This is a genomic window from Pseudoxanthomonas sp. 134C1, from assembly GCF_057773065.1.
Genome location: NZ_JBYMTH010000001.1, coordinates 580,710 through 637,274 on the forward strand (window position 1 = coordinate 580,710; position 56,565 = coordinate 637,274).

General features: G+C 66.0%; 47 protein-coding genes and 3 pseudogenes (2 of these 50 running past the window's edge). 28 read left to right on the plus strand and 22 right to left on the minus strand.

Going from position 1 to position 56,565, the window contains the following annotated elements; all coding sequences use genetic code 11:
* Together AC3DEZ_RS02540 and putA are read right to left on the minus strand one after the other, a co-directional pair.
* Positions 1-399 carry the 5' portion of a GGDEF domain-containing protein gene (locus AC3DEZ_RS02540; protein WP_488386802.1) on the minus strand. It extends 735 nt beyond the left edge of the window, so the window shows 399 of its 1,134 coding nt (coding positions 1-399); it begins with the start codon at positions 397-399; its stop codon lies beyond the left edge, outside the window.
* A 132-nt stretch (positions 400-531) separates the two neighbouring features.
* The gene (gene putA / locus AC3DEZ_RS02545; RefSeq protein WP_488386803.1) at positions 532-3,780 is read right to left on the minus strand and encodes a bifunctional proline dehydrogenase/L-glutamate gamma-semialdehyde dehydrogenase PutA; all 3,249 of its coding nucleotides are present in this window, start codon (positions 3,778-3,780) and stop codon (positions 532-534) included.
* 251 nt (positions 3,781-4,031) lie between these two features.
* Here putA and AC3DEZ_RS02550 point away from each other — a divergent pair, with 251 nt between their 5' ends.
* Genes AC3DEZ_RS02550 through AC3DEZ_RS02575 form a run of 6 tightly spaced genes read left to right on the plus strand, consistent with a single transcriptional unit; the run spans position 4,032 to position 8,760 of the window.
* A complete protein-coding gene (locus AC3DEZ_RS02550) occupies positions 4,032-4,511 on the plus strand; it encodes a DUF2244 domain-containing protein (RefSeq protein ID WP_488386804.1) in 480 nt (159 codons plus the stop codon).
* A gap of 19 nt (positions 4,512-4,530) precedes the next feature.
* Complete coding sequence (coxB, locus tag AC3DEZ_RS02555; RefSeq protein ID WP_488386805.1) at positions 4,531-5,478, plus strand: cytochrome c oxidase subunit II; 948 nt, start codon at positions 4,531-4,533, stop codon at positions 5,476-5,478.
* A 31-nt stretch (positions 5,479-5,509) separates the two neighbouring features.
* Positions 5,510-7,123: a cytochrome c oxidase subunit I gene (gene ctaD / locus AC3DEZ_RS02560; RefSeq protein ID WP_447104248.1), complete on the plus strand. Its 1,614-nt coding sequence runs from the start codon at positions 5,510-5,512 to the stop codon at positions 7,121-7,123.
* A 23-nt stretch (positions 7,124-7,146) separates the two neighbouring features.
* Positions 7,147-7,281 carry a hypothetical protein gene (locus AC3DEZ_RS02565; protein WP_488386806.1) on the plus strand — a complete coding sequence of 45 codons (135 nt, stop codon included), beginning with the start codon at positions 7,147-7,149 and terminating at the stop codon, positions 7,279-7,281.
* The gene (locus AC3DEZ_RS02570) at positions 7,278-7,853 is read left to right on the plus strand and encodes a cytochrome c oxidase assembly protein (RefSeq protein ID WP_488386807.1); all 576 of its coding nucleotides are present in this window, start codon (positions 7,278-7,280) and stop codon (positions 7,851-7,853) included. Before AC3DEZ_RS02565 ends, AC3DEZ_RS02570 begins: the two co-directional genes overlap by 4 nt.
* Before the next feature lie 28 nt (positions 7,854-7,881).
* Entirely contained in the window at positions 7,882-8,760 is an 879-nt protein-coding gene (locus tag AC3DEZ_RS02575) for a cytochrome c oxidase subunit 3 (RefSeq protein WP_488386808.1), read from the plus strand.
* A 160-nt stretch (positions 8,761-8,920) separates the two neighbouring features.
* Here the strand turns inward: AC3DEZ_RS02575 and AC3DEZ_RS02580 are convergent, their stop codons facing one another.
* Entirely contained in the window at positions 8,921-9,139 is a 219-nt protein-coding gene (locus AC3DEZ_RS02580) for a twin transmembrane helix small protein (protein ID WP_488386809.1), read from the minus strand.
* Between the two features lie 77 nt (positions 9,140-9,216).
* On the opposite strand from AC3DEZ_RS02580, the gene AC3DEZ_RS02585 reads away from it, so the two are divergent.
* Genes AC3DEZ_RS02585 through cyoE form a run of 4 tightly spaced genes read left to right on the plus strand, consistent with a single transcriptional unit; the run spans position 9,217 to position 12,566 of the window.
* Complete coding sequence (locus AC3DEZ_RS02585; RefSeq protein ID WP_488387041.1) at positions 9,217-9,933, plus strand: SURF1 family protein; 717 nt, start codon at positions 9,217-9,219, stop codon at positions 9,931-9,933.
* Positions 9,934-9,959: 26 nt separating this feature from the next.
* Positions 9,960-10,529: a hypothetical protein gene (locus AC3DEZ_RS02590; RefSeq protein WP_488386810.1), complete on the plus strand. Its 570-nt coding sequence runs from the start codon at positions 9,960-9,962 to the stop codon at positions 10,527-10,529.
* A gap of 13 nt (positions 10,530-10,542) precedes the next feature.
* Positions 10,543-11,688, plus strand: a complete 1,146-nt coding sequence (locus tag AC3DEZ_RS02595; RefSeq protein WP_488386811.1) for a COX15/CtaA family protein — start codon at positions 10,543-10,545, stop codon at positions 11,686-11,688.
* Entirely contained in the window at positions 11,685-12,566 is an 882-nt protein-coding gene (cyoE, locus tag AC3DEZ_RS02600; RefSeq protein ID WP_447104254.1) for a heme o synthase, read from the plus strand. The genes AC3DEZ_RS02595 and cyoE overlap by 4 nt, the downstream gene beginning before the upstream one ends.
* Before the next feature lie 76 nt (positions 12,567-12,642).
* Here cyoE and AC3DEZ_RS02605 read toward each other — a convergent pair whose 3' ends face one another.
* The 7 genes and pseudogenes from AC3DEZ_RS02605 to rpsU form a co-directional block, all read right to left on the minus strand.
* Complete coding sequence (locus AC3DEZ_RS02605; protein WP_488386812.1) at positions 12,643-14,634, minus strand: S9 family peptidase; 1,992 nt, start codon at positions 14,632-14,634, stop codon at positions 12,643-12,645.
* 122 nt (positions 14,635-14,756) lie between these two features.
* Positions 14,757-15,263, minus strand: a complete 507-nt coding sequence (locus AC3DEZ_RS02610; protein WP_488386813.1) for a fused DSP-PTPase phosphatase/NAD kinase-like protein — start codon at positions 15,261-15,263, stop codon at positions 14,757-14,759.
* Between the two features lie 14 nt (positions 15,264-15,277).
* Positions 15,278-17,008, minus strand: a complete 1,731-nt coding sequence (gene dnaG / locus AC3DEZ_RS02615; RefSeq protein WP_488386814.1) for a DNA primase — start codon at positions 17,006-17,008, stop codon at positions 15,278-15,280.
* A 34-nt stretch (positions 17,009-17,042) separates the two neighbouring features.
* Positions 17,043-17,908, minus strand: a pseudogene (locus AC3DEZ_RS02620) (YihY/virulence factor BrkB family protein).
* Between the two features lie 79 nt (positions 17,909-17,987).
* Positions 17,988-18,482, minus strand: coding sequence for a GNAT family N-acetyltransferase (locus AC3DEZ_RS02625; RefSeq protein WP_488386815.1), 495 nt, complete (start codon positions 18,480-18,482; stop codon positions 17,988-17,990).
* A gap of 99 nt (positions 18,483-18,581) precedes the next feature.
* Positions 18,582-19,028 (minus strand): GatB/YqeY domain-containing protein, encoded by a 447-nt coding sequence (locus AC3DEZ_RS02630; RefSeq protein WP_488386816.1) that lies wholly within the window; start codon positions 19,026-19,028, stop codon positions 18,582-18,584.
* Between the two features lie 115 nt (positions 19,029-19,143).
* Complete coding sequence (gene rpsU / locus AC3DEZ_RS02635; protein WP_002808376.1) at positions 19,144-19,359, minus strand: 30S ribosomal protein S21; 216 nt, start codon at positions 19,357-19,359, stop codon at positions 19,144-19,146.
* Positions 19,360-19,448: 89 nt separating this feature from the next.
* Between rpsU and tsaD the strand changes: the two genes are divergently transcribed.
* The 5 genes from tsaD to AC3DEZ_RS02660 all read left to right on the plus strand — a co-directional run bounded on the left by tsaD (position 19,449) and on the right by AC3DEZ_RS02660 (position 22,974).
* A complete protein-coding gene (gene tsaD / locus AC3DEZ_RS02640; RefSeq protein WP_488386817.1) occupies positions 19,449-20,483 on the plus strand; it encodes a tRNA (adenosine(37)-N6)-threonylcarbamoyltransferase complex transferase subunit TsaD in 1,035 nt (344 codons plus the stop codon).
* A gap of 5 nt (positions 20,484-20,488) precedes the next feature.
* Entirely contained in the window at positions 20,489-20,860 is a 372-nt protein-coding gene (locus AC3DEZ_RS02645; protein ID WP_488386818.1) for a hypothetical protein, read from the plus strand.
* Between the two features lie 91 nt (positions 20,861-20,951).
* Positions 20,952-21,314, plus strand: coding sequence for a dihydroneopterin aldolase (gene folB / locus AC3DEZ_RS02650; protein ID WP_488386819.1), 363 nt, complete (start codon positions 20,952-20,954; stop codon positions 21,312-21,314).
* Positions 21,311-22,588 carry a mechanosensitive ion channel family protein gene (locus tag AC3DEZ_RS02655; protein WP_488386820.1) on the plus strand — a complete coding sequence of 426 codons (1,278 nt, stop codon included), beginning with the start codon at positions 21,311-21,313 and terminating at the stop codon, positions 22,586-22,588. The genes folB and AC3DEZ_RS02655 overlap by 4 nt, the downstream gene beginning before the upstream one ends.
* Entirely contained in the window at positions 22,585-22,974 is a 390-nt protein-coding gene (locus tag AC3DEZ_RS02660; protein WP_488386821.1) for a 2-amino-4-hydroxy-6-hydroxymethyldihydropteridine diphosphokinase, read from the plus strand. The genes AC3DEZ_RS02655 and AC3DEZ_RS02660 overlap by 4 nt, the downstream gene beginning before the upstream one ends.
* On the opposite strand, the gene AC3DEZ_RS02665 is transcribed toward AC3DEZ_RS02660, so the two are convergent.
* Positions 22,967-23,707 carry a pteridine reductase gene (locus AC3DEZ_RS02665; RefSeq protein ID WP_488386822.1) on the minus strand — a complete coding sequence of 247 codons (741 nt, stop codon included), beginning with the start codon at positions 23,705-23,707 and terminating at the stop codon, positions 22,967-22,969. The genes AC3DEZ_RS02660 and AC3DEZ_RS02665 overlap by 8 nt on opposite strands.
* A gap of 65 nt (positions 23,708-23,772) precedes the next feature.
* On the opposite strand from AC3DEZ_RS02665, the gene AC3DEZ_RS02670 reads away from it, so the two are divergent.
* Together AC3DEZ_RS02670 and AC3DEZ_RS02675 are read left to right on the plus strand one after the other, a co-directional pair.
* Positions 23,773-24,987, plus strand: a complete 1,215-nt coding sequence (locus AC3DEZ_RS02670) for a class I SAM-dependent methyltransferase (protein ID WP_488386823.1) — start codon at positions 23,773-23,775, stop codon at positions 24,985-24,987.
* A 1-nt stretch (position 24,988) separates the two neighbouring features.
* The gene (locus AC3DEZ_RS02675; RefSeq protein ID WP_488386824.1) at positions 24,989-25,411 is read left to right on the plus strand and encodes a VanZ family protein; all 423 of its coding nucleotides are present in this window, start codon (positions 24,989-24,991) and stop codon (positions 25,409-25,411) included.
* An 85-nt stretch (positions 25,412-25,496) separates the two neighbouring features.
* On the opposite strand, the gene AC3DEZ_RS02680 is transcribed toward AC3DEZ_RS02675, so the two are convergent.
* The 5 genes from AC3DEZ_RS02680 to AC3DEZ_RS02700 all read right to left on the minus strand — a co-directional run bounded on the left by AC3DEZ_RS02680 (position 25,497) and on the right by AC3DEZ_RS02700 (position 36,739).
* Positions 25,497-27,812: a family 20 glycosylhydrolase gene (locus tag AC3DEZ_RS02680; RefSeq protein WP_488386825.1), complete on the minus strand. Its 2,316-nt coding sequence runs from the start codon at positions 27,810-27,812 to the stop codon at positions 25,497-25,499.
* Between the two features lie 91 nt (positions 27,813-27,903).
* Positions 27,904-30,594: a TonB-dependent receptor gene (locus AC3DEZ_RS02685; RefSeq protein WP_488386826.1), complete on the minus strand. Its 2,691-nt coding sequence runs from the start codon at positions 30,592-30,594 to the stop codon at positions 27,904-27,906.
* Positions 30,595-30,694: 100 nt separating this feature from the next.
* A complete protein-coding gene (locus AC3DEZ_RS02690) occupies positions 30,695-31,705 on the minus strand; it encodes a glucokinase family protein (RefSeq protein WP_488387042.1) in 1,011 nt (336 codons plus the stop codon).
* A 1,157-nt stretch (positions 31,706-32,862) separates the two neighbouring features.
* Entirely contained in the window at positions 32,863-35,595 is a 2,733-nt protein-coding gene (locus AC3DEZ_RS02695; RefSeq protein ID WP_488386827.1) for a TonB-dependent receptor, read from the minus strand.
* Between the two features lie 145 nt (positions 35,596-35,740).
* Complete coding sequence (locus AC3DEZ_RS02700; protein ID WP_488386828.1) at positions 35,741-36,739, minus strand: glucokinase family protein; 999 nt, start codon at positions 36,737-36,739, stop codon at positions 35,741-35,743.
* Between the two features lie 447 nt (positions 36,740-37,186).
* On the opposite strand from AC3DEZ_RS02700, the gene AC3DEZ_RS02705 reads away from it, so the two are divergent.
* The 6 genes from AC3DEZ_RS02705 to AC3DEZ_RS02730 all read left to right on the plus strand — a co-directional run bounded on the left by AC3DEZ_RS02705 (position 37,187) and on the right by AC3DEZ_RS02730 (position 44,253).
* Positions 37,187-38,458, plus strand: coding sequence for a sugar MFS transporter (locus tag AC3DEZ_RS02705; RefSeq protein WP_488386829.1), 1,272 nt, complete (start codon positions 37,187-37,189; stop codon positions 38,456-38,458).
* 44 nt (positions 38,459-38,502) lie between these two features.
* Positions 38,503-39,567 carry a LacI family DNA-binding transcriptional regulator gene (locus AC3DEZ_RS02710; protein WP_488386830.1) on the plus strand — a complete coding sequence of 355 codons (1,065 nt, stop codon included), beginning with the start codon at positions 38,503-38,505 and terminating at the stop codon, positions 39,565-39,567.
* A complete protein-coding gene (locus tag AC3DEZ_RS02715; RefSeq protein WP_488386831.1) occupies positions 39,564-40,628 on the plus strand; it encodes an SIS domain-containing protein in 1,065 nt (354 codons plus the stop codon). The genes AC3DEZ_RS02710 and AC3DEZ_RS02715 overlap by 4 nt, the downstream gene beginning before the upstream one ends.
* Complete coding sequence (nagA, locus tag AC3DEZ_RS02720; protein ID WP_488386832.1) at positions 40,625-41,773, plus strand: N-acetylglucosamine-6-phosphate deacetylase; 1,149 nt, start codon at positions 40,625-40,627, stop codon at positions 41,771-41,773. Before AC3DEZ_RS02715 ends, nagA begins: the two co-directional genes overlap by 4 nt.
* Before the next feature lie 30 nt (positions 41,774-41,803).
* Positions 41,804-42,880, plus strand: a complete 1,077-nt coding sequence (locus AC3DEZ_RS02725) for an acyltransferase family protein (protein ID WP_488386833.1) — start codon at positions 41,804-41,806, stop codon at positions 42,878-42,880.
* Between the two features lie 251 nt (positions 42,881-43,131).
* Positions 43,132-44,253 (plus strand): PQQ-dependent sugar dehydrogenase, encoded by a 1,122-nt coding sequence (locus AC3DEZ_RS02730; protein WP_488387043.1) that lies wholly within the window; start codon positions 43,132-43,134, stop codon positions 44,251-44,253.
* Between the two features lie 41 nt (positions 44,254-44,294).
* Here the strand turns inward: AC3DEZ_RS02730 and AC3DEZ_RS02735 are convergent, their stop codons facing one another.
* From AC3DEZ_RS02735 to AC3DEZ_RS02745, 3 genes are all read right to left on the minus strand, one after another.
* Positions 44,295-44,723: an organic hydroperoxide resistance protein gene (locus AC3DEZ_RS02735; protein ID WP_440472465.1), complete on the minus strand. Its 429-nt coding sequence runs from the start codon at positions 44,721-44,723 to the stop codon at positions 44,295-44,297.
* A 108-nt stretch (positions 44,724-44,831) separates the two neighbouring features.
* Positions 44,832-45,299 carry a MarR family winged helix-turn-helix transcriptional regulator gene (locus AC3DEZ_RS02740; RefSeq protein WP_488386834.1) on the minus strand — a complete coding sequence of 156 codons (468 nt, stop codon included), beginning with the start codon at positions 45,297-45,299 and terminating at the stop codon, positions 44,832-44,834.
* A 74-nt stretch (positions 45,300-45,373) separates the two neighbouring features.
* The gene (locus tag AC3DEZ_RS02745; RefSeq protein WP_488386835.1) at positions 45,374-45,886 is read right to left on the minus strand and encodes a DUF3224 domain-containing protein; all 513 of its coding nucleotides are present in this window, start codon (positions 45,884-45,886) and stop codon (positions 45,374-45,376) included.
* 86 nt (positions 45,887-45,972) lie between these two features.
* On the opposite strand from AC3DEZ_RS02745, the gene AC3DEZ_RS02750 reads away from it, so the two are divergent.
* Entirely contained in the window at positions 45,973-46,803 is an 831-nt protein-coding gene (locus tag AC3DEZ_RS02750) for a DUF6597 domain-containing transcriptional factor (RefSeq protein WP_488386836.1), read from the plus strand.
* On the opposite strand, the gene AC3DEZ_RS02755 is transcribed toward AC3DEZ_RS02750, so the two are convergent.
* Positions 46,800-48,038 (minus strand): multifunctional CCA addition/repair protein, encoded by a 1,239-nt coding sequence (locus AC3DEZ_RS02755; RefSeq protein WP_488386837.1) that lies wholly within the window; start codon positions 48,036-48,038, stop codon positions 46,800-46,802. The genes AC3DEZ_RS02750 and AC3DEZ_RS02755 overlap by 4 nt on opposite strands.
* A 1,319-nt stretch (positions 48,039-49,357) precedes the next feature.
* Here AC3DEZ_RS02755 and AC3DEZ_RS02760 point away from each other — a divergent pair.
* Positions 49,358-49,600, plus strand: a pseudogene (locus AC3DEZ_RS02760) (DUF6531 domain-containing protein); the annotation flags it as partial.
* Here AC3DEZ_RS02760 and AC3DEZ_RS02765 read toward each other — a convergent pair.
* Positions 49,493-49,861 (minus strand): hypothetical protein, encoded by a 369-nt coding sequence (locus AC3DEZ_RS02765; protein ID WP_488387049.1) that lies wholly within the window; start codon positions 49,859-49,861, stop codon positions 49,493-49,495. The pseudogene AC3DEZ_RS02760 and the gene AC3DEZ_RS02765 sit on opposite strands and share 108 nt — an antisense overlap.
* Before the next feature lie 810 nt (positions 49,862-50,671).
* Between AC3DEZ_RS02765 and AC3DEZ_RS02770 the strand changes: the two are divergent.
* Together AC3DEZ_RS02770 and AC3DEZ_RS02775 are read left to right on the plus strand one after the other, a co-directional pair.
* Positions 50,672-53,438 (plus strand): annotated as a pseudogene (locus AC3DEZ_RS02770) (RHS repeat-associated core domain-containing protein).
* Positions 53,439-53,441: 3 nt separating this feature from the next.
* A complete protein-coding gene (locus tag AC3DEZ_RS02775; RefSeq protein ID WP_488386838.1) occupies positions 53,442-53,978 on the plus strand; it encodes an Imm57 family immunity protein in 537 nt (178 codons plus the stop codon).
* A gap of 86 nt (positions 53,979-54,064) precedes the next feature.
* Here AC3DEZ_RS02775 and AC3DEZ_RS02780 read toward each other — a convergent pair whose 3' ends face one another.
* Positions 54,065-56,026 carry a transglycosylase SLT domain-containing protein gene (locus AC3DEZ_RS02780; protein WP_488386839.1) on the minus strand — a complete coding sequence of 654 codons (1,962 nt, stop codon included), beginning with the start codon at positions 56,024-56,026 and terminating at the stop codon, positions 54,065-54,067.
* 62 nt (positions 56,027-56,088) lie between these two features.
* Between AC3DEZ_RS02780 and AC3DEZ_RS02785 the strand changes: the two genes are divergently transcribed.
* A protein-coding gene (locus AC3DEZ_RS02785; RefSeq protein WP_488386840.1) for a sulfite exporter TauE/SafE family protein crosses the window boundary here: on the plus strand, positions 56,089-56,565 show its 5' portion. The gene runs 327 nt beyond the window's last position; only the first 477 of its 804 coding nucleotides appear in the window; its start codon is at positions 56,089-56,091; its stop codon lies beyond the right edge, outside the window.

Below are 56,565 nucleotides of genomic sequence, written 5' to 3' on the forward strand. Positions count from 1 at the left end.
CAGCAGCTCCACACAGTTCAGCGCGACGCTCTGTGCCTCCCAGGCACCCCCCAGACCCCAGACCAGCAGCGGTACCGCGACGGCCATCGGAACCACCGCGAATTCGGCCGGGTGCAACGCGCGCCGCCGGGTGAACCGCGCGATGGCCCAGCCCAGTCCCGCCATGCCGCCGCAGAGGACCGCCGAACCCAGATGAGTGGACAGCAGGGCGGCAGTCGCCAGGCCCGCTTCGGAGAACGTGGCGGTGCCGGCATCGAACAGGGTCGCCCCGATCGTGTAGATCAGGTGCGCCGCGCCCCAGGTCAGCACGCCCTGGACGTTGCGCGACACCCGGGCCACGTACCAGAACAGGACGAACAGCACGATCGCCAGCAGGCAATCGCTCAGCAGCGTCAGCAATACCGCCCAACTCATCCGACCCCGGCCCCCCCGGTTCCCCTGAGGCATGTTATCGGCAGTACGTCACAAAACAACAGGGCCGCGCGAGGCGGCCCTGTGGGGAAACGGCGGCCTGGCGGCCTCAGCCGGAACTCAGTCGCCCAAGGTCAGCAGCGAGGCATTGCCGCCGGCGGCCGTGGTGTTCACCGTCACCGTCTTCTCGGTGGCGAAACGCGGCAGGTAGTGCGGGCCACCGGCCTTCGGACCGGTGCCCGACAGGCCCTGGCCGCCGAACGGCTGCACGCCCACCACCGCGCCGATCTGGTTGCGGTTGACGTAGACGTTGCCGACCTTGACCCGCGCGGCGATGCGATCGACCGTCTCGTCGATGCGTGAATGCACGCCCAGGGTCAGGCCGTAGCCGGTGGCGTTGATGGCGTCGATCACCTGATCCAGCTGATCGGCCTTCCAGCGCACCACGTGCAGGGCGGGGCCGAAGATCTCGCGGTGCAGCTGGTCCAGCGACTTCAGCTCCCAGGCGCGCGGCGCGAAGAAGGTGCCGTGGGCCGCGTCCTCGCCGAGGTTGGCCTGCTTGATCAGGCGGGCCTCGGTAGCCATGCGGGCGGCGTGATCCTCCAGGATCTTCAGCGCGTCGGCGTCGATCACCGGGCCGACATCGGTGGACAGCAGGCCGGGATCGCCGACCTTCAGTTCGTCCATCGCGCCGGCCAGCATGGTCATCACCTTGTCGGCGATGTCGTCCTGCACGAACAGCACGCGTGCGGCCGAGCAGCGCTGGCCGGCGGAGGTGAAGGCCGAACCGATGGCGTCCTTGACCAGTTGTTCCGGCAGCGCCGAGGAATCGGCGATGAAGGCGTTCTGGCCACCGGTCTCGGCGATCAGCACGCCGATGGCGGCGTCGCGCGCGGCCAACGCGCGGTTGATCGCGCGGGCGGTCTCGGTGGAGCCGGTGAAGGCGACGCCGGCCACGCGCGGATCCTTCGTGAGCGCGGCGCCGACGGTGGCGCCGTCGCCGGGCAGGAACTGCAGCACGCCTTCCGGGATGCCGGCTTCGTGCAGCAGCTTCACCGCGGCGTGGCCGACCAGGTTGGTCTGCTCGGCCGGCTTGGCGATGACGCTGTTGCCGGCGGCCAGCGCGGCGCTGATCTGGCCGAGGAAGATCGCCAGCGGGAAGTTCCACGGGCTGATGCAGACGAACACGCCGCGGCCGTGCAACTGCAGCTCGTTGGATTCGCCGGTCGGGCCCGGCAGGCGTTCGGCGGCGCCGAACTGCGCGCGTGCCTGGGCGCCGTAGTAACGCAGGAAGTCGACCGCCTCGCGCACTTCGGCGACGCTGTCGGGCAGGGTCTTGCCGGCTTCCTTCACGCACAGCGCGATGTACTCGGGCATGCGCTGTTCCAGCAGGTCGGCGGCGTGTTCCAGGATCGCGGCGCGGCTGGCGGCCGGGGTGCGATCCCAGGCCAGCTGCGCGGCCACCGCGTTCTGCAGCGCCTTTTCCACCGCCGCGCTGTCGGCCGGCTGCCATTCGCCAACGGTCTGGCGGCGATCGGCCGGATTGGTCACCGGCAGCGCCGCGCTCGCGATCAGCGCACCCGGCACCAGCGGCGCGGCCCGCCACGGCTTGACGGCGGCGTTGACGCGCTCGGCCAGCGCACGCAGGTCGTTGTCGTTGGCGAGGTTGGCGCCCATGGAATTGTTCCTGTCAGAAGTCGGGATGGGGGCTGCCTGGTTGCGGAAGAGATCGCGCGGCAGCGGGATGCGGGGATGCGGGATCGAGTCGAACGCGGACACGGTTTCGACCGGGTCGCGAATCAGGTCCTCGATGGCCACCTCCTCGTCGGTGATGCGGTTGACGAAGCTGGAATTGGCGCCGTTCTCCAGCAGGCGGCGGACCAGGTACGGCAGCAGATCCTCGTGCGAACCGACCGGCGCGTAGACACGGCAGGGCACGTCCAGGCGATCCTTCGGAATCACTTCCGCGTACAGATCGTCGCCCATGCCGTGCAGCTTCTGGTGTTCGTACGGACGGCCCTGCGCGATCGAGCGGATCGCCGCGATGGTCTGCGCGTTGTGGGTGGCGAACATCGGATACAGCGCGTCGCCGTGATCGAACATGCGACGCGCGTTGGCCAGGTAGGACACGTCGGTGTTCGGCTTGCGGGTGAACACCGGATAGCCCGGATGGCCGTCGATCTGCGCGCGCTTGACCTCCGCATCCCAGTACGCGCCCTTGACCAGACGCACCGGCATGCGCCGGCCGACCCGGCGGGCCAGATCGGCGAGGAAGTCGATCACGTAGGGCGTGCGCTTCTGGTAGGCCTGCACCGCCAGGCCGTAGCCTTCCCAGCCGTCCAGCGACTTGTCGGAGAAGGTCGCTTCGATCAGGTCCAGCGACATTTCCAGCCGATCGGCTTCCTCGGCGTCGATGGTGAAGCCGATGCCGTAGGACTTCGCGAGTTGCGCCAGTTCCAGGATGCCCGGCGCCAGTTCCTTCATCACCCGCGCGCGCTTGGCGTGCTCGTAGCGCGGATGCAGCGCCGAGAGCTTGATCGAGATGCTGGGGGCGGCGAAGACGTCGGGGGCTGGTCCCCCCGCATCGCCTTGGCGTTGTGGATTGGTATGCCTGCCGATCGCATGGATCGCCTTGCGATAGGCCTCCAGGTAACGCGCGGCGTCCTTCGAGGTCAGCGCGCCTTCGCCCAGCATGTCGAACGAATAGCGGTAACTGGCGTTGTCACCCTTGCGCGAGCGGCCCAGCGCTTCCTCGATGGTCCGGCCCATCACGAACTGGTGGCCCATGATGCGCATGGCCTGGCGCACCGCCAGGCGGATGACCGGCTCGCCAACCCGGCCGACCAGGCGCTTGAAGGCGCCGGGCACGTCGTGGCGGGTCAAATCGTTGAGGTTGACCAGCCGGCCGGTCAGCATCAGGCCCCAGGTGGAGGCGTTGACCAGCACCGAGTCGCTCTGGCCCAGGTGCTTTTCCCAGTCGGCGTCGCCCAGCTTGTCGCGGATCAGCTTGTCGGCCGTTTCCTGGTCCGGAATGCGCAGCAGCGCCTCGGCCACGCACATCAGCAGCACGCCTTCCTCGCTGCCCAGGTCGTACTGGCGCATGAAGGCCTCGATGGCGCCCTGGTCCTGGGCGCGGGCGCGGACCCGCGTGACCAGATCCGCGGCCAGCGCCTGCGCGCGGGCCTGCTCGTCGGCCGGAAGTCGGGCCTGTGCCAGCAGTTCGCGCACGTGCTCCGCTTCGTCGCGCAGCCAGGCCGCGGTGATGGCGGCCCGCAGAGGCGACGGCGGAGCGGGGAGTTCGGGGGAAACGATGCCGGCGGACGCCGGCGGCGGGGCCGCCTCGGTGCCGGGCTGGGGCTGGGAGCTCATGAGGATGTTCGGAAACGGGCGATGGAGCCCGATAGTGTAGTGAGCCGGACCACCGTTCGCGAATGGATGGCAGCGCGCGCCGGCGGCCGCCGGGAGGCCCGTTCCGGGGCCGGTCCGGCGATCCCCGCCACAGCGGCATGGCGGTGCCCCGGGCCGGGTCGATCATTGACCGAGATCATTGCAACTTGCCGCAACAGGGGGGTGAGGCTAACATTTAGGGGTTTTCCGCGGCCTCGTTGCGCGGTTGCAGCATGATCGAAGTGCTTCCGTCATTGCCGGGTATCCACGGCGCGCGGCTCCGGCTGCGACCGCCCCGGGCATTGACGGCCCGCCAGTTCGTGGCCTTGTTCGCCGCGCTGGCCGGAGCGATGTGGCTGGTGGCCCTGCTGGGCTGGCTGGCCGGCAACGCCTTCGCACCGGCCTTCGCCCTGCTGCACAGCGCTCTGGTGGCCGCGGCGTTGCGTTGGCTATGGCGCAGCGGCGAGCGGGGTGAGGACATCACCATCGGTCCGGAGGTTGTGGAAGTCAGCCGCACCCCCGAGGCCGGACCGGTGTTCCGGGCGCATCCTTATTGGGTGCGGCTCCGTATCGAGGCGGATGGCGAAAGGATTTCGCTGGCTTCCAGTGGTCGCCTGGTCGAGGTGGGCAATTTCCTCGGTCCGGGCGAGCGCCGGCAGTTGGCGGACAAGTTGCAGGATTTACTGGCGGCCGCGAGCGGTCGCAACCGATGACGCATTTGGGGTCTAGGCAATGACGCAAGTGAATGGGTATTGGAAGCGTTTGATGACGGTCTGCGCACTGCTGGCTTCGCCGGTACTGGCGTGGGCGCAGTCGGCGGACCCGAAGCCGTGGCAGCTGAACATGGGCAAGGGCGTCACCGCCTCGTCCCAGCATGCCTACGACGCGCACATGGTGGCGCTGATCGTGTGCATCGTGATCGGCATCATCGTGTTCGGCGCGATGGCCTACGCGATGTTCAAGTTCCGCAAGTCCAAGGGAGCGGTGGCCGCGCAGTTCAGCCACAACACCACCGCGGAAATCATCTGGACCGTCATCCCGGTGTTGATCCTGGTGGTCATGGCCTGGCCGGCGACCGCCAAGCTGATCGCCATGTACGACACCCGCGATTCCGAGATGACCGTCAAGGTCACCGGCTACCAGTGGATGTGGAAGTACGAGTACCTGGGCGAGGACGTGTCCCTCACCAGCCGTCTGGACCGCGAGTCCGACCGCATCCGCCAGAGCGGCGAGAAGCCGGACCTGGCCAAGAACCCGCACTACCTGCTGGAAGTGGACAACGAACTCGTCCTGCCGGTCGACACCAAGATCCGCTTCGTGATCACCGCCGACGACGTCATCCACGCCTGGTGGGTGCCGGCGCTGGGCTGGAAGCAGGACGCGATTCCGGGCATCGTCAACGAGGCTTGGACCGACATCAAGGAACCGGGCGTGTATCGCGGCCAGTGCGCCGAACTGTGCGGCAAGGACCACGGCTTCATGCCAATCGTCGTGCGCGCCGTGCCGAAGGAAGAGTTCCAGAAGTGGCTGGCCGCGAAGAAGCCGGCTCCGGCCCCCGCTCCGGCGGCCCCCGCCGCGCCGGCGGAAGAAGCCGCGCCCACCGATGGCCAGGCCACTCCGGCCCCGGCCACCGACGCCGCCCCCACCAGCGAGCAGGCTGCGCCCCCGGCGCAGGCCTGACCGTCCGCTACAGCTGCAAGAGATCACGAACATGGCCCATACCGCCGTCGATCACCACGACGATCACCACGGTCACCAGCAGAGCTTCATCGAGCGTTGGTTCTTTTCGACCAACCACAAAGACATCGGTACGCTCTACCTGATTTTCAGCTTCATCATGTTCATCATCGGCGCGGGCATGTCGGTGATCATCCGTGCCGAGCTGATGACCCCGGGCCTGCAGTTCGTCAAGCCCGAGTTCTTCAACCAGATGACCACCGTGCATGCGCTGGTCATGATCTTCGGCGGCGTGATGCCGGCCTTCGTCGGCCTGGCCAACTGGATGATCCCGTTGCAGATCGGCGCGCCGGACATGGCGCTGCCGCGCATGAACAACTGGTCCTTCTGGATCATGCCGTTCGCCTTCAGCATGCTGCTGCTGACCCTGTTCCTGCCGGGCGGCGCGCCCGCGGGCGGCTGGACCCTGTACCCGCCGCTGTCGCTGCAGGGCGGCGCCAACGTGGCCTTCAGCATCTTCGCCATCCACATGATGGGCGTGAGCTCGATCATGGGCGCGATCAACATCATCGCGACCGTGCTCAACATGCGCGCTCCGGGCATCGACCTGCTGAAGATGCCGATCTTCTGCTGGACCTGGCTGATCACCGCGTTCCTGCTGATCGCCGTGATGCCGGTGCTGGCGGGTGCGGTCACCATGCTGCTGACCGACAAGTTCTTCGGCACCAGCTTCTTCAACGCCGCCGGCGGCGGCGACCCGGTGATGTACCAGCACATCTTCTGGTTCTTCGGTCACCCCGAGGTCTACATCATGATCCTGCCGGCGTTCGGCGTGGTGTCGGAAATCATCCCGACCTTCAGCCGCAAGCCGCTGTTCGGCTACCAGGCCATGGTGTACGCGACCGCCTCGATCGCGTTCCTGTCGTTCATCGTGTGGGCGCACCACATGTTCACGGTGGGCATGCCGCTGGGTGGCGAAATCTACTTCATGTTCGCGACGATGCTGATCGCCATCCCCACCGGCGTGAAGGTGTTCAACTGGGTCAGCACGATGTGGAAGGGCTCGCTGAGCTTCGAAACCCCGATGCTGTGGGCGGTGGGCTTCGTCATCCTGTTCACCATCGGTGGCTTCTCCGGTCTGATGCTGGCCATCGTGCCGGCGGACTTCCAGTACCACGACACCTACTTCGTGGTGGCGCACTTCCACTACGTGCTGGTCACCGGCGCGCTGTTCTCCATCATCGCCGCCACCTACTACTGGTGGCCGAAGTGGACCGGCCGCATGTACAACGAGACCGCCGGCAAGTTCCACTTCTGGTGGACGGTGATCTTCGTCAACCTGCTGTTCTTCCCGCAGCACTTCCTGGGCCTGGCCGGCATGCCGCGCCGCATCCCGGACTACAACCCGGTGTTCGCGGACTGGAACATGGTCAGTTCGATTGGCGCGTTCGGCATGTTCCTGACGCCCTTCATGATGGCCATCATCCTGTGGAGTTCGCTGCGCAACGGCGCCAAGGCCGATGCGCGCGCATGGGAACACGCCAAGGGCCTGGAGTGGACCGTGCCATCGCCGGCGCCGCACCACACCTTCAGCACCCCGCCGGTCATCAAGGATGGCGATCTGGCGCACGGCGACGTGACCCACTGAGCGGGTGACGGGTGGCTGAGTCCATGAACGCTCCGATGCTCTCGCCGGAAGAAGCCGTGCGCCGCCGCAAGGCGGTGCTGCGCACGGCGTGGATCGTGGGCGGACTGGCCTTCGCGATCTTCGTGCTGTTCATCCTGCGCGCGGTGTTGAGCGCATGAGCGGCAAGGCCTCCAACTCGGCGGGTCTGCTCAAGCTGGTGGGCGTGGCGCTGGGCGTGTTCGTGCTGACGTTCTCGCTGGTGCCGCTGTATCGCATCGCTTGCGAGAAGGTGTTCGGCGTACGCCTGGAGAAGGGACCTGGCCAGGCGCAGGTGGCCGAGGTCAAGGCCAAGCGCACCGTCACCGTGCAGTTCGACGGTGGCGTGAATTCCAAGCTGCCGTGGGCGTTCCATCCCGAACAGCTGACCATGCAGGTGGTGCCGGGCGAGCTGTACGAGGCCAAGTACTTCGCGCGCAACGACGGCGAGCGGCCGATCGTGGGCAGCGCGGTGCCGTCGGTGGCCCCGGCGCGGGCCTCGGGTTACTTCACCAAGACCGAATGCTTCTGCTTCACCGCCCAGACCCTGCAGGCCGGTGAAGTCCGCGACATGCCGGTGCGCTTCATCGTCGATCCCAACCTGCCGGGTGACGTGAAGACCATCACCCTGTCGTATACCTTCTACAAGAACGATGCATTGACCGCGCAGCTGGGCGCCGGCAATGCCTCCAATTCGCCGCACGCGGCACCCTGATCGAGCCTTAGGAACCGGAAGACACGCCATGGCACAAGCTCATTCGCCAGACGCCAACATCTACTTCGTGCCACACAGCAGCAAGTGGCCGTTCGTGGGCTCCATCGCCATGTTCGTCACCATGTTCGGCGTGGCCAGCTGGCTCAACGACGCCGCCTGGGGCAAGTGGACCTTCTTCACCGGCGTGTTCCTGCTCTGCGCGACCCTGTTCATGTGGTTCGGCGACGTGATCCGCGAGTCGGTCAGCGGCAACTACAACAAGCAGGTGGACGTGTCCTTCCGCATGGGCATGGTCTGGTTCATCTTCTCCGAAGTGATGTTCTTCGCCGCGTTCTTCGGCGCGCTGTTCTACGCCCGCCAGTTCGCGCTGCCGTGGCTGGGCGGCGAAGGCGATGGCGTGATGACCAATGCGCTGCTGTGGGACGGCTTCTCCTCGGCCTGGCCGAGCGCCGGCCCGGGCCAGGTCGGTGGCCAGTTCCAGACCATCCCGGCCTGGGGCCTGCCGCTGCTCAACACCCTGATCCTGCTGACGTCGGGCGTGACCATCACCATCGCCCACCACGCGTTGAAGGCGGGCCACCGCAAGCAGTTGCTGGTGTTCCTGGGCCTGACCGTCCTGCTGGGTTGCGTGTTCCTGTTCTTCCAGGCGGAGGAGTACATCCACGCCTACAAGGAACTGAACCTGACCCTGGGTTCGGGCATCTACGGCTCCACCTTCTTCATGCTGACCGGCTTCCACGGCGCCCACGTGACCCTGGGCACGATCATGCTGGCCATCATCTGGCTGCGCTGCGCGCGCGGCCACTTCACCAAGGACGACCACTTCGGTTTCGAAGCCGTGGCCTGGTACTGGCACTTCGTCGACGTGGTATGGCTGGGCCTGTTCCTGTTCGTGTACGTGCTCTAAGGGAATAGTGAATCGGGAGTCGAAACAGCAAGAGCCGCGTGCCTTGCGTTGAAGGCCGATTCAAAAACAAAGGCGACGGCATTGCCGTCGCCTTTGTCGTTCGGAAGGGGCATGTACCGGGATCACACTATTCCCGATTCCCCATTCCCGATTCCCATCTTCAGGCTCCAATGCCATGCGGCTTGATCCATCCCATGTAGATCGCGAGGATGACCAGCAGGATGAGCGCCACCGACAGGCCGATGCGGCGGGTCAGGGCGTTGACGGTGCGCTTGCTCTGGCCCTTGTCCACCAGCAGGTAGTACAGGCCGGCGCCGAGGTTCCAGATGATCAGAAGCAGGAACGCGATGATCAGCAGGGTTTTCAACGAATCATTCATGGGAGCCTCGAAGGGCGTGCAGCGGGCATGAACACATTATTGCAGCCGACGGGAAACCGCGCGTGAGTCGGCGTCGGATGCCGCTGGTGGTGGGCTGGGCACTGGCGCTGATCGTGATCGCGCTGTTCTGCGGCCTGGGTACCTGGCAGCTGGGGCGGGCCAAGCAGAAAGAGGCGATGCTGGCGGCCTCGCAGAAGATCCTGAGCGAACGCCGGGCGGTCCCGCTAGGCGACGCCGCGCGGCCGGCGCTGCGTGGCGACTACGCCTGGGCCTCCGGAAGCGGCCGGTTCCCGCCCGGTCCGGCGGTGCTGCTGGACAACCAGAACCGCGATGGGCGCGCGGGCATCCGCGCCTACCGGGTATTCCAGGCCGAAGGTGCCCCGCCGCTGCTGGTCGAACTGGGCTGGCTGCCGCTGCCGGGAGATCGGCGTCTGCCCGCGGTCCCGCCGCCCGAGGGCGAATACACCCTGAGTGGCCTGCTCGCGCCTCCGCCCGCCGAAGGACTGGTCAAGGCGGTCAGTGCGACCCAGTCCGGTGGGGATCGGTTGGTCACCGGGTTGGACATGTCCGCGTTGGCGCGGGATCTGCAACTGCCGGCGCTCGCGCCGCGCGTGTTCCGTCCCGATCCCGCCTTGCCGCTGGGCTATGCGCGGGATCTCGACATCCTGCCCAACACCCTGCCGCCGGAGCGCCATCTGGGCTACGCCGTGCAATGGTTCGGGCTCGCGCTGGCGGTGCTGATCACCGCGCTGGTGGTGAGCCGCCGTGGCCGCCGCCGACAGCAGGAGCGCTGAGCCGCCGTGCATGAGAAAATAACCGGATGACTTCGATGCCCCCCGATGCCGGCCGCGCTCGCGGACGCTGGATGCTGGTCGCGCTGTTCGCCCTGTTCTTCGGCACCGTGTTCGGTGCCGGCGTACTGCGCTTCGCCGGCTGGCAGCCCGCCGGCCACAAGAACAATGGCGAGATGCTGCAACCGCCGTCCGACGCCCGCCTGGTCGTGCCGCGCCTGGTCGATGGCCAGCCCTACGCCTGGCAACCCGGCGAACGGATCTGGCGCATCGCGGTGGCGCCCCCGGCCGATTGCGCCGCCGAATGCGTGAAGCTGGCTCAGGACCTGGACAAGGTCTGGCGCCTGTTCGGGCACAACGCCGACAAGGTCGAGATCCTCTGGATCGGCGCGTTGCCGGCCGGTGCGCCGGCGACCGAGGCGCGCCGCCAGTTGCAGGCTTCGCCGGAACTGCTGGCGGCGCTGCCGCGCCTGCAGGATCCGAAAGGCGTGCCCGTCTATGTCATCGATCCCCATGGTTTCGTGATCCTGCGCTATCCGCCCGGCTTCGATGCCGGCGGCCTGTACAAGGACGTCGCGAAACTGCTGAAACTGATTTGAGGGTGCGTCCGAGATGAATGCCGTCGCCCGGCCCGTGCTGTATCGCCATTTCCATCGCATCGCCTGGCTGGCCGTCGGCCTGGCCCTGTGCGTGATCATCTTCGGCGCTTTCGTGCGCCTGTCAAATGCCGGCCTGAGCTGTCCGGACTGGCCGACCTGTTACGGTCGCGCGACCTGGCCGCAGAGCACGCACGAAGTGGTGGATCACGCCGCCAGCGCGATCCGGCCGTTCGAGACGCACAAGGCCTGGCGCGAGCAGGTGCACCGGCACATCGCCGCGACCCTGGGCATGCTGGTGCTGATCCTGTCGCTGCTGGCCGCCCGCCGCCGCCGCTTCGGCATTGCCACCATCCTGGTGGCATCGGCATTCGTCGCCGCCGCGATACCGCTTTACATGCATGGCGAACACGTCGCCGCGTCCGCGCTCGCGATCATCGGCGAGGCGATCCTGCTGTTCGCCGCGCTGCGCTGGTCCAACCTGGATCTGGCGCGGGTCAGCGTACTGACCCTGGCGGTGATCATCTTCCAGGCGCTGCTGGGCATGTGGACGGTGACCTGGCTGCTCAAGCCGCTCGTGGTGATGGGACACCTGCTGGGGGGCCTGACCACGTTCGCGCTGCTGGTGTGGATGGCCTGGCGCGCGACCGATCAGCCGATCCGGCTGGGCGATGCACTGTCATTGCGCCGCTGGGTGATCGGTGGCCTGATTCTGCTGGGCATCCAGATCGCGCTGGGCGGCTGGGTCAGTGCGAACTACGCCGCGGTCGCCTGCGGCCTGGACTTCCCCAAGTGCGTGGGCCGCTGGTGGCCGCCGGCCGATTTCAGCGAAGGCTTCGTCCTGTGGCGCGGCATCGGCGTGGACTATGAAGGTGGCGTGCTCGACGGCGCGTCGCGCATCGCCATCCAGATGACCCACCGGATCATGGCCGTCATCGTCGCGTTGTATGTGCTCGGACTCGGCATGCGATTGTTCCGCACCCCGGGCATGCGCGGCTGGGCCACGCTGCTGGTGCTGCTGATCCTCGCCCAGTTCACCCTCGGCATCCTCAACGTCAAATTGAACCTGCCGCTGCACGTCGCGGTGGCGCACAACGCCGGCGCTGTGCTGCTGCTGTTCACCCTGGTCTCGCTGATCGCGCGTCTGCGCAAGCCCGAATGACGATCGCACTTCGCCAATACTGGGCCCTGACCAAGCCGCGCGTGGTCGCGTTGATCGTGTTCACCGCGATCGTCGGCATGTTCCTGGCCATCGATGGACTGCCGGACCTGGATCAGCTGCGCCGTGGCGCACTGGGTTTCCTCGGTATCTGGTTGGCCGCCTCCAGCGCGGCGGCGATCAACCAACTGCTCGACACCCGTATCGACGCCAAGATGGCGCGCACGTCCTGGCGTCCGCTGGTGGTGGGGCAGGTCAAGCCATGGCAGGCGCTGGTGTTCGCGCTGTGCCTGGCGGCCCTGTCGATGGCGATCCTGGTGCTGTGGGTCAACGTCATCACCGCGATCCTGACCTTCGCTTCGCTGATCGGCTACGCGGTGATCTACACCGTGTTCCTGAAGCGGGCGACGCCGCAGAACATCGTGATTGGCGGGATCGCCGGCGCCGCACCGCCGCTGCTGGGCTGGGCGACCATGACCGGCATGCGCGGCGAATGGGACTGGGCACATGCGCTGCTGCTGGTCCTGATCATCTTCGTGTGGACGCCGCCGCATTTCTGGGCGCTGGCCATTTTCCGCCGCGAGGACTATGCGCGCGCGCTGGTGCCGATGCTGCCGGTCACTCACGGCGTCACCTACACGCGCTGGCAGATCCTGTTCTACACGGTGCTGCTGGTGGAGGTGACCGTGCTGCCGGTGGTGTTCGGCATGAGCGGTCTGTTCTATCTGGGCGGTGCGCTGGTGCTGGGCCTGGTGTTCCTGTGGTACGCGTGGCGCCTGCTGGATCCGCCGGACGAGTTCTTCGCCATGCGGGTGTTCAATTACTCCATCGTTTACCTGATGGCGCTGTTCGCCTTTCTGCTGGTGGACCACTGGCTGTAAGCGTGGCGCATAGCCGCCGCAATGAAGAAAGGCCCGCGTGAGCGGGCCTTTCCGTTTTCAGGACTCGCGACGCGGTTCACTCCAGCAGGTGGCGCTGCCAGAACAGCATGGAGGAGGCGCTGAAATAGTCGCTGTTGGACTTCTTCTGGAAGCCATGGCCTTCGTCCGAGAATTCCAGGTACCAGACCGGCTGACCGTTGCCGCGCACCGCCTTCACGATCTGCTCGGCCTCGGTATAGGGCACGCGGGGATCATTGCGCCCCTGGGCGACGAACAGCGGCGAAGTGATGCGGTTGGCATGGTTGAGCGGAGAGATTTTCTCGAAGTGCTCGGCCATCGCCGGATCGCGTTCGTCGCCGTATTCGGCCCGGCGCAGATCACGCCGGTAGCTTTCGGTGTTCTTCAGGAACGTGCCGAAGTGGGAAATCCCGACCACGTCGATACCGGCGCGGATGCGGTCGCTGTAGTGCATCAGCGAGGCCAGCACCATGTAGCCGCCATAGCTGCCGCCGTAGACGCCCACGCGCCCGGCATCCAGTTCCGGTTGCCGGCCGATCCAGTCCAGCAGCGCGCCGATGTCCTTGACCGAGTCCTCGCGCTTGAAGCCGTTGTCCAGCTGAACGTAGGTCTTGCCGTAGCCGGTGGATCCACGCACGTTGGGCACCAGCACGGCGATGCCCATCTCGTTGACCAGGTACTGGATGCCGGCATTGAAGGCCGGCAGCGACTGCCCTTCCGGGCCGCCGTGGATGTCGATCAGCACCGGATGGCGACCATTCTTCGCCGGCTTGGCCGGCTTGTAGTAGAACGCCGGGATGGTGCGTGGCTTGCCGTCCACCTGATCGAAGGTCGGATAGCGCACCAGCGTGGGCGCGACGAAGCCGCCGGCGTCCAGTCCGCCGACTTCGCTCCGCGTCCAGCGGGCCAGCTTCGCCGCCGCCAGATCGATCACATAGACATCGCTGGGCGAGGTGGCGGTGTTGAGGGTCAGCGCCAGCTTGCCGCCGTCGGGCGAGAAGCCCATGCGGCCGACGATGCCGATGGGCAGTTCCGGCAATGCGACCGGCTGGAACGACGGCCAGGCGAACACATGCAGGCGATCGATGCCGTCCTCGTTGCTCACGTAGGCGACATGTCGACCGTCTTCGGAAACGTCCAGCTGATCCACGTCCCAGGGAATGTCCGCGCTGACCACCTTGAATTCGCCGGTGGCGGGATTGTGGTAGCGCAGCGTGCTGAACTCCTGCGGCTTGCCGTCGAGGTTCTCGTCGCTGACGTAGAACACCCCGCGGCCATCGCCTGCGTAGCGGAATCCGCCGGACGCCGCTTTGCCGCCCTCGATCGGGAAAAGGGTGAGCTTGCCGCTGGCCAGATCGACCTTGCCCGGATGCGTTTCATTGACCGATACATATTGGTTGACCAGCAGCGTCTTGCCATCCGGCGAGAAATCCATCGCGCTCCATTGACCACCTTCGGTGACCACCGTGCGCGCCTTGCGGGTGGCGAGATCCATCACCCAGACGTCGGTGTCCTTGCCGTTGCGGGCGGTGCTGCTCCATGCAAGCTGCTTGCCATCGTGCGAGAACAGCGGCCCTTGGTTGCGCGCCTTGCCGTCGGTAAGCAGGGTGGTCTCGCGGGTTGCCAGGTCGAACCAGTACAACTGCCAGGACTCGTTGCCGCCCACGTCCTTGCCGAACACGAAACCGTCCCGTCCGGACTTCGCCGGCGCGGTACCAACGCTGTTGATGGGCTCGGGATAGAAGGTCAGTTGCTCGCGCATGCCCATCGGCTGGCAGACGCGATGGGCCTGGGCGGTTTCGGCGAAGCGGGTGGAGATCAGCACGCAGCCTTCGCGGGTCCAGCCGGCGAAGCCGGCGCCGCGCGTGTTCTGGTAACGATTGAGGCGTTCGACGAGCTCGGCGGGAATCGCCGGCACGTATTCGGTGGTGCGGTTGCCGACCTGTTCGCGTGCCTGCGCCTGGGAGGGCATCGCGGTGGTCTGGGCCAGCGCCGGAAGCGCGAGCACGGACAGCAGCAGCGGCAGGCATTTGCCGGAATGACGGGTCATGCGAAGGTTCTCCCCGGGACGAAAGACCCCGAGGTTAACCACGTTCCGTCGTTCCCGGCCAGTGTCCAAAGATGGCCGCGATGCGGGAACGATCGGAGCAGGTCCGATCGTCCCGTGAACGCTTACGGCGTCTGCAGTTTCTGCTCGACCACCGGCGCCAGCGATTTCAGGCCGGCCTGGCGTCCCAGCTCCAGCGCCTTCTCGTTGCTGGCGCCTTCTTCCTGTTTCGCCATCAGCGCCAGCAGCGCGCCGACCCGGTTGCCGGACGCGCAGTGCAGCAACACGTTGTCGCCGCCGTCCTGCAGCAGCTTCTTCAACGCGGCGGCGTTGGCGGCGGTGAGATCATCGGCGCCGGCGATCGGCAGGCGCTCGTAGCGCATGCCGTGCTGTTCGGCGAGCGCCGCCTCGTCGTAGCCGCGATCCTCGCCGGGGGCGCGCAGATCGATGACGGTGCGCACGCCCTGCTTCGAGAAATCGGCAAGTTGTTCGGCGGTGGGCTGGCCGCCGGTGTGCAGTCCGGGGCGCGGCTGGGTGAAATCGCCGGCCTGGACCTGCAACGCCAGCAGCAACAGCGCGCCGGCGACCAGAGGACGGAACGATGCAACGGTGCGGCGGAATCCACGTTTCATGGGAATCTCCTCGTTCAGCGGGCCACGCGCGCCTGCAGCAGGGCGCGCAATTCGTACTTGTCGGCTTCGTCCAGGCCGATGCTGCGCTGCTTCACCTGAAGTTCGTCGATACGCTGTTGCAACAATTGCCGTTCCATCTGGTGCGCGGCGTCGAGCAGTTCGGCCTGCCAGATGTTCTCGTCGCCGGGCAGCTCCTGCATCGCCAGCTTCTGCAGCGCGGGCAACTCCTCGCGCTCGACGAAGTGTTCGAGCAATACGCCGGTGGTGATGTCCGGTCGCGCATGCACGATATCCAGCAGTTCCAGCAGCAGTTCGACGCCGGGCAGGCGCAATCCGGAGAACGCATGCGGCGGCTGCAGCGCCAGCGCCAGCGACGGCTTGTGCAGCAGGCAGACGATGGCGCTGCGCACCAGGCTTGGCTTGCTGCTGGCGGAACGATGCGCGGAGACGCGGGAAGCGGACCGGGCCGGCTGTGGTGGAGGCGTGGTGGCGGCGCCGACGCCGGTGATCTCGCCCAGCCGCTGGCGCATCAGATCGCCGAACGCACCATCGGGAATCTGCGCGAGCAACGGGCGCGCGCGTTCGGCCAGGCGCGCCTTGCCATCCAATGTGGACAGACGGATGTCCTTGCCCAGCTCCTGGAAGAAGAACTCCGACAGCGGCATGGCCTGTTGCAGCCGCGCGTCGAACGCGGCGGCGCCTTCCTGGCGCACGATGGTGTCCGGGTCCTCGCCGTCGGGCAGGAACAGGAAGAACGCCTGGCGGCCGTCCTTCATCCGCGGCAGCACCGATTCCAGCGCGCGCCACGCGGCGCGCTGTCCGGCTGCGTCGCCGTCGAAACAGAAGTAGACATCCGGCGCGTTGCGGAACAGCAGTTCGGCGTGATCCGGCGTGGTCGCCGTGCCGAGCGTGGCGACGGCTTCCTTGACTCCGAACTGGAACAGCGAGACCACGTCCATATAGCCCTCGACCACGATCAGCCGCGCGATCTTCTGGTTGGCCTGGCGCACCTGCCACAGGCCGTACAGTTCGCGCCCCTTGTGGAACAGCGCGGTCTCCGGCGAATTGAGGTACTTGGGACCGTCGTCTTTCTGCAGCACGCGGCCACCGAAGGCGATCACCCGGCCGCGGCGATCGTAGATCGGGAACATCACCCGATCCCGGAACTTGTCGTAGGTGTGGCCGCGATCGTTCTTGGAGAACAGGCCGGCGCGATCCAGCAGCTTCATCCGCCGCTCGTCGGTGCCGAGCGCGTCCTTCAGCGCGGAGAAACCATCCGGCGCGTAGCCGATGGCGAACTGCGTGCGGGTGGCCGCGTCCACGCCGCGTCCGTCCAGGTAGGCGCGGGCCTTGTCGCTGCCTTCGAGCTGGCGCTGGAAGAAGCGCGCGGCCGCCTCCAGCGCGCCGAACAGATCGCGGGTGTCGTTGCTCTGGTTGCGCTGCTGGGTCTCGCGCGGCACTTCCATGCCGTTGCGCCGGGCCAGTTCCTCGACCGCGTCGAGGAACTCCAGGCGGTCGTAGTTCATCAGGAACGACAGCGCGGTGCCGTGCGCGCCGCAGCCGAAGCAGTGATAGAACTGCTTGGTCGGCGAGACGGTGAACGAGGGCGAACGTTCGTCGTGGAACGGGCAGCAGGCCGAGTACTCCTTGCCCTGCCGCTTCAACGGCACGCGCGCGCTGACCACCTCGACGATATCCGTCCGGGCGAGCAGTTCGTCGATGAAGGCGTCGGGGATGCGGGCCATGGACTGCGTAGTATTCCACGCCCGGCAAGCGGCGTCAGGAAGCGCCGGAAAGAGCCTTCTTCCGGCGGGCGGCCAGCCGCTCGTCGATCAGGGCGGTCAGCAGGGCGCCCACCAGGAACACCACCGTGGCGTAGTACATCCAGACCAGCAGGATGACCAGCGTGCCCATCGAGCCATAGGCGCTGCCCGCGTGATGTACAGGCCGATGGCCCAGCGACCGGCGATGAACAGCACCGAGGTCAGCGCACCGCCGAGGAAGGCGCGGCGCCAAGCCACCCGCCTATCCGGCAGGTAGTGGTAAAGCAGCGCGAAGGCGAACACATAGAGCGCCAGCGACGCCAGGTCGCCCAGCGCGGGCAGCAGCGAAGGCACCCGTACGAACAGCACCTGCAGCAGGGTGTTGAGCGTCATCGACACCAGCAGCAGGAAACCCAGCGCGAGCACCACGCCGAACGAGAAAATCCGTTTGCGCAGCCATGCCCACGGACCTTCCAGGCGCTGGGCGTCGGTGCGGAAGATCAGGTTCAGTGCCTGCTGCAGCTGGCCGAACACGGCGGTGGCGCCGATGAACAGCAGCACCGTGCTCCAGCCACCGGCCAGCGAGCCGACGCTGGGGCGATTGCGCGCGTTGCGCAGGACGGTGGTGGCGATGTCGCCGGCGTCACGGCCGGCCAGATCGCCGATCTGCCGCAACAGCGCTTCCTGCGCGCTGGGGTACAGCGCGGTGGTCAGCCACAACAGCGGCACCAGCAGCGGCGCCAGCGACAACAGGGCGTAGAAGGCCAGCGACGCGGCCTGCGCCATCACGTCGATTTCGATGAACCGCCGCGCCAGCGCGACCGGCAGGCTGCCGTGGAACCGCTTCAGGAAGAGCGGCAGCTGGTCGCGCAGGCCCCGCATCGGATTCGGCGTTCGTCCAGACACCGGGCCAGCATGACAGGCGAGTGTCGTCGCGCCGTGAGCATGCGATGCGCTGCAATCAATCCGCCGCTGTCGCCGCCAGGCGCCGCAGCGCCTCGCCGGTCACCCGCTGCACGGTCCACTCGTCCTGGCCAAGCGCGCCGAGGCTGCGATAGAAGCGGATGGCCGGTTCATTCCAGTCCAGCACCGACCACTCGAAGCGGCCGTAGCCGCGTTCCACCGCCCGCTGCGCGAGATCGCTCATCAGGCGCTTGCCCACCCCGAGCCCACGAAACCTGGGCCGCACGAACAGATCCTCCAGATACAGGCCCGGCAGGCCGACGAAGGTGGAGAAACTGGTGAAGAACAGGGCGAAGCCGGCGGGCTCGCCGTCGACCTCCGCGATCACGACTTCGGCGGCCGGGCGCGGACCGAACAGGTGTTCGTCCAGTTGCGCCTCGGTGGCGACCGCTTCATGAGCCAGCCTTTCGTATTCGGCCAGTTCGCGGATGAAGGCGAGGATATGCGGCAGGTCGGCGCGGGTCGCCGCGCGCAGGAGGATCGTCGGGGACATGTAGAACGGAGCTCGCTCCGCTGGAATCGGCAGGAGCCGCAAGCATACCGGCGGGACGGCGCGGTCGGTGCCGCGCCACCGTCCCGCCGGCCAGCGGGCTCAGCCCGCGAACTTCTTCTTGACCAGCGCCGAGACCTGGCCCATGTCGGCCTGGCCGGCCAGGCGCGGCTTGAGCACGCCCATCAGCTTGCCCATGTCGGCCGGGCCGCTGGCGCCGGTCTCGGCGATGGCGGCGTCGATGGCGGCCAGGATCTCGGCCTCGCCCAGCTTGGCGGGCAGGTAGCGCTCGATGACGACGATTTCGGCGCGCTCGACCGCGGCGAGGTCCTCGCGGCCGGCGGCCTCGTACTGGTTCACCGAGTCCTTGCGCTGCTTGACCATCTTCTCCAGCACGGCGAGCACGGCGGTGTCATCCAGTTCGATGCGCTCGTCCACCTCGCGCTGCTTGATCGCGGCATTGACCAGGCGGACGACGCCCAGGGTGTCCTTGTCGCCGGCCTTCATGGCGGCCTTCATGTCGTCGGTGAGCTGTTGCTTCAGGGGCATGGGAGTTCTCCGGTGCCTGCCGGGGCAGGAAATGGGATGGGGGAATGCAGGGGATCCAGAAACGCAAAAAGCCGGCCACGCTCGCGCGTGCCGGCTTCTGGCGAAACGCCGTCGCTCAGTACAGGCGCTGGCGCTTGGTCACGTCGCGCGAAGAGCGACGCAGCTGGCGCTTCACCGCAGCGGCGGCCTTGCGCTTGCGTTCCTGGGTCGGCTTCTCGTAGAACTCGCGCTTGCGGGTTTCAGCCAGCACGCCGGCCTTTTCGCAGGTGCGCTTGAAGCGACGGAGCGCAAACTCAAAGGGCTCGTTTTCGCGGACTTTGACGCTGGGCATACGTAATCTCGGTGATGGAAACGACCCGGGCTGACCGGGTGAGCCGCGCATTATAGCGATGGGGGGCGGAAAAGTGCAACATAGCGCCCATGAAGGTTCTTGGCATCGAAACCAGCTGCGACGAGACCGGCGTGGCGGTCTACGACACCGGCCGGGCCGGGGCGGACGGCCTGCTGGCCCACGCGGTCTACAGTCAGATTGCGCTCCACGCCGAGTATGGCGGCGTGGTTCCTGAGCTGGCCAGCCGCGACCATGTCCGCAAGCTGCTGCCGTTGATCCGCCAGACCCTGGCCGAAGCCGGCCTGGACACCCGCGACCTCGACGGCGTCGCCTATACCGCCGGGCCCGGCCTGGTGGGGGCGCTGCTGGTGGGCGCAGGGGTGGCGCGGGCGCTGGCCTGGGCGCTGGAGCTGCCGGCGGTGGCGGTGCACCACATGGAAGGCCATCTGCTCGCCCCGCTGATCGAGCACGATCCACCTGAACCGCCGTTCGTGGCCCTGCTGGTCTCCGGCGGGCACACCCAACTGGTGGCGGTGGACGCCATCGGCCGCTATCGGCTGCTGGGCGAGACCCTGGACGACGCGGCCGGCGAGGCCTTCGACAAGACCGCCAAATTGATGGGCCTGCCGTATCCGGGCGGCCCCCAACTGGCCGCCCTGGCGGAGAACGGCACGCCCGGCCGGTTCAGGTTCGCCCGGCCGATGACCGACCGTCCCGGCCTGGATTTCAGCTTTTCCGGTCTCAAGACCCAGGTGCTGCTGGCCTGGCGGGACAGCGACCAGAGCCCGCAGACCAAGGCCGACATCGCGCGCGGTTTCGAGGATGCGGTGGTCGACACGCTGGCCATCAAGTGCGAACGCGCGCTGGATGCCGCCGGTTGCGACACCCTGATCGTGGCCGGTGGCGTGGGTGCCAACAAGCGCCTGCGCACGCGCCTGCACGAGATGGCGGCGCGGCGGCACGGTGGCCGCGTGTGCTTCCCGCGGCTGGATCTATGCACCGACAACGGCGCAATGATCGCCTTCGCCGGCGCGTTGCGGCTGGAAGCCGGGCAGCACGAGAGCGCCGAAGTGAAGGTAACGCCGCGCTGGGACATGGCGACGTTGTCGCCAGTGACGCGGTAACACCGGTGAATTCGCTCCGGACGCTGGGCGAAATCCTTTCAAGGGTGGAGAGCAAAGGGTTTCTCGAAGGCCTGTTTGCGCGGGACACCGATTGGGACGCCGCCATGGACGCCAGGGACAGCGGAACCTTTGATGCGGCTTGGCGTGCCAGCCACGTCCGGCTGGGCGCGCACGATTCATCGGAGAGCCGTGTAGTCCGTGCGCTCAGGGAGACGGTTTTCAAGCGCGTGTTCTCCCTGACCGGCAACGCCGAACTGGCGGGTTATGCCTCCGATGATTTCGGATTGATGGCGAAGGCAGCCGAAGCGGGCGTGAACATTCCTTTTGTGGATGGGCTGTGGAGCGCCTATCGCGACGGGGCTTTTCCGCACGGATGACGGACGTGCCGCGCGCACGGAGCGCCGCACAGGGTAGGTTCCGGCGCGGGCAGGTAACATAGGCCATTCCCTGTTTCCGATTCTTTCCGCAATGGACAAAGTCTTCATCGAAGGATTGCAGGTGGATGCGGTGATCGGCGTCTACGATTGGGAGCGCCACATCCGCCAGGACCTGCGCCTGGACCTGGAACTGGCGTTCGACAACCGCAGGCCCGCGGCGAGCGACGATGTCGCCGATACGCTCGACTACGACGCGATCAGCCGCCGCCTCACCGCGTTCGTCCAGGCTTCCGAGTTCGGCCTGGTTGAAACGCTCGCCGAACGCTGCGCCGCGCTGTTGATCGAAGAGTTCGGCGTGACCTGGCTGCGCCTGCGCCTGACCAAGCCCGGTGCCGTGGCCAATGCCGCGGGTGTGGGCGTGATCATCGAGCGCGGTTCGGTGGAACCGGCATGAACGAGCGTCTGGAACAACTGCGCGCATGGCTGGAGCCCTATCCCTGGGCGTACACCACGCTGGTCATCTGCGCGCTGCTGCTGGCGGCCTGGCTCGCCAACTGGGTGACCAAGCGCGTGCTGCTGCGCGGGCTGCGGCGGATGCTCAATTCCCTGCCGCTGGGCGAGCCGCATGAAGTGCGCCTGCGGGTGATTCCGCGTCTCGCCAACGTCATTCCGGCGATCGTGCTGTCGGCCGGCGTGGTCGCGGTGCCGGATCTGCCGGAACACCTGGTCACGGTGGTGCGCAACGTCTGCACCGCCTTCATCATACTGACTCTCGCGCTCGCCTTTTCCGGCGCCATGGATCTGGTCAACCAGATCTACCAGCGCCGTCCGGACGCGCATAACAAGCCGATCAAGGGCTACCTGCAACTGCTGAAGATCGTGGTGTTCACGCTCGCGGGCGTGCTGATGGTGGCGACGCTGATCGACCGCTCGCCGTTGATCCTGCTGTCGGGGCTGGGCGCGATGATGGCGGTGCTGATCCTGGTGTTCCAGGACACCATCCTCTCGCTGGTCGCCAGCCTGCAGATAAGTTCCAACGACATGGTCCGGGTGGGCGACTGGATCGAGATGCCCCAGCTCAACGCCGACGGTGACGTGATCGACATCGCCCTGCACACGGTGAAGGTGCAGAACTGGGACAAGACCATCACCAACATCCCCACCAAGAAACTGATCAACGATTCGTTCAAGAACTGGCGCGGCATGAGCGAGGCGGGCGGACGCCGGATCAAGCGCTCGCTGTACCTGGATCAACACAGCGTGCGTTTCCTCACCGACGAGGAACTGCGGCGGATGCACGGCTTCACCGTGCTGGATCGCTATCTGAACGACAAGGGCCGGGAAATCTCCGCCTGGAACAGCGATCTGGAGGAACGCGGTATCCATCCGTTGAATGCGCGCCGGGTGACCAACCTGGGCACGTTCCGCGCCTACGTCGAGAACTACCTGCGCAACCATCCCGGCATCCACCAGGAGATGACCCTGCTGGTGCGCCAGCAGCAGCCCGGTTCCACCGGCCTGCCGCTGGAGATCTACTGCTTCACCCGTGACATCCGCTGGGGCGTGTACGAAAACATCCAGTCGGACATCTTCGATCACCTGCTGGCGATCCTGCCGGAGTTCGGCCTGCGGGTGTTCCAGGAATCCTCCGACGCGGGCATCACCGCCGCGTTGATGGCGACCACCGCGGCGAAGCGCGGAGACGAGGGAGTTTCGCCGTCCGCATGAGCCCGCATCGCTACCTGCTGATCCTGGGCAGCGGCACCGATGGCGAGGCGCAGCTGGCGCGCGCGCGCGCCGCGCTGGCCGAAGAAGGGCGAATCCTGGCGCTGTCGCCGGTGGTGACCGGCAACAGTGTCGTGGCCGGCGACCCGCATCGTTACGCCAACCAGGCGCTGCTGCTGGAAACGGTGCTGGAAAGGGCCGCGTTCAACGCGCGGTTGAAATCACTGGAATTCGAATTGGGGCGGCATCCGGGTGATGCCGCCTGCGCCATCGATCTGGATCTGGCGCGCGAATACGCGGCGGACGGTGAAATGCGCTGGGAAAACCCGGCCAAGCTCGCGCATCCGGTGTTCGTGGATCTTGCGGAGCGGGTCGCCCCGGTCAGATGAACAACGAACGCCCGCCATCGATGGCGATCACCTGCCCGGTGATGTAGCCGTTGCCGCCGAGCAGCCAGCGCACCGCCGAGACGATGTCGTCCGGTGCGCCCTGCCGTTTCAGCGCGGTGCGCGCGTGCACCAGTTCCAGGGTTTCGGCCTTGACCGGATTTTCCGACCACAGCACGTTGCCCGGCGCCACCGCGTTCACCCGTACTTCCGGACCCAGCTCGCGCGCCAGCGATTTGGTCATCATCACCAGCGCGGCCTTGGCCATGCAGTAGACGGTATGCCCGCCAAGCGGGCGCTCGGCGTAGATGTCGGCGATGCTGACGATCGCGCCGTGGCGGGCTTTCAGATGCGCCGCCGCCGCCTGCGAGAGGAAGAACGGCGCGCGCGCGTTGGAGGCGAACAGCTCGTCCCATTGCTGCGGCGTGGTCTGGCCGATCGGCGTGGCGTAGTAGGCCGAGGCGTTGTTGACCAGCGCGTCCAGCCGCCCGAAATGCCCGACCGCGCGCGCGACCAGTTCCGGCAGCCGGTCGAACTCGGCCAGATCCGCATGCAGGGTGAGCACGCTGCCCGGGCGGATCGTCTCCAGTTCGCTGGCCAGTGCCTGCATCGCCTCGCCGGAATGGCGGTAGTGCAGGGCCAGATCGTAGCCGTCGGCGTGCAGTCCGCGTGCGATGGCCGCACCCACCCGTTTGGCGCTGCCGGTGATCAGGGCGACTTTGCGTTGCGTGTCCATGCGGGGGCTCCCGGGCGAATCGTCTGCCGGCATTGTGCCGCGTCCGCGCGTGGCGCGCGCGTACAATGCCGATCCGCATTGCCCCAGGAACGATCATGCGCAGTGAATTGCCACCGCCCGATGCCGACGCGCTTGCCCACAGCGAGCGCCTGGCGGCCCTGCTGCGCGAGGAGATCCGCGCCAATGGCGGCTTCCTGCCATTCTCGCGTTTCATGGAACGCTGCCTGTACGCGCCCGGCCTGGGCTACTACAGCGCCGGCAGCGCCAAATTCGGCGGCGCCGGTGATTTCGTCACCGCGCCGGAGCTCGGTCCACTGTTCGCCGCCTGCGTCGCCAGCGCGGTCGCGCCGGTGCTGCAGGAACTCGGGCCGGACGCCGAGTTCCTCGAACTCGGCGGTGGCAGCGGCGCCTTCGCCGAAGTGATGCTCAAGCGCCTGCTGGAACTGGATGCGTTGCCCGCGCGTTACGCCATCCTCGAACCCAGCGCCGACCTGCGCGAACGCCAGCGCGAGCGCCTGTCACAGCGGCTGATTCCGCCGGTGTTCGCGCTGGTCGAATGGCTGGACGGGCCGCCGGGCGAAGCCTGGAACGGCGTGCTGTTCGCCAACGAGGTGATCGACGCCCTGCCGACGCCGCGCTTCACCCTGCGCGATGGCGAGGTGTTCGAGGAATACGTGGCGCTGGAAGAAAACGGACGCTTCATCCACACCGACCGTCCGGCCGATGCGTTGCTGGCGGCCGCGGTCCGCCACGTCGAGCGCTATCTCGAACAACCTTTCGCGGATGGCTACCGGTCCGAACTGCTGCCGCAGCTGCCGTACTGGATCCAGGCGGTGATGGGCGGCCTGCGCGCCGGCGCGATGCTGTTCGTCGACTACGGCTATCCGCGCCGCGAGTACTACCTGCCGGACCGCGACGAGGGCACGCTGCGCGCGTTCTACCGCCAGCACATGCACGCCGATCCCTACCTGTGGCCCGGCCTGCAGGATCTGACCGCGTCGGTGGACTTCACGGCGCTGGCCGAGGCCGGCACCCAGGCCGGCTTCGAGCTGGCCGGCTACAGCGATCAGGCCAGCTTCCTGCTCGGCAACGGCCTGCCCGAGCGCCTGCGGGAAATCGAGGAAAGGGCCGACGAGACCGCCAAACTGCGTTTTCGCAACGAGGTGAAGAAATTGACCTTGCCCAGCGAGATGGGCGAGCGGTTCCAGGTGATGGGATTCGCGCGCGACGTCGAATTCGGCCCGGCCTTCCTCGCCAACGACCTGACCTGGCGCCTGTGAGATGACCCTGCTGAAACCGTTCCGCCACCCCCGACTCTGGTTGTGCCTGTGGCTGCTGGCCATCGCGATTGTGGTCGCGCTGTCGCTGGGGCCGCCGCCGCCGTTCCCGGACCTGCCCTCGGGTACCGACAAGCTGGAGCATGGCCTGGCCTATTTCCTGCTGGCGTCTGGCGCGGTGCAACTGTTCCGTGGCCGGGGCAGTTGGATGCTCGCCGGGCTCGCGTTGGTGATGGTGGGCGTTGGTGTGGAGTTCGCCCAGGGTGCCTACACCACCGATCGCATGCGGGATCCCTTCGACGCCATCGCCAACACGGTCGGCGTGCTGTTGGGCCTGTCCACCGCGCTGACCCCGCTGCGGGATCTGTTGCTGCGGCTGGAGCAGCGGGTCCGTGGGCCGGCTCAAGCGGAAATCCGGCGCAGATAAGAGAAGCCCGCCGTCCGCGCAGCGAACGAGGGGCGGAGTGAGGGGCGGAGGGTCCCCTCACCGATGCATGGCGATGCGCGCCGCGTCAGCGCGGCACCAGCCGCACCTCGTCCAGTACCCACATCTCCGGGCGCGTGTCGCCGGTGAACACCAGGCACAGGTCCTGCTTGCCTGATATCCCTGCGGGCAGCGCCGCGTCCAGGGTCACGAAGCCATCGGCGCCGGGGCGGGCGGGCAGCGGCACCGTGGCGAATGGCTCGGCCTTGCAGCTGCCGGCGCGGATCAGCAGTTCGCCATGCGCCGAGCGCGCCGGCTCGAACTTGCGGTTGACCTCGTCGTGAGCCAGTTGGAAGTAGTACGGAATGCGCCCGGCGCGCACCTGCAGTTTCGCGATGCCCGCCGGATCCGCCTGCGGCCACTGCCAGCAGGGATTGAAGATGGTGACATTGAACATCGCGCGGTTGCCGTCACGCGGGCCGTCGTCTTCCAGTCGCAACAACAGACGGCCGCCTTCCGGACAGCTCGCCAGCGCATCACTGGTCCGGCGCAGCAGCCATTCGCGATCCACGCGTTGTCCGGTGGCATCGGCCAGCGGCTTGCCATCGAAGAAGGCGGCGGCGCGCACCTGCGCCGGCGGCGTCACCGTGAACGGCTGCGCGTACACCTTCGAGTCGGCGACGGGCGCGCTGCCATCGACGGTGTAGCGGATCTCGTAGTTCAACGGATTGGCCAGCGTGACCCGCGCCTGGCCGGCCTCGCGCTGTTCCTGCGCGGTGACGACCACCTCGAACGGCGTTCTCGCGTAGGCGATGCCGAGTGACTGGTAGCGGCGCAGCTGGGTGGGCAGGCGTTTCAGGAAATCACCGTAGTCCCTGCGCGCCGCCGGCGTCCAGCCCACTTCGGCCAATGCGGCCAGACGCGGATACAGATGATGTTGCAGGCGCGCGTAGTAGCGGGTGTGCTCCGTCCACACGTTGGCCTGCAGGCCGAGGATGTGATGGCGCAGCGCCGGTGCGAGCGCTTCCGGCACCGGTTCGAAACCGTAGACCTTCTCCAGCGGCACCTGGGTCGGACGGCCCGGGGGCTCGTTCGGCGAGGTGGTCTGGTGGTAGTCCAGGTACAGGTGCGACTTGGGCGTCATCACCACGTCGTGGCCCTGGGTGGCGGCTTCCAGTCCGCCCTCGGTGCCGCGCCAGGACATCACCGTGGCTTCCGGCGGCAGGCCGCCTTCGAGGATTTCGTCCCAGCCGACCAGGCGGCGATCGCGGGCTTCGAGGAATTTCTCCAGCCGCTTGATGATGTGGCTCTGCATCTCGAACTCGTTCTTCAGGCCGAGTTCGCGGATGCGCGCCTGCGCGCGCGGGGAGTTCTCCCACTGGATCTTGACCGCCTCGTCCGCGCCGACGTGCACGTAGCGTCCGGGGAACAGGGCGATGACCTCGGTCAGCACGTCTTCCAGGAAAGTGATCGTGCTTTCCTCGGTGTTGAACAGATAGCTGTGCACGCCCCACTGGTTGGAGACCGGCGGCGTGCTGCCCAGCACCCCCAGTTCCGGATAGGCCGCGATCGCGGCCTGCGCATGGCCGGGCACATCGATCTCCGGCAGCACGGTGATGTGGCGGTCCGCCGCGTATTTCACGATCTCGCGGATCTGGTCCTGGGTGTAGAAACCGCAGTAAGGCTTCGGCTGACCATCCGCGCCGGCGCCGGCTTCACCCGCCGCGACCCGGCAACCACCGACTTCGGCCAGCTTCGGGTATTTCCTGATTTCGATACGCCAGCCCTGGTCGTCGGTCAGGTGCCAGTGGAAGGTGTTGAGCTTGTGCAGCGCCATCGCATCGAGGATCTGCTTGATCTCGTCGAGCGACTGGAAGTGTCGCGCGGAGTCCAGCATGAAGCCACGCCACGGGAAGCGGGGAGCGTCCTGGATGCTGGTCGACGGTATCCGTGCCGGCAGCGAGGACGACTGGGTCGCCAACTGCCACAGGGTGACCGCGCCATAGAACAGTCCGCGCTCGTCACCGGCGGCGATGCGGATGCCGCGCGGCGTCACGTCCAGGCGATAGCCTTCCGGTGCCGTCGAGGCGGTCGGATCGAGGGTGAAGACAATCCCGCCCTCACCTTGATTGGAAAGCGGAAGGCGCGGGCCGCGCGCCGCCGCGAGAAAGTCCGCGAATTGGCCGGCGACCCTGCGCGCCACTTCACCGTCGGCACGCAATGCGGTGCCGGCGTCCAGCATGAAGGCGCCTTCGTTCGGCTGCAGGCTGGCGGGAGCGGGGATCAATGCGAACGCCGGAGACGTCGCGGCATCGCCGGCCATGGCTGGCGATGCGACCAGAGCGGCCAGCACGCCCAGATGCACGGCGAGACGGCGGGGAAAAGGATGGCTTGGGGACGACATGGTTTTCCTTGGGCTCCGTGTTCCAAAAAAAACGGGTCCAGAAGTCCTGGACCCGTGGAGAGACAATAATGTCAAAGGCAAAGCGATGGCATCAGAACTGCACGCGCAGCGAGGTCATGAAGCGGCGACCGGTGCGATACACGCCGCGGGTCAGCTGCTCCACGCCCGAATAGCTGTGGTACTCCTCGTCGAGCAGGTTCATGCCGTCCAGGCTGACGCTCAGGAAGTCGTTCACCCGGTAGCCGACGCTGGCATCCAGCGAGGCGTAGTCCTTGACCCAGATTTCGCGGCCGCCGCTGACCTGGGTGAAGTACTTGTCGCGCCAGCCGTAGGTGATCCGGGCCGTCCAGTTGCCGCTTTCGAAGTAGGGACTGATGTTGAACTGGTGGCGCGAGTTGAACGGCAGATCGCGGCCGCTGTTGGCCTGGGCATCGGAGAACGTGTAGTTGGCCAGGACGCCGAAACCCGCGCCGATGTCCTGCTGATAGGCGATCGCCGCACCCTTGACCTTGGCATCACCGGCATTGCGCGGCCGGTCGACGTCGTAGGTGCTGACCTCGTTCTGGTTGATGTTCCAGTGGTCCTCCTTGCCCGAGGCCATCAGCACGTAGTCGGAGATGTCCTTGTAGAACACCGAGCCGGCCAGGATGGAGTTGGGCGAGAAGTACCACTCGGCCGACAGGTCCAGGTTGGTGGAGCGATACGGCTTCAGATCCGGATTGCCGCCGCCGCCCTTGAGGGTGGCGTCCGCCAGCCACAGGTAGCTGGACATGTCCGCGTAGTTGGGACGCGCCATCACCTGCGCCGCGGAGAAGCGCAGCACGAACTCGTCGGTGACGTCGTAGACCAGGTTCACGTTGGGCAGGGTGTTGTTGTACTTCTTCTTCAACACCTGCGGCACGTACTGGCTGACCGCGCAGTTGGCGACATTGACCGAGCACTTCCAGCTGCCGTTCTCCGACTCGGTCCGCACATGGCGGACGCCGACGTTGCCGCGCAGCTTGCCGAAGCTGAAATCGGCCTGGACATAGGCGGCCTGGATGTCTTCATTGATCGACCAGGTGTTGCGGACGAACTCGGGCGAGTTGAAGGTGGAGATCGGCGTCATGCTCTGGCCTGGCGGCAGCCACTCGCCGCCGAGGATGTAGTCGGCCAGCTGCGAACCGTCGATGGTGAAGCGCCGGCCGAGATCACCATAGCCGCTGAAGCCGTCCAGGTAGTTGCCCGGCAGCCAGCGCGGGCTGAAGCGGGAGGCGGCGGTGGTGACGCCGGAAAGGATCACGCCGCGCTGGATCTGGCTGGTTTCGTGGTCGCGCTTCTTGTAGCCGAAGCGGAGCAGATAGACCGGCGAGTCGAGCTTGAGGCCGAAATCGACCTGGCCGTACTTTTCCTTGTCCAGGGTCGGTTTCTCCACCACGTTGCCACCCCAGCCCGCGTCCATCTGGAAAGAAGCGGGATCCAGGAACGGATTGGCACCATGGAACGTCAGGCTGCCCGGATGCTTGGGTGCGTTGCTGATGTCCCAGGTGTAGTCGGCGCGGGCGAGGAATTCACCGAACACCTGGCGCGGGCCACCATCGGCCTTGGTCGAACCCAACTGGGTCGAGGCGAACCAGCGCTCGTCGTTCCAGGTGGCCTTCAGATCATAGGTTTCGGATTCGACCGAGGCTTCGCGATGCTGCAAGTCGAAGATGACCAGGCCATCGTTCATGGTGCCGCGCGTCATCAGGCCATTCTGGACGGTGACGTCGGTCAGCTTGCTCAGGCTGTTCCAGGTGTTGCCCTGCATCGCGAACATCGACTGCGTGGAGTGGTCGTAGCTGGAGTCGATCTTCAGCGCGTTGAATTCGATGTCCAGCTGCTCCACCGGCTTGAACTGCAACGAAGCCGAATAGGTCCTGCGATCGCGTTCCTGCTCGAAGAAATGCGCGCTCATCGAGTTGGGGCCGACCGCGGTCATGTTGTTGGTCAGGGTCTGCTCGCAGGCGCCGGTGCAGTTGCCGGAACCGACCGAGCCCGGCGCGCCGCCGGCACCGTCGCGGAACTGGGCGGCGGTGACGGTGCCGTAGGACTCGATGCCGTCGCGGCGGATCTGTTCCTTGGCCTTCTGCGCCGACACGATGAAGCCGAAGGTGCCGGCATCGTTCTTCCAGCCGAACAGGGCGGATGCCTGCGGATCGGTGTCCTCGACGCGGTCATTGCGCACATAGTTGATCTGGCCGGCGATGGTGATGTCGTTGGCCATGTCCAGCGGCTTGCGGGTGCTGATGATCACGGTGCCGCCGATCGAACCTTCGTCGATGCGCGCTTCCGGCGACTTGAAAACCTCCACCTTGCCGACCAGCTGCGGCGCCAGCAGCGAGTAGTTGAAGGTGCGGGTGGGGAATTCGGACATGTTCCAGTCGCCGGAGGCGATGGACTGGCCGTTGAGCAGCGTGCGGTTGAGCGAGGGGTCGGTACCCAGGATGCTGACCTTCTCGCCCTGGCCGAACGCGCGGTCGATGGCCACGCCGGGAATGATTGTCATCGCCTCGGCCACGTTGGTGGCGGGGAACTTGCCCACGTCCTCGGCGGTGATCACATCGACGATGGCGTCGGCGTTGCGCTTGGTGTCGAGCGACTGCTGCAGGCTGGCGCGGATGCCGGTGACGACGACCTTGTCCAGTTCGACGGCTTCACCGGTGTCGGCGGCGGCCTGCGCCGGGGCGGCGTCCTGCGCGTGCGCGGTGATGCTCAGGCACATCACGATTGCGGCGGATAGTGCGGTCTTGCGGTAACTCATGCTGTCTCTCCCATCATGATTTGTTCTGGTGGTTGGCCTGCCGGGTCGGCGGGTCATGCGGTGGCCTGGTTCCCCACGGCGGGCCCCTCGCCGTCTTGATTCACCGGTGATCGGGCTGATCGAGATACCAACGAGCGGCGCCCACGACGCCGAGTTGCCCGTGCTCGACCAGCTTCACGGGAATGCGTTCCAGCGCCTGTCGCAGCGGTCCCTTGTTGAGGAAGCGCGGGACGAACTCGCTTTCGAGCAGGAATCCGCCCAGTTGCGGCAGGATGCCGCCGGCCAGGTAGATGCCTCCCTGGACGCCATAGAACAGCGCCATGTCGCCGACCACGCTGCCGAGCAGGCCGCAGAACGCCTGCAGCGCGTCATGGGCATGCTCGTCGGTGCCGGCCAGGGCGGCGGCAGTGACGTCGCCCGGTGCGGCGTGCTTCGCGGGCGCGCCGCGCAGCGCGCACAGGGCGGCATACAGATTGATCAGGCCCGGTCCCGACAGCGCGTGTTCGACCGGCACGTGGCTGCGTTCGCCGAGCATCCGGCCGAGCAGCGCCAGCTCCAGCGCGTTGCCCGCGGCGAGCGACGCATGGCCGGCTTCGGTCGGCAGGACGATCGGACGTGGATGCGCGGGGATCCACACCGCCGCGCCGAGACCCGTGCCCGGGCCGAGGATCAGGCGCGGCCCTTCCGCGCCATGCGCCGGACCGGTGATCTGCAGGACCTGGCTGGCTTCGACGTGGGGCGCGGCGTGCGCGACCGCTTCGAAGTCGTTGACCAGACGGAGATCGGCGAAACCCAGCCGGGTCTGGATCGCGCGCGGCGACAGTGTCCAGGGCAGGTTGGCGGAGATGACGGTGCCGTCCTGCAACGGCAGCCCGGCGCTGGCGATGACGCCGCAGCGGATCGGGTGTGCGGGGCGGCCACCCAGGAAGTCCTCCAGGATCTCGGCCAGGCCGGGAAAGCGGGCGCAGGCATAGGTCTGGTAATCGAGGACGATGATCGGCTTGCCACCCGCCGGCGCGGTCGCCTGCACCAGGCCCACGCGGACATGGGTTCCGCCCACGTCGGCCGCCAGGAACAGTTCGTGTTCCCGCGGTCGCGATTCGGCCTTCAATGCTGGATTGGCGATGGCAGCCACACGTCTCCCCACATGCTTGCAGCCGGAAGCCCCCTCAGGCTCCCTTCGTGGCCGAGTGTGTTGGAGCGCTGACAACGTTGTCAAGCATTTTGCAAAAAATTTTCACCGATATTTCTGCTGCGGTGCGGCGAAAAACTGTTTGATTTTCAGGGCTTTTGATGTTTATTGCGATCTGGTTGTCCGAAAATGCCCCTGCACAACGGGCACAAAACACCTAAGAAAATCATTTTCTGTAAAAAATTATCTATCGATGGGCGTATGAAAGGAGCCCCCGTGGAAGCGCAGCTCCCGTTGGCCTGGCCGGGACAAGCGGGGTCACCGAACGGATGCCCGCAGCATCGCGGCGCTGCCAGCGCGTTGAAGCGCCGCACGGCCCGGAGTCGACAAAACCATTCGCATCGGACCGCGAACCTGCACCCATGCGACGGCCAGGAAGGCATTCGGCCGCAGACTTCCCACGCGTCGTGTCACACACGGACCGGCCTGCATTCAACGGGTACGCCGTGCGCCAGCCGGAAAACATCAAGGGCGGTTGTCAGCGCGCGGCTGAATCGCGCCGATGTCCGCGATTGGGGCATCTCCCGTTGAACAGGAGACCCAGGGTGCAGCTGTCGAAGAGGATGTGTTGGTTCTGGAAAAGTCCACCAACCTTAGATGACGGTCCTGTCGGCGCACACCACCCAGGTGCGTCGCTGCGTGCGGACGTGCCGCCGCATCCATTGCCAATCTGTTCCAGGTCGACGCGGGCGATGACCGTCGACAGGGATGGGTGCGCGCATCTGCAATTGTTCGATCGCGGGAGCGTTGTTGCGGCGTGGCCCGTGCGGCCGGCTGGAAGCGATGGGAGGTGTTGGACACGCTTCCATGACGTTTTACGCAGGGGATGTTCCGCACGCCGCAGTGGCGCGATCGCGCAGGCGGAGGGATCAGGAAAAGCCAGCGAAGTCGTTCTCCGCCTGAAACGCGGCCCGGTTCGACGAGTGCGGCGACGCGGCCGAAGATGATCCGCGCGCCCCATCGGGCATTCCGTCATTCCGCTGCGCGCGCTTGGCGCATCGGGGAGCGGGCGGAAAAAAAAGCGGGCCTGGACAAGTCCAGGCCCGCAGAAGGAGCACGCGGTTATCTCGTCGCCGTCAGAACTTCAGGCGGACGTTGAAGTAGTACTGCCGGCCATTGCTGTAGAACGAGGTCGGAATGGCCGCGCTCTGGTAGTACTTGATGGTCGGATCGTTGAGGTTGAGGGCATCGAGCGAGAAGCTCAGGTGATCGTTGAGCTTGTAGCTCAGCGCCGCCGACAGGGTGCCGAAATCGTCCTGGTAGTACGGGTTGGCACCGGACAGGCCGATCAGGAACGACGAACGGCGGGTGTAGCTGACGCGCGCACCGAAGGTTTCGTTCTCGAAGTAGGCACCCACGTTGTAGGTGTTCTTCGAGGTGCCGAGCAGATTGTCGCTGCCGTCGGCCCAGGTGTGCGAGGTGCTGCCGTTGGCGTAGGTGTAGTTGGCGACGACACCGAAGTTTTCGCCGATCGGCTGCTCGTACGCCAGTTCAACACCGGTGACCTTGCCGTTCGAATTGATCGGCACGGAAACCAGGTACTCCTCGAGCTGGTTGGTCAGTTCGCTGAACAGCATCTGCTTTTCGGTGCCGAAGGCGACGTAGTCCTTCAGGTTCATCGAGTAGGCGCCGACGGACAGCAGGCCGCGCGGCATGAAGTACCACTCGATGTTGGCATCGAAGTTGGTGGAGACCACCGGGTCCAGGTTCGGGTTGCCGCCGCCGCCGGTCCGGTTCAGGTCCGAGCCCCAGGACGAAGCGCCCAGCGCGGAGAAGTCCGGCAGGGTCTGCGTCTGCGAGGCCGCGAAACGGAACACCAGGTTTTCGCTCATGTCGAACTTGATGTTCGCGCTGGGCAGGACGCGGCTGTGCTTGTTGTTGGTGAACTTGCGGATCCACTGGCCGAACAGGCTGGAGACATCGGCGTTGGCTACGTCTTCGACGGCCTGGTAGGAATTGATGTCCTGGTCCACGTTGACGTAGCGCAGACCGACGTTGCCGCTCCAGTTGTCGCCGATGAAGTTGGCCTGGATGTAGGCGGCGAGGTTCTTCTCCTCCACCTTCCACTCGGCGCCGTAGTTGTGGCGACCGGTCGGGCCGTCGTTGTTGTACAGCCAGGTCGAGTTGTTGATGATCGCGTTCTGCAGCGCGCCGGGGGTGAAGTACCACAGGTTGCGCGGGAAGCTGCCGCCGATGCTGCTGGCGAAGCCGCTCGGATACGAGGCGGTGGCGCCATTCTGCAGCGCGTCCCAGATACCCGCGCCCGGGCTCGCGCCTTCCGGCGACAGCGCCTCGCGGGTGTGGTCGGCGTAACGCGCACCGAAATCGATCGACGAGAGTACGCCGCCGTTGAAGTAATGGGTGAAATCGGCGGTGAACCAGTCCTCGTCATCCTTGGCGGTAACCTGCTGGTTGCCCCAGGTGCCACCCCAGGCCGCACCCGCCGGGCTCAGGTCGCCACCCACGTTCCAGTCCAGTGGCGAACCGGCGCCGTGGCTGGTCCAGTTGGCGCCGCCACCTCGGGCCATGGCCAGCTCCGCGATGAACTGGCGCGCGGTGGAGCCTTCGCCACTGGTGGTGCCGACCTGGAACTTGGAGCTCAGGTTGTCGTTGATCTGCCAATCGGCGTCGAAGGTGATGTACTCGCTCTTGGCCTTGGCCTCGCGGTAAATCATGTCGTATACGGCATAGTCACGATTGGCTTGGCCGGTGAACGTCGCCTGGGTCAGCACGCCGTCCTTGATCACATAGCCCGCGTCGGGCGCCTGTCCGGGGACCGTTACGTTTCCGGCGTTGTCCTTCCGGTCGTTGAGGATGTTGCCGCCCCACATCATGAAGTTGCGGTTGTAGTTGTTGGCGTCCATGTCGGAACGGAAGCCGCTCAGGCCCAGGGTCAGATCGTCGTTGGGCTTGAACTGCAGTTCGATCAATCCGCCCTTGCGCTCGCGGGTCTGTTCGAACAGGGTCGAACCGAGCAAACCGGGCGCCCAGACGCCCGCCAAGTCCGGATTGGATTGCGCCACGGTGCTGGTGGGATCGATCTTGAAGAAGCCGCCCGGAACTTCCTGCGCTTCGCGGCGCAGTTCGCGCTTCTGGCTGAATGCCTGGACCATCACGCCGAAGGTGCCGGCGTCGTTCTTGTAGTTGAACAGGCCGGAGATCTGCGGGTCGGTGGAATCGGCCTGCTCCGCGTTGACCACGCCCAGCGAGGCCTCGGCGGTGATCTTGTCGGCGAACTGCAGCGGCTTGCGGGTGATGATGTTGACCGAGCCGGTGGTGCCGCCGTCGGGCAGCTTGGCCTGCGAGGACTTGTGCACTTCCACCGAGCTGACCAGTTCGGACGGCAGCAGGGTGTAGCTGACGCTGCGACCGACGTTGTTGCCCTGGCTGAGCACGAACCAGTCGGCCGAACCGACGGTGTGGCCGTTGATCAGGGTCTGGGTCAGGCTGGGGCTGGTGCCGCGCAGGCTGACGCGGTCGGCCTCGTCGAAGCCGCCTTCATCGGAGGACGACGAGCTGATGTTCACGCCGGGCAGGCGCTGCAGGGTGTCGGCCACGTTGTGGGCCGGCAGCTTGCCGACGTCCTCGGCCGTGACCACTTCCACGCGGGAATTGGCTTCACGCTTGGTGTCCAGCGACTTTTCCATCGAACCACGGATGCCGGTCACCACCACGGTGTCCAGATCGGTGGCCTGCTGCGCGGCGGGTTGGGGCTGCTGCTGCGCGGCGGCGTCCTGCGCCTGGGCGTGCATGGAGACCGCGAGGCCCGTCGCGATGGCGACGGCGAGTAGCGACTTACGGTGATTCATGGTGTCTCTCCCATCATGATTTTTGGTTGTCGGCCGGGGCGTGATCCGGAGCCGTGTTGCTGCCTTTGCTGCCAAGGGTTCGGCTGACAGCTCCGACCCGGTTCGTGTTGCGGACGCCTGTCCCGGCGTCTTCGTTTCTCTTGCTTCAGTTGCTTTCGGTTTGATCGAGGTACCAGCTGGCGGCGCCGATGACGCCCAGTTGCCCGTGCTCGACCAGCTTCACGGGAATGCGTTCGAGCGCCTCGCGCATCGTTCCCTTGTTGAGGAAACGCGGCACGAAGCTGCTCTGGAGAAGGAATTCGCGGATGTTCGGCAGGATGCCGCCGGCCAGGTACACGCCGCCTTGCACGCCGTACAGCAGCGCCATGTCGCCGACCACGCTGCCCAGCAGCCCGCAGAACACGTCGAGGGTTTCGCGCGCCAGCGCATCCTCGCCGGCCAGCGCGGCGGCCGTGATCTGGCCCGGATGGGTATAGGCGGGCGTGGTCCCGCCGCGCACCGCGCACAGCGCGGTGTACAGGTTCATCAGTCCGGGACCGGACAAGGCATGCTCGACCGGAATGTGCGGACGTGATTTCAACATTTCCGCCAGCAGCGCCATCTCCAGCGCATTGCCGGCGGTCAGCGCGGCCTGGCCGGCTTCGGTGGCCAGCACCACGGCGCGGCGGCCGGCGGGAATCCAGACCGCGGCGCCCAGGCCGGTGCCCGGACCGAGGATCAGGATCGGCCCGCGCGGCGCGGCGCCGACGGGACCGGTGAGTTGCAGCACCTGGCTGGCGTCGACCTGCGCGGCGGCGTGCGCCACCGCTTCGAAATCGTTGACCAGGCGGAAGTCGTCAAAGCCCAGGCGCGCGCGGATCTCGGCCAGCGACAGCCGCCAGGGCAGGTTGTTGGTGATGACGGTGCCGTCTTCCAGCGCGTAGCCGGCGCTGGCGATCACGCCGCGATGGATCGGCGGGCCACCCAGGCCATCCAGGAAGTCCCGCAGGATGTCCGCCAGTCCGGGGTAATCGGCGCAGGCGTACTTGCGGTATTCCAGCACGCTGATCGGAGTGACCGGATCGTTGCCGCCGCGCACCAGCCCGATGCGGACGTGGGTGCCGCCGACATCCGCGGCAATGAAGGCGTCGCCTGCCCGGCTCATGGAATCCACCGGCAATGGATTGGCGATTGCGACCACACGTCTCCCCACATGTTCGCGAAGGGGCGAAAGCGAGCAGCCCCGATGGCGCCGGAGTGTGGGAGGGGTTTGACAACGTTGTCAACACTCTGTCATCAAATACGGGCAGGGCGAGCCGCCAGTGGATCAAATTTGCAAATGATCCTGATGATCCTCTCCTGTTCAGTTTCAAAACCGGAGAAATACGTTCAGATTTAAGGTGTTGGGGGCGCATTTGGGCAGTCGCCCATGTTGCGTCGCCGCATGCGGTTGGAAACCACAGGCCTCCGGCGCGGGCGCATCGCGGCGCCCGCGGGTGGCTTCGCGGACGATTCTGTGACAACGTTGTTTCCAGAGGGAGCCACGCAGCGACAGGGCGTGGACGCCGGTCGCGGACCGGCCATCACAATCAGAGAGGGGAGTTCGCCAGACATGACTGCGGTACAAGGCTCGCGACAGTACACGTCCATCGCCATCATCGGCCTGCTGTTTTTCATCTTCGGTTTCGTCACCTGGCTCAACGGGCCGCTGATCACGTTCGCCAAACTGGCGTTCAATGTCAGCGAGACCTATGCCTTCCTGATTCCCAGCGCGTTCTACATTTCCTATTTCTGCCTGGCGTTGCCGTCCTCGGTGATCCTGCGCAGGACCGGCATGAAGAAGGGCATGGCGCTGGGCTTGTTCGTGATGGCGATCGGCGCGCTGGTGTTCGGCCAGTTCACCACCCATCGCTGGTATCCCGGCGCGCTCGGCGGCGTGTTCACCATCGGCGCCGGCCTGGCGATCCTGCAGACCGCGGCCAATCCCTACATCAGCATCCTCGGCCCGATCGAGGGCGCCGCGCAGCGCATCGCGGTGATGGGCATCTGCAACAAGGTCGCCGGCATGCTCGCGCCCATCGCGCTGGCGACCTTCGTGATGCACGGCATGGGCGACCTCGCCGCGCAGGTCGAAGCCGCCGCCCCGGAGGCGAAGGAACTCCTGCTCAACGAGTTCGCCGCCCGCGTCTACGGTCCCTATATGGTGATGGCCGGTCTGCTGGTGCTGCTGGCGATCGGCATCCTGTTCTCGCCGCTGCCGGAAGTGGACACCGCCGAAGCCAATGCCAACGAGGGCGGCACGGAATCGAACCGCCGCAGCGTGTTCCAGTTCCCGCACCTGCTGCTGGGCGTGATCTGCCTGTTCGTCTATGTCGGCGTGGAAGTGTTGGCCGGTGACGCCATCGGCATCTACGGCGAAGGCTTCGGCCTGCCGCTCGACAAGACCAAGGTCTTCACCTCCTACACCCTGGGCGCGATGCTGATCGGTTATCTGTTCGGCCTGGTCGCCATCCCGCGCTTCATCTCGCAGGAACGCTACCTGAGCGTATCCGCGGTGCTGGGCATCGTCTTCGCCATCGGCGCGTTTTTGACCCACGGCTATGCCTCGGTCGCCTTCGTCGCCGCGTTGGGCTTCGCCAACGCGATGATGTGGCCGGCGATTTTCCCGCTGGCGATCCAGGGCCTGGGCCGCTTCACCGAAACCGGATCGGCCCTGTTGATCATGGGCATCGCCGGCGGCGCGGTGATTCCGCAGCTGTTCGCGGTGTTCAAGCAGAGCCATGATTTCCAGCTGGTGTTCACCGCGCTGGCCGTGCCCTGCTACCTGTACATCCTGTTCTTCGCGCTGCGCGGCCACAATGTGGGCCGGGTCAAGGCGGGCTGAGTCGCGCATGATCGCGGTGGAGTTCCCCCATGGCTGAGAACGGCATGCGCAGACCAACCATCAAGGATGTCGCGGAACGGGCCAAGGTCTCGCTGAAGACCGTCTCGCGGGTCATCAACAACGAGCCGTCGGTGATGCAGGGCACGCGCGCGCGCGTCCTGCACGCCATCGCCGAACTGGACTACGAACCGGATCAGTCCGCGCGCAACCTGCGCAGCGGCACGCCGTTCGTGATCGGGCTGGTCTACGACAACCCCAATCCGTACCACATCATCGGTGTGCAGAACGGCGTGCTGGCGGCGTGCCGCGAGACCGGCTTCGGCCTGCAGATCCATCCCTGCGATTCGACCTCGCCGCTGCTGGCCGAGGAGCTGGCCGAGTTCGTGCAGCGTTCGCGGCTGGCCGGACTGGTGCTGACCGCGCCGATGTCCGAGCGGATGGAACTGGTGAACGCGCTGGCCGCGCGTGGCGTCAGGATGGTCCGGATCATCGCCGCCACCGAGGATCCGCAGGACGGCCAGCCGTGCGTGTACGTCGACGATCACGACGCCGCCTACGAGATCACCGAACACCTGATCCAACTGGGCCACCAGCGCATCGGTTTCCTCTGGGGCGGGCTCGCGCACCGCTCCTCGATCGAGCGCTACAACGGCTACGAGAAGGCGCTGAAGGATTACGGCATTCCGCTGGACAAGCACCTGGTGGTGCCCGGCGACTACACCTTCGACGACGGATTCCGTGGCGCGCGCCGGCTGCTGGCGCTGCGCGAACCGCCGACCGCGATCTTCGGCTCCAACGATGAAATCGCCGCCGGCGTGCTGGCGGCGGCCAAATCAGCGGGCATGAACGTGCCCTACGACCTGTCCATCGCCGGTTTCGAGGACAGCCCGTTCTCGCGCCAGTCCTGGCCGCCGCTGACCACCGCCAAGCAGGCCACCGAGGACATCGCCAAGCAGGCCGCGCGCCTGCTGATCGCGACGCTGCGGCAGGACGCCTACGACGACAACCCCACCCCCGTGCACAACCAGGGCTTCGTGCCGCAGCTGGTGGTGCGCGGATCCACCGCGCCGGTCCGCCTGCGCGCCGAACGCCCCGACACCACGACATGACCGACGCTTCCTCCCTTCCCGCGCCCGCCGACACCCTGATGTTCCAGGAGGCGCAGCAGACCGCCGACGTGATCACCGCGCAGTACCAGCGCAACGAATCCGTCATCCGCGCGCTCGCCGCCGATCTGCGTGCCAACCCGCCACCGTTCGTGGTGACCTGCGCGCGAGGCAGTTCCGATCACGCGGCGACCTACGCCAAGTACCTGTTCGAGACCCAACTCGGCTTCGTCACCGCTTCCGCCTCGCCGTCGGTGGGCTCGGTGTATGAAGCGAGGCAGAAGCTCGAGGACGCGCTGTACATCGTCATCTCGCAGTCCGGAAAAAGTCCCGATCTGCTGCACAACGCGCGCGCCGCCGCCGAAGCCGGTGCGCGGGTGGTGGCGATCGTCAACGTCGAGGACTCGCCCCTCGCGGGACTCGCCGACACCGTGATTCCGCTGCATGCCGGCCCCGAGCGCAGCGTCGCGGCGACCAAGAGTTATCTGAGTTCGCTGGCGGCCATCCTCCAGCTGGGCGCGTACTGGAAGGATGAGGCGACCCTGCGCGACGCGCTGCCGCTTCTGCCGGACGCGTTGCGCCAGGCCTGGGCGGCGGACTGGTCGCCGGTCACCGATGGTCTGGTCGATGCGCACAATCTGTTCGTGCTCGGCCGTGGACTGGGCCTGGCCGCCGCGCAGGAAGCGGCGCTCAAGTTCAAGGAAACCTGTGGCCTGCACGCCGAAGCCTACAGCTCCGCCGAAGTGAAACATGGCCCCATGGCGCTGGTCGGTCCGGGTTTCCCGGTGCTGTGCTTCGCCCAGCCGGATGAAACCGGCGCCGGCACGCTGGCGCTGGCGCGCGAATTCCGCGGCCGCGGCGCGCAGGTGTGGGTGGCTTCGGAAGAAGCCGATCCAACCGCCGGCCCGGGCGAATCGCTGCCGTTGGCGCATGCCCCGCATCCGGCCTGCTCGCCGCTGCTGACCATCCAGAGCTACTACCGCGCGATCAACGCGCTGGCGCTGCGCCGTGGCTACAACCCCGATGTGCCGCCGCATCTGAACAAGGTCACCGAAACCGTATGAGCACCGCGCTAGTCCAGGGCCGTGTGCTGACCGCGCAGGGTTTCGCCGAAGGCGTGGCCGTCGTCATCGACGGGCGCGACATCGTCTCGATGCTGCCGGAAGCGGATCTGCCGGCGACGCTGCCGCGCCATGATCTGCAGGGCGCGTGGCTGGTGCCCGGCTTCATCGATGCCCAGGTCAACGGCGGCGGCGGCGTGCTGTTCAACAACGCGCCCACCGTGGAGGCGATCCGGCGCATCGGCGAGGCGCACCGCCGGTTCGGCACCACCGGTTTCATGCCGACCCTGATCAGTGACGATCTGGCGGTGATGCGCGAAGCGATCGCCGCGACCCGCCAGGCGATTTCCGAAGGCGTGCCCGGCGTGCTCGGCATCCATCTGGAAGGTCCGTACCTGGCGCCGGCGCGCAAGGGCACCCACGACGCCGGCAAGTTCCGCGTGCCGGACGCGCGGGAAATCGAACTCGCCGCCTCGCTGGACAACGGCGTCACCCTGATCACGCTCGCCCCCGAACAGGTGCCGGCCGAAGCGATCCGGGCGCTGGTCGCGCGCGGCGCGATCATCGCCGCCGGCCATACCGCCGGCAGCTATGAGGAAATCCGCGCGGGCCTCGCCGCCGGCATCCGTGGATTCACACATCTGTACAACGCGATGTCGCCGCTGCAGGGACGCGAGCCCGGCGCGGTCGGCGCCGCGCTGGAGGATCCGCACAGCTGGGTAGGCATCATCGCCGACGGTCATCACGTGCACCCGGGCAGCCTGCGGGTCGCGCTGGCGGCCAAGCCGCAGGGCAGGGTGTTCCTGGTGACGGACGCGATGCCGCCGGTGGGTTCCGACGATCCCAGCTATGCCCTGTACGGCGAGATCATCACCGCCGTGGACGGCGTGGTCCGCAACGCGGCGGGTTCGCTCGCCGGCTCCGCCTTGGACATGGTCACGGCGGTGCGCAATGCGGTGGACCTGCTGGGCCTGCCGCTGGCCGAAGCGGCGCGCATGGCTTCGACGTACCCGGCCGATTTCCTCGGCCTGTCCGCCAGCCACGGCCGCATTGCCACCGGCTACCGCGCGGACCTGGTGGCGCTGGATGACCGGTTGCAGGTCACCACGACCTGGATCGACGGCGTGCCCGCGACGCACGGCGGCTGAGCGTCCGACACGCCGCGCGGAGAAGCAGCGATGAGCAAAACCACGCCGTTGCGTTTCGCCTCGGTGGACGCCCTGCGCGGCCTCACCGTCGCGGCGATGCTGCTGGTCAACGATCCCGGTGACTGGGGGCATGTCTATGCGCCGCTGCAGCACGCCGAATGGCATGGCTGCACGCCGACGGATCTGATCTTCCCGTTCTTCCTGTTCATCGTGGGCGTGTCGATTTCGCTCGGCATCACCCCGCGCCTGGAGGCGGGTGGCGATCGCGGCGCATTGCTGCGCGCGGTGCTCTGGCGCGGCGCGAAGATCATCGCCATCGGCCTGTTGCTGCACCTGCTGGCGTTCTGGTGGCTGGACAAACCCTGGTTCCGTTCGTGGGGCGTGCTGCAGCGGATCGGCCTGTGCTTCATCGCCGCCGGCGCGATGGCGCTGTACCTGCGTCCGCGCGCACAGGGGTGGGTCGTCGCCGTGGTGCTGCTGGGGTATTGGATGCTGTTGGCGCTGGGCGGCAGCTACGCGCCGCCGGACAACCTGGCCAGCCGCATCGACACCACCCTGTTCGGACAGCTGCTCTATCAGTTCGACCCGGCCACCGGACGGGGCCACGATCCCGAAGGCCTGCTCAGCACGCTGCCCGCCATCGCCACGACCCTGCTGGGCGTGCGCGCCGGCGACTGGCTGCGTCGACAACAGACCCGTCGCCTGCTGTCGGGCGCTGCGCTGGCGCTCGCGGTTGGCGGACTGTGGTCGCTGTGGCTGCCATTGAACAAGAACCTGTGGACGTCTTCCTACGTGGTGTGGACGGCGGGCTGGGCGATGCTGGCGCTCTGGCTCGCGCACGCGCTGATCGACGTGAAGGGTCTGCGCCCCTGGGGACGCAGTTTCGGCGTCAACGCGATCGCGGCCTATGCCGGTTCCGCGGTCATGGTCTACGCGTTCTCCGCGCTGGGCTGGATGCAGCCGATCTACCGGCATGGCTTCGCCGACTGGATGACACCCCGGTTCGGCCCGTACCTGCCTTCGCTGGCGTTCGCCCTGGCGTTCGTGCTGGTCTGGTGGGCGATTGTCCGGCTGATGGATCGCCAGCGCTGGTACCTGAAGGTCTGAGGGGCGCGACGCGGGAAGCGCACCGGATCACGACTTCCTTCGCCGGACCGGAGTAAAAGGGGCCAGTCCCTGACTGGAATCCGGCCATGAACCTGTCCGCCTGGAGTGTCACCTGCCTGGCCCTGTCGCTGATCGCCTGCGATGGCAATGCGGTTGCCGTGACGGCCGCCGTGACGGCCGCCGATGAAGACCCGGGCAAGCCCGCGCCGACGCCCATCGTACTGGCGGGCCATGTGCCTTCCTCGCCGAGCATGACGGCCGCCGCCGCCCAGGCCGCGCCGGGGGTGCCGCAGGTGACCGGCGGCACGCAGCCTGCGTTGCGGATCCCGGATCCACCCTTCGTCAGCACCGAGGTCGCGCGCTTCGATCAGCCGTGGGCGATGACCTTCCTGCCGGATGGACGCCTGCTGGTGACCGAGAAGCCCGGGCGTCTGCGACTGTTGAATCCCGCCACCGGGCAAGGCGGCGAGATCACCGGTGTTCCCACCGTGGCCTATGGCGGCCAAGGTGGCTTTGGCGACGTGATCCTGCATCCGCGGTTCGCCGACAACGGAATGATCTACGTGAGCTATGCGGAGCCGGGCGCCAACAGCACGCGCGGCGCGGCGGTGGCGCGGGCGCGGCTGGTGATCGATGCGGGCGCCAACACCGGACGGCTGGAAGGATTGCAGGTGATCTGGCGGCAGGTGCCCAAGGTCACCGGCGACGCCCACTACAGCCATCGCATGCTGTTCGATGCGCAGGGCAAGCTGTGGATCAGTTCCGGCGAACGCCAGAAGGCTTCGCCCGCGCAGGACATGCAGAGCAATCTCGGCAAGATCATCCGGCTCAACGATGACGGCAGCGTGCCGCCCGACAATCCCTTCGCCAACCAGGGCGGGGTAGCCGCGCAAGTCTGGTCACTGGGGCACCGCAACGTGCTGGGCCTGGCGTTCGATCCCGCGGGCAGACTGTGGGCGCACGAGATGGGGCCCGCGGGCGGCGACGAACTGAACCTGATCGAGCGCGGCTCCAACTATGGTTGGCCGATCGTCTCCAATGGCGACAACTACGACGGCAGCCCGATCCCGGATCATCCGACCCGCCCCGAATTCAACGCGCCGGAGATTTCATGGACGCCGGTGATCGCGCCGGCCGGATTCATCATCTACCAGGCGGACCTGTTTCCGTATTTCCGTGGACGCGGGTTCATCGGCGGTCTCGCGTCGCAGGCGTTGATCCAGGTCGAATTCGGTGACGCACCGCGCGAGGTGAAGCGTTATCCGATGGGGCGCCGCATCCGCGAGGTGGAGCAGGGGCCCGACGGCGCGATCTGGTTGCTGGAAGACGGCGCGGATGCGCGCCTGCTGAAGCTCACCCCCAATCGCGGCTGACGTCCGCCGGTCGAACACCGGCGGACGTGTCGCGAAGCGGATCAGTCGACGACCACCAGCCGCACGTCGATGTTGCCGCGGGTGGCGTTGGAGTACGGGCACACCTGGTGCGCCTGCTGCACCAGCGCCTCGGCCTGTTCGCGGGGAAGGCCCGGCAGGTGGATGCGCAGTTCGGCCTCGATGCCGAAACCGCCGGGGATCTGGCCGATGCCGACGCTGCCGTCGATGCGGGTGTCGGCCGGCAATGCGACCTTGGCCTGGCCGGCGACGAACTTCAGCGCGCCGATGAAGCAGGCCGAATAGCCCGCGGCGAACAGTTGTTCCGGATTGGTGCCGTCACCGCCGGCGCCGCCGAGTTCACGCGGAGTGGTGAGCTTCACGTCCAGCACGTTGTCCGAGGAAACGGCGCGGCCGTCGCGGCCGCCGGTGGCGGTGGCGTGGGCGGTGTAGAGGACTTTCTCGATCGACATGGGAATCTCCGTGGAGGAAAGTGGCGGCGGAGCCGGGCGCCACGACCGGTTGATTGATTGCGATTAAATAGTGCGATATATATTTGGTGAGGAAATGACCGGACCGGTTCAGGCGTTCGCCCCCAGATTGTCGCGCAGGGCCTCGAGCTGCTTCTTCAGACCGGTCATCTCACGCGCATCGCAGCCGGACGCGCACAGCAGGGCCTCGGGAATGGCCCGGGCCTTCTGCTTCAGCGCGCGGCCCTGCGCGGTCAGCTGGATGATGACCTGGCGCTCGTCCTCGCGGGCGCGGGTACGGGTGATCAGGCCACCCGCTTCCAGTCGCTTCAGCAAGGGCGTCAGTGTCGCCGAATCCAGGAACAGCCGTTCGCCAATCTGCGAGACCGTCAGCGCGTCGCCTTCCCACAGCACCAGCATCACCAGGTACTGGGGATAGGTCAGTCCCAGCTTTCCGAGCAGTTGCCGGTACACCTTGTTCAGCGCCAACTGCGCCGAGTACAGGGCGAAGCAGAGCTGGTTGTCCAGCGCCAGCGGGTTGGCGGCGGGATTGGCAGCGTTGGTGGCGCGTGGGCTCATGGCGCGCAATATACATAGCGCGCTATTCAATTGCAAACGCCCCGCTGGAACGCTGTGTCGCCGGAGACCGGAACCTACGGCCCGGGCAACCGGTAGTCGAACCCGTAGAAATGACGACCCTCCTCGATGCGGATGGTCATCTGTCCGCTCAGGCCAGCCAGTTCGCCCGTGCCGGAGTCCGGCACCACCCGCACGCTCAGCTCCGGCTGGCCGCGATCCATGAAGGCGAAGTGCTGCAGCACGAAGGAGCCACGCCGGCCGTGGAGGTGGCCATCGACGCGCTCCATGGCGACGTAGCCGGCCGAGCCGCGCACTTCCGTCATGACCGCCAGCATCTCGCCCAGGCTGGTCGCATCCAGATCGCCCCGGAAGGTCTTGTCGATGGTCTGGCGGCCCAGCCGCGCGGCCTCGATGCCGGGGCTGGCGCCCTGTGGCGTCAGCTTCACGTCGAATTCGCCCTGTGCGTGTCGGATCATGGTGGTGTCCTCGGAAATGGCGTTGGAAAGACGGGAGGGGGCGGACAGACCACCGAGGGTCATGCCCAGCAGGGCCGCCATGATGGCGCCGTGGTCGAGGGGACGCCACATGTCATGCTCCGTCTGCGCCGGGCTCGCCGCCGGCGGACGCATTGCAGTACATTCCGGCGCCGCAGGATTGGACAAACGCGACAGAGATGAAGACCACCGGCACGCCTCCACCTTCGGGCGCTCCGGGCAAGCCACGCGGCGTGCTCCGGCAGCGGCTGGATGCCGGCGTTTTCCGCCACCAGCGGCGGCTGCCCGCGCCACGACTGGGCGAATGGGTCGAGCATTTCTGGCAGGTGGATTGGCAACTGCGGGACTGCCCGCCCCAGCGACAGGAGACCCTGCCGCATCCCAGTGTCCACCTGGTGATCGAGCCGGGCGAGGCGGGCATCCATGGCGTGCATACCGGCCGTTATGTCCGCGAGCTGATCGGCGACTCCTATGCCTTCGGCATCAAGTTCCGTCCCGGGGGATTCCAGCCCTTCCTGCACGACGACGTATCGACGCTCACCGATCGCGGCGTGCCGGTCGCATCCGTGCTGGGCGAAGCGGGTGATGCCTGGGTGGAAGCGATTCGTGGTGCGGCGGATTTCGATGCGCGGGTGGCGATGGCAGAGCGTTTTCTCGACGAACGCCGCCCCGCGCCGGATTTGAAGGTGGCGCAGGTGGCGGCCTGCGTGGCGAGGATCGCCGCGGATCCGGCGATCACCTCGGTCGACCAACTCATCGAGGACGGCGAACTGGGCAAGCGCGCCCTGCAACGCCTGTTCAAGCACTACGTGGGCGTGGGGCCGAAGTGGATCATCAACCGCTACCGGCTGCATGAAGCGGTCGCGCGCATCCAGGCCGGGCAGGCGGTGGACTGGACCCGATTGGCGCTGGACCTTGGGTATTTCGACCAGGCGCATTTCATCCGCGACTTCCATGCCCTGGTCGGCATGACGCCGGGCGATTTCGCCCGCTGCGAGGTGCCGGGCTAGTCGTCGGCGGCGACCGAACGGCGCGCTTCGGCAATCGCGTCGACGCGCGCACGCTTGAGCGCCTCGCCGATTTCCGGCCCACCGAGGCCGGCGGCGGCGAAACCGCGCGCGTTCACCGCCATCGCCGCCGCATGCAAGCGGACCAGCATGGGACCTTGTGGATAGGCGGCCTCCTCGCTGCCCAGCCGGCCGCGCTTGTCGGCCTCGCACACCACGGCGAGGCGGGGCACCCGCTCCGGTCGGCGGAACGCGTCGCAGCGCGACAGCAGGTCGAACACGGTGGCATCGCGCAATTCGTCCAGTCGATGCACGTTGAGATGCTCGCGGCAGGCCATCACCGCCAGATCGCGATGCTCCAGCGGCACCTTCAGCCGTTCGCACAGCGCAAGCACTGGCGCGACGCCGCGTTGTTCGTGCATCACGTGGCGCGGAAGCTCCTCTTCCGGCGTGAGCGCCTTGCCCAGGTCGTGGCCCAACGCGGCGAAGCCGATCAGATCGTCGCCCGGCGCCAGGCGCGCGGCCATGTCGCTGACCATCTGCTGGTGCACCCCGGTATCCACTTCCGGGTGGAACTCCGCGCGCTGGGGCACGCCATACAGCGCTTCCACTTCCGGCAGCACGCTGGCCAGCGCGCCGGCCTCGTGCAGGGTGGACAGGAATGCGGAGGGACGCGCCGAAGCGAGGGCGCGGCGCAGTTCCTGCCATACCCGCTCCGGCACCAGCGTGTCCAGTTCGCCGCTGGCCGCCATCTCGCGCATCAACGCCATCGTTTCCGGTGCGACCGTGAAGCCCAGCGGCGCGAAGCGGGCCATGAAGCGCGCCGCGCGCAGCACCCGCAGCGGATCCTCGACGAAGGCCGGGCCCACATGGCGCAGGACGCGCGCCTGCAGATCCCGGGCGCCGCCACAGGGATCGACGATGCGGCCGTCCTCATCCTCGGCGATGGCGTTGAGGGTGAAATCGCGCCGCCGCAGATCCTCCTCCAGGGTCACCGAAGGATCCGCATCGACCTCGAAACCGCGATAACCGCGTCCACGCTTGCGCTCGGTCCGCGCCAGCGCGTACTCCTCGCCGCTGTCCGGGTGCAGGAACACCGGAAAATCCTGGCCCACCTGCTTGTAGCCGAGCGCCAGCATCTGCGCCGGCGTGGCGCCGACCAAGACATGGTCGCGGTCGCCCGGCTCGATGCCCAGCAACCGGTCGCGCACCGCACCGCCGACGAGATAGGTCTTCATGCGCGCATGATGCCGGATAACGATGTCACAAAGGAACTGAGTACATAAACGTGGCATGGAACTGTGATTGGCCGAACCGGGATGGCCTGACCAGGCTCCCACAGCGAGCCGAGAGGCGATGGACTACACGATGAGTACTTCAGCGTGAACTGCCCATCGGCCTGCTGCAGGTCCGCATCCTCATCGAAATATGATGTCGCGATACAACGAACAGGGACTGAAGAAGACACACGCCGTACTGACCTTAGCCACCCATGTGAGGCAATTGGAATCGCGGTTAATCGATTCCAGGCTAAAAACAGGTTAGCCACTAAAAACAAACCGATATCGGCGGCATTTGTGAGCATTGGCGTGCCCAAACGTAAACCGAATTTTTATGAAGGATCAGGCGTGACTACGCTTGCGCCTAATATAAAAAAACTCTCATAAGAATGAGGTGGTGTTCTCAGAAGTATTCAATGATCGGAGAAGTGTCAACAGAAAGGCAAACAAATCGGTCTTCTTAGCTTGTAAGAATGCTCGAAAGTGCAGCATGCACTGAGGGGGCGCATGGATCGCGCATGTCGCGGAATGGGGCCCCGGCCGAGATGGTTGTGCGTATTTATTAAATGAATGCGGCACTGATGCTTCGTATGGGAATTGAATCAAGGAAGTTGCATATGTCTGAGGGAAATAGTTTCATTTCTTCAAGGGGGCGACATGGGTATGGTGTCGCCCTGATGCTGCTATCGGTGCTTCCTTTTGTCGCTACGGCGCAGGAGGTGCAGAAGCAGTGGAAGAGCCATGCGACATTCGTTGCGCCGTATCGGGCAACGGAACGTGAAGTCCAGCGAGACATCGAGGACATGATCCAGCACTACGCGCGGGTCGGCCCTTTGAAATGGCATGTGAAGGGGCAGGTTGTCCTGAAGGACAAGACAATCTACGAGTACGGGCTCAAGCCAGCGGCTCTGATTAAAGAGGGTTGGACTTACAAGATTGGGGACATGTCATTTGCCAGCGAGCAAGGTCTGGCTGGGGAGATATCGCGTCGGCTGGCGTCGGACTCGCAATGCAAGAAAACTGAGGTTGCGGCGGGAACGTGGATTGCCCCGCCAGGGCAGGTCGGCGCAGGCGACGGAGCAGACGGGAGCAATACATGGGAAACGAACGAATACCGCGTAAAATGGCATAAATATGCAACGGCGACGGCAGCATGCAGGACGTATGAATCGGTCCGGCATGTAAGCAGGGAGCGCAAAGTTGAATGTCCAAACAGCGCAGTTCAAGCCTGGAGCCAGAAAGTTGGCGCATGTGTCATGGCGCCGGAGATGGAATCCATGTTGGCGCAGTTTCTGAGATATTGGAGTTCCCCCTTGCCCAGGCAGTGCGATACGGTGGGGAATCCCTGTGATCCGATTACTGGGAACAAGTCACAGCAAGAATCAGATATCGACCTGGGCTGGATACGTTTCTCACGCCACTATAAATCTTTGAGCAGCACCGCCGGTGGCGCCTTTGGCCCGGGCTGGACGCACTCGCACAACCTGCGATTGACCGTCGGTAGGAATCCCGACGATTTCTTTCCAGCAACAGAAAATGAGATCGGCCTTGTTGACGCTGATGGGAGCCAAATAGCTTTCCGGAAGGACGGGAGCACTTACGAGGCGGAAGATGGCAGCGGCGATCGGTTGGTTCAGAAGGACGATGCGTGGCTGCTTTATCGCGCCAATGAAACTGTGACATTTGATTTGGACGGAAGGTTGAAGGCGCGGGCGTTTGAGGATGGGACGGAACTTGGCTACCGCCATGACATCCGAGGGAGACTGCTGGATATCACGCATTCAAGCGGGCGCCGGCTGACGGTACATTACACCGTTGCGATGGACGAAGAGTTGGTGGGAGCCCTGTCGATAGAAGAGCAGAATGTTGTTTCATATGCGTATACGGAAGATGGTCAACTGGCGTCGGTAACTTATTCCGATGGCGGGACGCGAACCTACCACTACGAGGACGTTCGGTTTCCGCAATTTCTGACGGGGATAACCTCGGAGGATGGCCAACGCTATAGCTGGTTTGGCTATGACGAAAAAGGGCGAGTCAATTGCAGTAGGCATTCTGGTGATTGCGGCCAAACGGATATTGGCATTGACGGTGTTCGGTTGAGTTACGCCTCCAACGGCACTGTCATGGTTACGGAGGCCTTGGGCAAGACATCGAATTACGAGTTGACATCGGCGTCGGCGAGCCTGCGTCCGCGCAAAGTGCGGGCCAGATCGGACAGTCGAGGGGTTGTCCGGCGCGAATACCATGAGGAGGCAACGGACTTTCGCCGGCGGCTTGCTTCTGTCACGGATAGGCGTGGTGTGAAGACCCTCCACTCCTATGGAATTGTCAATGAGACTGCTGGCGGGAAAACGGTCAGCGTGCATACGAAGGCCGAAGCTGCCGGGTGGTCAGGGCAGCGGGTGTCTGAGATCCAGGTTGATATCAAGACCAATCGAATAGTGCGAAGTCGCGTTGGACAACAGGAAGTGGAAGTCGAGCGGAATCAGCGACTCCAGCCGATCCACATAGTTGTGCGGGATGTCGTCAGTGGCGAAGCTCGTAAGAAAAAAATCGAATACTGCCAATCGACAGACGTCGATTGCGCCATGGTGGGGCTGCTCAAACGTGTAGACGGACCGCGCCTGGACATTGCCGATATTACGGCGTTGGAGTATTACTCGGTCGATGATGCGGGTTGCGCGATCACGCCGGCCACCTGTTCTTACCGCAAGGGCGACCTCTGGAAAGTCACCAACGCCAAGGGCCAGGTGACGGAGACCCTGAAGTACGACGGCGCTGGCCGCGTCCTCTCGGTCAAGGACCCCAATGGCGTCATCACCGACTACGCCTACCACCCACGGGGTTGGCTGACTGCCAGCAAGGTACGGGGGACGAATGACGCGGCCGAGACCGACGATGCCATCACCCGCATTGAGTACTGGCCAACCGGCTTGGTGAAGCGGGTGACCCAGCCCGATGGCGCCTTCACCCAGTACACCTACGACCCGGCGCATCGGTTGACCGACATCACCGACAACGCCGGCAACACCATCCACTACGTCCTGGACAACGCCGGCAATCGCATCGCCGAAGAAACCAAGGACGCCGGAGGCGCACTCAAGCGAACGCTGAGCCGCATCTACAACCAGCTCGGCCAACTGGCCACGCAGGCCGATGCCCAGGCCCACCCCACCGACTTCACTTACGACGCCAACGGCAACCTCAACACGCTGACCGACGCGCTGGGCCGGGTGACCGACCACGACCATGACCCGCTCAACCGGCTGGCGCGCACGTTGCAGAACGTGGGTGGCATCGCCGCCGAGACCAAATTCCAGTACGACGCGCTGGACAACCTGACCAAAGTCACCGACCCGAAGGGCCTGGACACCACCTACACCTACAACGGCTTGGGCGACCTGACCCAGTTGCAGAGCCCGGACACCGGCATCACCACCTACACCTACGACAGCGCCGGCAACCGCGCCAGTCAGACCGATGCACGCGGAGTCACCACGACCTACACCCATGACGTCCTGAACCGGTTGACGGCGGTCAGCTACCCGGACACCAGCCTCAACGTCGGCTACACCTATGACACGACGCCGACGGTGTGCGAAGCGGGCGAGACCTTCAGCATCGGCCGGCTGAGCGGGATGGACGATGCCAGCGGCAGCACCCGCTACTGCTACAACCGCTTCGGCCACCTCGTGCGCAAGGGCCAGACCACGAACGGGGTGAGCTTCGTGGTCCGTTATGCCTACACCTTGGGGGGGAATCTGCAGGCAATGGTCTACCCGGATGGCACCACGGTGGACTACGGCCGCAACGCACAGGGGCAGGTGACCGAAATGGGCGTTACCCGCAGCGGTCAGCCCCGGCAGGTGCTGCTGAACCAGGCGGCCTACCACCCGTTCGGCCCGGTGGCGGGTTGGACCTACGGCAACGGCCGGAGCCTGAGCCGGACGCTGGACCAGGACTACCGCCCCCTCACCATTGAAGACCCGAACGCCGGTGGCCTGTCGCTGGGCTTTGGCTATGACGCGGTGGGCAACCTGACGAAACTGGGGACGGCGCAAGGCGTGGCGAACCCGGCCATCCGCTTCGGCTACGACGCCCTGGGCCGACTGACCCGGACCGAGGATGGCCCGACCCAGGCGGCCATCGACGTCTACGCCTATGACGCCACCGGCAACCGCACCGCCCACACCACGGCGGCGGGCACGGCGGCCTACAGCTACCCGACCACCAGCCACCGGCTGAGCGCGGTGGCCGGTGTGCCCCGCAGCTACGACGCGGTCGGCAACACCACCGCCATTGGCGGAACCCGCGGCTTCGCCTACAACGACGCCAACCGGATGAGTGGGGTGCAGCAGGCGGGCGCGACCACCCGGCAGTACGCCTACAACGGCCGCGGCGAACAGGTCCGGCGCTACCTGGGCAACACCAACACCTACACCGTCTACGACGAAGCCGGCCACTGGCTGGGCGACTACGACGACACCGGCGCGCCTGTCCAGCAGGCGCTGTGGATGGACGACCTGCCGGTGGGCCTGCTGGCCAACGGCCAGCAACTCCATTACGTGCAGCCCGACCACCTGGGCACTCCCCGCGTGGTCATTGAAGCGGCGCGCAACGTACCGGTGTGGACCTGGGACCTGAAGGGCGAAGCATTCGGCAGCACGGCCCCGCAGCACGGCCCCGCAGCAGGACCCGGACGGAGATGGCATTCCGTTCGTGCTGGACATGCGCTTCCCGGGGCAGCGGTATGACGCGGCCTCCGCGCTCAACCAGAACTATTTCCGGGACTATGAGGCGAGCTCAGGGCGATATTCGCAGAGCGACCCGATTGGACAGAATGGCGGACTCAATACATATCTCTATGTGAACGGAAATCCGATTTCATATGTTGACTCCCTTGGTTTGGGAGATTGCTTTTATTCAATAGAAGACAGGCGCCTGGTTTGTTATCCAAGCATGCCGGAGACAGCCAGCGTCAATATTCGAGTTTCCTCCGGGAACAATGGTGCAGGAATGCAGTGCAAAGACAATCCGGCATGTACAAACGTTAGAAGCAGAGGGCCAATTCCAACAGGGGAGTGGGTATGGACAGATGGATGGACGTCCAAGCCAAATGGGAGGGTTCTTGCTCCTATGCCAGGCACAGAAGTGCATGGTCGAGACCTCTTCAGATCTCACAGCTGTGTGAACCCTTTCGGTCCATCACTAGGGCCAAGATTCTGTTCTGAAGGTTGTGTAACTGGCACTTCTGAGGACATTCAAGATCTAAACGATTTCATTGACGCCGAGCCGGGAAGTACTCTTCGTGTCATGGATGCTTTCTTTCCAAAAATGCCACCTCGATTCTGGTGACGAATGAAAACACTGCATCACATTGCGATCGCTCTTTCATTTCTTTCTGCCATGGGTAACGCCAGTTGCGGCGAGTTCGAGGAGAAAATGGCGAGGGATATCGTGGGCGCTGAGCGTTCTATTCTGGTGTCCCTCGCTACGCACAGGAGTACGGGAGGAAAATACCTGTGCACGCAGAACTTGTATGCTTGTGCTGGCGCGGACAAGGCAGAGCTTGGGCTTTCGCTGATAGGCGGTAGTAGAAGTTCGCGTGCTCCAAGAGCCCTTGTCGGTCTTGCAAGATTCAAGATGGATGCTGGACTTTCCAGCGATTTCAGGTGCTATATTGGTTACCGTGGTAGTGCCGTGACTCAATGGGTGAATTCCACCGATACGAGCGCATTGTCCGACCAATGCCATAAGGAGCTTGCAGATCTGAAGCGAAGAGCGAGAGCCGTCTACGACGTGAATGCTTCGGAGATCTGTAGGACGCCGCAAGAGCTCGCGATATTCCTGCGCGAGCTCAAGGAGGTGACCAGAATGGAACCTGGGTGCGACTAAAACTCTGGCCAAGAGACAAACGGCATTTTGCCATTCTGACGGCAAGTGCGAATCAAGGGGTTGGGATTGCTTGATTGATCCAAGGTTCAGCTCTTCGGCATGCGCGCGTCGGGGCAGGTGAACTCCCGGCGCTTGCCGTCGAGCTTGCCGAGCATGCGATCGCTGATCGGCAGGGCGTTGCCATTGAGGCGCCAGTCGTAGATCACGCTGAAGGCGAGGATGCGGGCGACGTACTCGCGGGTTTCCTTGTAGCTGATGGTCTCGATCCAGATGTCCGGATCGTAGCCGGGTCGCTGCGACTGCCAGCGCGCGGTCGGAGTGGGACCGGCGTTGTAGGCGGCGATGGCGATGTAGGGAACGCCGTATTTGTTTTCCATTTCGCGCAGGTAGGCGGTCCCCAGCGCGATGTTGGTATCCGAGTCGTACAGGCTGGCGGCGCCGCCCCAGGGCAGGCCCAGGCGCTTGGCGGTGGCCGCGCCCGTGGCGGGCACCACCTGCATCAGGCCCATCGCATTGGCGCCGGAACGCGCACGCGGGTTGAACACGCTCTCGGCGCGGATTTCGGCGGCCACCCAGGCCGGATCCAGCGCGTGGCGGGCGGATTCGCGGCGGATGGTTTCGCCGTGATGCAACGGGAAACGCAACTGGTAAAGGCGCTGCTCGTCCGGACGCTTGCCCAGCGAGAACACCGCGCGATCGAACCAGCCGTTGTCCTGCGCCACTTCCACCGCGATGCGGCGTTGGGTGTCGTCGAAACGCGACAGCGCGCTGTTCCATTCCGCGACCGCCCAGCCGGAGCGATCCAGCTTCCACAGCTCCATTGCGCGCACGATGGCGGGATCGCGGGCGATCGTGTCCCTGGCTTCCTTGCCGTCGTTGGGAATCCACGGGCACAGCGCGTAGGGTTGTTTGAGCCGGTCGGCGGCGAGGAAGCCGTGGAAGGTCGGCGCACGCGCAGCCTCGCGCAGCAACGGCTGCGCGGCGGCGTTGTCGCCGGTCTTTTCCACCATGCGCGCCTCGAAATAGCGCCAGCGCGAATCCTCGCGCTGCTTGGCCGGCATCTTGCGCAGCGCGACCAGCGCGGCACGCCAATCGCCACGTGCCATGGCTTCGCGTACGCGCCATTCGTGCAGACGCTCGTCGTAGGCCGATTCGGGAACGGCGTTGAGACGGCGCGCCGAGTCGGGCTCGTAGGACGCCACCGTCCACAGGGCAATCTGGTAGAGCACGCGGCCGCGATCGGCTTCGGTCATGCCCAGCGCGCTCGCGTATTGCGGCAGCTGGGTCTCGGCGGCACCGGGATCGCGGCTGGCAAGCCGCGCCAGGCCGTAGCTGGCCATGCGCCGGCTGCGATCGGTCTTCGGCCAGTTCAAGGCGCGTGTATGCACGGCGTCGATGAAGGCGGCGTAGTCGTTGGCCAGCGCGGCCTCGTCGGCCGGCAGGCCGCGAGCCGCGGTGCGCATCACCGCGGTCTGGCTTTCGGCGGCGGCCGCATCGATGCGCTCCCAACGCAACGCTGGCGGCAGGCCACCCTTGTTGGCGAGGATCGCGAACACCGGATCGCAACCGTCCGGCAGCGACTTGGCCGCGCCGCGCCACAGGGCCTGCGCGTCCTGGGTCCACTGCGCGTCCGCGCGTCCGGTGGCCTGGCGCGCGTCCAGTTCCGCGCAGCGCAGCGTGGCGTTGTCGGTGGGCTTCCAGGCGCCGAGGAAGGTCGGCCAGTCCTGCCGGCGAGCCAGCGAAGCCAGCCACAGGGAACGGAAGTTTTCCGCCACCGCCTGGCCTTCGTAGCGTTTGAGGAAACCCTGCGCCTGCGAGGTCGGCAACTTGTCGATGTCGCGGCGGAGCGCGGCCAGTTCGACCCAGCCATAGATCGGATGCGATGCCAGTCCTGCATATTGCGCGGCGTTGAACTGGCCGCGTTCGGCGGCTTCCAGCGCGGCCCGCAGTTGTGGCCGTTGCGCATCCAGGTTCTGCGCGCGCGCACCGGCCAGGGGCAGGAGCGCGAGCGCGGCAGCGAGTACGATGAGTGGGGTGGGACGGTTCATGGCCGGAATATACCGGAGCCGGCTGAACGGTCGTGTGCGTATCGGGTGGAAGGAGATTGCGTTTGGATCATTTCTGGATATTCCCGCTGCTGGGCGTGGTGGCGGGCGTGCTGGCCGGCCTGCTCGGCATCGGTGGCGGACTGGTGCTGGTGGCGGCGTTGGTGTGGGTGCTGCCGTTGTTCGGCATTCCCCGGGAAGCGGCCATGCATGCGGCCCTGGCCAGTTCGCTGGCCAGCATCGTGCTGACCGCCGCGTCCTCCGCGTTCGCGCATCACCGGCGCGGCAGCGTGATGTGGCCGACGGTGGCGTGGATGGTGCCGGGGTTGTTGCTGGGCGGTTGGCTGGGCAGCGGGCTGGCGGTGTATCTGGATGACGACGTGCTGCGCTGGGTGGTGGCGATCTACTGCCTGATCGCGGGCGCGCAAATGGCGTTCGGGGGGACCCGCAAGGGCGGTGCCGCGGGTGAAAGCGTCGCGCCGCCACGCGGTTGGCCGATGACCGCGGCCGGTACCGGCATCGGCGCGATGTCGGCGGTGGTC

Coding starts and splice junctions, on each gene's coding strand:
- AC3DEZ_RS02610 (WP_488386813.1), bottom strand. CDS start 15,263: ATGAAACGTGGATTCCGCCGCACCGTTGCATCGTTCCGTCCTCTGGTC.
- cyoE (WP_447104254.1), top strand. CDS start 11,685: ATGACGATCGCACTTCGCCAATACTGGGCCCTGACCAAGCCGCGCGTG.
- putA (WP_488386803.1), bottom strand. CDS start 3,780: ATGAGCTCCCAGCCCCAGCCCGGCACCGAGGCGGCCCCGCCGCCGGCG.
- AC3DEZ_RS02585 (WP_488387041.1), top strand. CDS start 9,217: ATGCCGCTGGTGGTGGGCTGGGCACTGGCGCTGATCGTGATCGCGCTG.
- dnaG (WP_488386814.1), bottom strand. CDS start 17,008: ATGGCCCGCATCCCCGACGCCTTCATCGACGAACTGCTCGCCCGGACG.
- AC3DEZ_RS02675 (WP_488386824.1), top strand. CDS start 24,989: ATGACCCTGCTGAAACCGTTCCGCCACCCCCGACTCTGGTTGTGCCTG.
- AC3DEZ_RS02695 (WP_488386827.1), bottom strand. CDS start 35,595: ATGAATCACCGTAAGTCGCTACTCGCCGTCGCCATCGCGACGGGCCTC.
- AC3DEZ_RS02580 (WP_488386809.1), bottom strand. CDS start 9,139: ATGAATGATTCGTTGAAAACCCTGCTGATCATCGCGTTCCTGCTTCTG.
- AC3DEZ_RS02705 (WP_488386829.1), top strand. CDS start 37,187: ATGACTGCGGTACAAGGCTCGCGACAGTACACGTCCATCGCCATCATC.
- folB (WP_488386819.1), top strand. CDS start 20,952: ATGGACAAAGTCTTCATCGAAGGATTGCAGGTGGATGCGGTGATCGGC.
- rpsU (WP_002808376.1), bottom strand. CDS start 19,359: ATGCCCAGCGTCAAAGTCCGCGAAAACGAGCCCTTTGAGTTTGCGCTC.
- AC3DEZ_RS02700 (WP_488386828.1), bottom strand. CDS start 36,739: ATGAGCCGGGCAGGCGACGCCTTCATTGCCGCGGATGTCGGCGGCACC.
- AC3DEZ_RS02665 (WP_488386822.1), bottom strand. CDS start 23,707: ATGGACACGCAACGCAAAGTCGCCCTGATCACCGGCAGCGCCAAACGG.
- AC3DEZ_RS02755 (WP_488386837.1), bottom strand. CDS start 48,038: ATGAAGACCTATCTCGTCGGCGGTGCGGTGCGCGACCGGTTGCTGGGC.
- AC3DEZ_RS02670 (WP_488386823.1), top strand. CDS start 23,773: ATGCCGATCCGCATTGCCCCAGGAACGATCATGCGCAGTGAATTGCCA.
- nagA (WP_488386832.1), top strand. CDS start 40,625: ATGAGCACCGCGCTAGTCCAGGGCCGTGTGCTGACCGCGCAGGGTTTC.
- coxB (WP_488386805.1), top strand. CDS start 4,531: ATGACGCAAGTGAATGGGTATTGGAAGCGTTTGATGACGGTCTGCGCA.
- AC3DEZ_RS02745 (WP_488386835.1), bottom strand. CDS start 45,886: ATGTGGCGTCCCCTCGACCACGGCGCCATCATGGCGGCCCTGCTGGGC.
- AC3DEZ_RS02595 (WP_488386811.1), top strand. CDS start 10,543: ATGAATGCCGTCGCCCGGCCCGTGCTGTATCGCCATTTCCATCGCATC.
- AC3DEZ_RS02660 (WP_488386821.1), top strand. CDS start 22,585: ATGAGCCCGCATCGCTACCTGCTGATCCTGGGCAGCGGCACCGATGGC.
- AC3DEZ_RS02740 (WP_488386834.1), bottom strand. CDS start 45,299: ATGAGCCCACGCGCCACCAACGCTGCCAATCCCGCCGCCAACCCGCTG.
- AC3DEZ_RS02750 (WP_488386836.1), top strand. CDS start 45,973: ATGAAGACCACCGGCACGCCTCCACCTTCGGGCGCTCCGGGCAAGCCA.
- AC3DEZ_RS02725 (WP_488386833.1), top strand. CDS start 41,804: ATGAGCAAAACCACGCCGTTGCGTTTCGCCTCGGTGGACGCCCTGCGC.
- AC3DEZ_RS02715 (WP_488386831.1), top strand. CDS start 39,564: ATGACCGACGCTTCCTCCCTTCCCGCGCCCGCCGACACCCTGATGTTC.
- AC3DEZ_RS02605 (WP_488386812.1), bottom strand. CDS start 14,634: ATGACCCGTCATTCCGGCAAATGCCTGCCGCTGCTGCTGTCCGTGCTC.
- AC3DEZ_RS02550 (WP_488386804.1), top strand. CDS start 4,032: ATGATCGAAGTGCTTCCGTCATTGCCGGGTATCCACGGCGCGCGGCTC.
- AC3DEZ_RS02630 (WP_488386816.1), bottom strand. CDS start 19,028: ATGCCCCTGAAGCAACAGCTCACCGACGACATGAAGGCCGCCATGAAG.
- AC3DEZ_RS02685 (WP_488386826.1), bottom strand. CDS start 30,594: ATGAGTTACCGCAAGACCGCACTATCCGCCGCAATCGTGATGTGCCTG.
- AC3DEZ_RS02780 (WP_488386839.1), bottom strand. CDS start 56,026: ATGAACCGTCCCACCCCACTCATCGTACTCGCTGCCGCGCTCGCGCTC.
- AC3DEZ_RS02735 (WP_440472465.1), bottom strand. CDS start 44,723: ATGTCGATCGAGAAAGTCCTCTACACCGCCCACGCCACCGCCACCGGC.
- ctaD (WP_447104248.1), top strand. CDS start 5,510: ATGGCCCATACCGCCGTCGATCACCACGACGATCACCACGGTCACCAG.
- AC3DEZ_RS02680 (WP_488386825.1), bottom strand. CDS start 27,812: ATGTCGTCCCCAAGCCATCCTTTTCCCCGCCGTCTCGCCGTGCATCTG.
- AC3DEZ_RS02625 (WP_488386815.1), bottom strand. CDS start 18,482: ATGTCCCCGACGATCCTCCTGCGCGCGGCGACCCGCGCCGACCTGCCG.
- AC3DEZ_RS02710 (WP_488386830.1), top strand. CDS start 38,503: ATGCGCAGACCAACCATCAAGGATGTCGCGGAACGGGCCAAGGTCTCG.
- AC3DEZ_RS02570 (WP_488386807.1), top strand. CDS start 7,278: ATGAGCGGCAAGGCCTCCAACTCGGCGGGTCTGCTCAAGCTGGTGGGC.
- AC3DEZ_RS02655 (WP_488386820.1), top strand. CDS start 21,311: ATGAACGAGCGTCTGGAACAACTGCGCGCATGGCTGGAGCCCTATCCC.
- tsaD (WP_488386817.1), top strand. CDS start 19,449: ATGAAGGTTCTTGGCATCGAAACCAGCTGCGACGAGACCGGCGTGGCG.
- AC3DEZ_RS02575 (WP_488386808.1), top strand. CDS start 7,882: ATGGCACAAGCTCATTCGCCAGACGCCAACATCTACTTCGTGCCACAC.
- AC3DEZ_RS02730 (WP_488387043.1), top strand. CDS start 43,132: ATGACGGCCGCCGCCGCCCAGGCCGCGCCGGGGGTGCCGCAGGTGACC.
- AC3DEZ_RS02590 (WP_488386810.1), top strand. CDS start 9,960: ATGACTTCGATGCCCCCCGATGCCGGCCGCGCTCGCGGACGCTGGATG.
- AC3DEZ_RS02775 (WP_488386838.1), top strand. CDS start 53,442: ATGAAAACACTGCATCACATTGCGATCGCTCTTTCATTTCTTTCTGCC.
- AC3DEZ_RS02765 (WP_488387049.1), bottom strand. CDS start 49,861: ATGCGTGATATCCAGCAGTCTCCCTCGGATGTCATGGCGGTAGCCAAG.
- AC3DEZ_RS02565 (WP_488386806.1), top strand. CDS start 7,147: ATGAACGCTCCGATGCTCTCGCCGGAAGAAGCCGTGCGCCGCCGCAAG.